Source organism: Mesorhizobium sp. WSM4828, from assembly GCF_055811175.1.
Map to the genome: position 1 here is coordinate 55,256 of NZ_JBVVQK010000017.1, position 57,671 is coordinate 112,926.

Annotated in this window: 47 protein-coding genes and 1 pseudogene (2 of these 48 running past the window's edge); 24 read left to right on the top strand and 24 right to left on the bottom strand. The window is 63.4% G+C overall.

Annotated elements, in window-relative coordinates:
* Nucleotides 1-389: the start of a trimethylamine methyltransferase family protein gene (locus tag AC0L2X_RS19660; RefSeq protein WP_473559812.1), read on the bottom strand. The gene continues 1,150 nt to the left of window position 1, outside the view; the window shows 389 of its 1,539 coding nt (coding positions 1-389); it begins with the start codon at nt 387-389; its stop codon lies off the left edge, out of view.
* 217 nt (nt 390-606) lie between these two features.
* On the opposite strand from AC0L2X_RS19660, the gene AC0L2X_RS19665 reads away from it, so the two are divergent.
* Nucleotides 607-1,197 (top strand): transglycosylase SLT domain-containing protein, encoded by a 591-nt coding sequence (locus AC0L2X_RS19665; RefSeq protein ID WP_473559814.1) that lies wholly within the window; start codon nt 607-609, stop codon nt 1,195-1,197.
* A gap of 19 nt (nt 1,198-1,216) precedes the next feature.
* Here the strand turns inward: AC0L2X_RS19665 and AC0L2X_RS19670 are convergent, their stop codons facing one another.
* The 6 genes from AC0L2X_RS19670 to AC0L2X_RS19695 form a co-directional block, all read right to left on the bottom strand.
* A complete protein-coding gene (locus AC0L2X_RS19670; RefSeq protein WP_473559815.1) occupies nt 1,217-3,640 on the bottom strand; it encodes a dipeptide ABC transporter ATP-binding protein in 2,424 nt (807 codons plus the stop codon).
* A 65-nt stretch (nt 3,641-3,705) separates the two neighbouring features.
* Entirely contained in the window at nt 3,706-4,863 is a 1,158-nt protein-coding gene (locus tag AC0L2X_RS19675) for an ABC transporter permease (protein ID WP_473559816.1), read from the bottom strand.
* Nucleotides 4,864-4,874: 11 nt separating this feature from the next.
* Nucleotides 4,875-5,909: an ABC transporter permease gene (locus AC0L2X_RS19680; RefSeq protein ID WP_473559818.1), complete on the bottom strand. Its 1,035-nt coding sequence runs from the start codon at nt 5,907-5,909 to the stop codon at nt 4,875-4,877.
* Nucleotides 5,910-6,128: 219 nt separating this feature from the next.
* Entirely contained in the window at nt 6,129-7,781 is a 1,653-nt protein-coding gene (locus AC0L2X_RS19685; protein ID WP_473559819.1) for an ABC transporter substrate-binding protein, read from the bottom strand.
* Between the two features lie 260 nt (nt 7,782-8,041).
* Nucleotides 8,042-14,092: a translocation/assembly module TamB domain-containing protein gene (locus AC0L2X_RS19690; RefSeq protein WP_473600267.1), complete on the bottom strand. Its 6,051-nt coding sequence runs from the start codon at nt 14,090-14,092 to the stop codon at nt 8,042-8,044.
* Nucleotides 14,092-16,017 (bottom strand): autotransporter assembly complex protein TamA, encoded by a 1,926-nt coding sequence (locus AC0L2X_RS19695; protein WP_473559822.1) that lies wholly within the window; start codon nt 16,015-16,017, stop codon nt 14,092-14,094. Before AC0L2X_RS19695 ends, AC0L2X_RS19690 begins: the two co-directional genes overlap by 1 nt.
* 273 nt (nt 16,018-16,290) lie before the next feature.
* On the opposite strand from AC0L2X_RS19695, the gene AC0L2X_RS19700 reads away from it, so the two are divergent.
* The 7 genes from AC0L2X_RS19700 (at nt 16,291) to AC0L2X_RS19730 (ending at nt 28,889) form a co-directional block, all read left to right on the top strand.
* Complete coding sequence (locus AC0L2X_RS19700; protein ID WP_473600268.1) at nt 16,291-21,771, top strand: alpha-2-macroglobulin family protein; 5,481 nt, start codon at nt 16,291-16,293, stop codon at nt 21,769-21,771.
* 178 nt (nt 21,772-21,949) lie between these two features.
* Nucleotides 21,950-24,040: a penicillin-binding protein 1C gene (gene pbpC / locus AC0L2X_RS19705; RefSeq protein WP_473559825.1), complete on the top strand. Its 2,091-nt coding sequence runs from the start codon at nt 21,950-21,952 to the stop codon at nt 24,038-24,040.
* 9 nt (nt 24,041-24,049) lie between these two features.
* On the top strand, nt 24,050-24,781 hold the full coding sequence (locus AC0L2X_RS19710; RefSeq protein ID WP_473600269.1) for a M15 family metallopeptidase: 732 nt from the start codon (nt 24,050-24,052) through the stop codon (nt 24,779-24,781).
* Nucleotides 24,782-25,000: 219 nt separating this feature from the next.
* Nucleotides 25,001-26,029: a sulfate ABC transporter substrate-binding protein gene (locus tag AC0L2X_RS19715; RefSeq protein WP_352491075.1), complete on the top strand. Its 1,029-nt coding sequence runs from the start codon at nt 25,001-25,003 to the stop codon at nt 26,027-26,029.
* An 18-nt stretch (nt 26,030-26,047) separates the two neighbouring features.
* Complete coding sequence (cysT, locus tag AC0L2X_RS19720; RefSeq protein ID WP_352465239.1) at nt 26,048-26,899, top strand: sulfate ABC transporter permease subunit CysT; 852 nt, start codon at nt 26,048-26,050, stop codon at nt 26,897-26,899.
* The gene (cysW, locus tag AC0L2X_RS19725; RefSeq protein WP_292658912.1) at nt 26,892-27,776 is read left to right on the top strand and encodes a sulfate ABC transporter permease subunit CysW; all 885 of its coding nucleotides are present in this window, start codon (nt 26,892-26,894) and stop codon (nt 27,774-27,776) included. The genes cysT and cysW overlap by 8 nt, the downstream gene beginning before the upstream one ends.
* Nucleotides 27,777-27,848: 72 nt before the next feature.
* Nucleotides 27,849-28,889 (top strand): sulfate/molybdate ABC transporter ATP-binding protein, encoded by a 1,041-nt coding sequence (locus tag AC0L2X_RS19730; RefSeq protein ID WP_473559829.1) that lies wholly within the window; start codon nt 27,849-27,851, stop codon nt 28,887-28,889.
* 15 nt (nt 28,890-28,904) lie between these two features.
* On the opposite strand, the gene AC0L2X_RS19735 is transcribed toward AC0L2X_RS19730, so the two are convergent.
* Nucleotides 28,905-29,303, bottom strand: a complete 399-nt coding sequence (locus AC0L2X_RS19735; protein ID WP_352771334.1) for a type II toxin-antitoxin system VapC family toxin — start codon at nt 29,301-29,303, stop codon at nt 28,905-28,907.
* On the bottom strand, nt 29,303-29,575 hold the full coding sequence (locus tag AC0L2X_RS19740; protein ID WP_473559831.1) for an antitoxin: 273 nt from the start codon (nt 29,573-29,575) through the stop codon (nt 29,303-29,305). Before AC0L2X_RS19740 ends, AC0L2X_RS19735 begins: the two co-directional genes overlap by 1 nt.
* Before the next feature lie 283 nt (nt 29,576-29,858).
* Between AC0L2X_RS19740 and AC0L2X_RS19745 the strand changes: the two genes are divergently transcribed.
* On the top strand, nt 29,859-30,845 hold the full coding sequence (locus AC0L2X_RS19745; RefSeq protein WP_352709803.1) for a sulfate ABC transporter substrate-binding protein: 987 nt from the start codon (nt 29,859-29,861) through the stop codon (nt 30,843-30,845).
* Between the two features lie 255 nt (nt 30,846-31,100).
* Entirely contained in the window at nt 31,101-31,550 is a 450-nt protein-coding gene (locus AC0L2X_RS19750; RefSeq protein WP_006202816.1) for an RrF2 family transcriptional regulator, read from the top strand.
* Between the two features lie 122 nt (nt 31,551-31,672).
* Here the strand turns inward: AC0L2X_RS19750 and AC0L2X_RS19755 are convergent, their stop codons facing one another.
* From AC0L2X_RS19755 to AC0L2X_RS19785, 7 genes are all read right to left on the bottom strand, one after another.
* Entirely contained in the window at nt 31,673-32,218 is a 546-nt protein-coding gene (locus AC0L2X_RS19755; protein ID WP_473559833.1) for a gluconokinase, read from the bottom strand.
* A 5-nt stretch (nt 32,219-32,223) separates the two neighbouring features.
* Nucleotides 32,224-33,210: an ABC transporter permease gene (locus tag AC0L2X_RS19760; protein WP_473559835.1), complete on the bottom strand. Its 987-nt coding sequence runs from the start codon at nt 33,208-33,210 to the stop codon at nt 32,224-32,226.
* Nucleotides 33,207-34,187 carry an ABC transporter permease gene (locus AC0L2X_RS19765; protein ID WP_352564358.1) on the bottom strand — a complete coding sequence of 327 codons (981 nt, stop codon included), beginning with the start codon at nt 34,185-34,187 and terminating at the stop codon, nt 33,207-33,209. The genes AC0L2X_RS19760 and AC0L2X_RS19765 overlap by 4 nt, the downstream gene beginning before the upstream one ends.
* The gene (locus AC0L2X_RS19770; protein WP_473559838.1) at nt 34,184-35,725 is read right to left on the bottom strand and encodes a sugar ABC transporter ATP-binding protein; all 1,542 of its coding nucleotides are present in this window, start codon (nt 35,723-35,725) and stop codon (nt 34,184-34,186) included. Before AC0L2X_RS19770 ends, AC0L2X_RS19765 begins: the two co-directional genes overlap by 4 nt.
* Nucleotides 35,726-35,805: 80 nt before the next feature.
* Nucleotides 35,806-36,930, bottom strand: coding sequence for a sugar ABC transporter substrate-binding protein (locus AC0L2X_RS19775; protein WP_352709807.1), 1,125 nt, complete (start codon nt 36,928-36,930; stop codon nt 35,806-35,808).
* A gap of 295 nt (nt 36,931-37,225) precedes the next feature.
* On the bottom strand, nt 37,226-38,254 hold the full coding sequence (gene gntR, locus AC0L2X_RS19780; RefSeq protein ID WP_473559839.1) for an HTH-type transcriptional regulator GntR: 1,029 nt from the start codon (nt 38,252-38,254) through the stop codon (nt 37,226-37,228).
* Nucleotides 38,255-38,422: 168 nt separating this feature from the next.
* A complete protein-coding gene (locus AC0L2X_RS19785) occupies nt 38,423-39,655 on the bottom strand; it encodes an MFS transporter (protein ID WP_473559841.1) in 1,233 nt (410 codons plus the stop codon).
* 174 nt (nt 39,656-39,829) lie between these two features.
* Here AC0L2X_RS19785 and AC0L2X_RS19790 point away from each other — a divergent pair, with 174 nt between their 5' ends.
* From AC0L2X_RS19790 to AC0L2X_RS19810, 5 genes are all read left to right on the top strand, one after another.
* On the top strand, nt 39,830-40,117 hold the full coding sequence (locus tag AC0L2X_RS19790; protein WP_023675825.1) for a DUF3175 domain-containing protein: 288 nt from the start codon (nt 39,830-39,832) through the stop codon (nt 40,115-40,117).
* A 111-nt stretch (nt 40,118-40,228) separates the two neighbouring features.
* The gene (gene iolE / locus AC0L2X_RS19795; RefSeq protein WP_473559843.1) at nt 40,229-41,140 is read left to right on the top strand and encodes a myo-inosose-2 dehydratase; all 912 of its coding nucleotides are present in this window, start codon (nt 40,229-40,231) and stop codon (nt 41,138-41,140) included.
* A 200-nt stretch (nt 41,141-41,340) separates the two neighbouring features.
* On the top strand, nt 41,341-41,547 hold the full coding sequence (locus AC0L2X_RS19800; RefSeq protein ID WP_352453276.1) for a LacI family DNA-binding transcriptional regulator: 207 nt from the start codon (nt 41,341-41,343) through the stop codon (nt 41,545-41,547).
* 4 nt (nt 41,548-41,551) lie between these two features.
* Nucleotides 41,552-43,018, top strand: a complete 1,467-nt coding sequence (mocR, locus tag AC0L2X_RS19805) for a rhizopine catabolism transcriptional regulator MocR (protein WP_473559845.1) — start codon at nt 41,552-41,554, stop codon at nt 43,016-43,018.
* A 188-nt stretch (nt 43,019-43,206) separates the two neighbouring features.
* The gene (locus tag AC0L2X_RS19810; RefSeq protein ID WP_473559847.1) at nt 43,207-43,572 is read left to right on the top strand and encodes a GFA family protein; all 366 of its coding nucleotides are present in this window, start codon (nt 43,207-43,209) and stop codon (nt 43,570-43,572) included.
* A gap of 29 nt (nt 43,573-43,601) precedes the next feature.
* On the opposite strand, the gene AC0L2X_RS19815 is transcribed toward AC0L2X_RS19810, so the two are convergent.
* Together AC0L2X_RS19815 and AC0L2X_RS19820 are read right to left on the bottom strand one after the other, a co-directional pair.
* Nucleotides 43,602-44,045 (bottom strand): SRPBCC family protein, encoded by a 444-nt coding sequence (locus AC0L2X_RS19815; protein WP_473559849.1) that lies wholly within the window; start codon nt 44,043-44,045, stop codon nt 43,602-43,604.
* A 168-nt stretch (nt 44,046-44,213) separates the two neighbouring features.
* Nucleotides 44,214-45,458: a DegT/DnrJ/EryC1/StrS family aminotransferase gene (locus AC0L2X_RS19820; protein ID WP_473559850.1), complete on the bottom strand. Its 1,245-nt coding sequence runs from the start codon at nt 45,456-45,458 to the stop codon at nt 44,214-44,216.
* 363 nt (nt 45,459-45,821) lie between these two features.
* Here AC0L2X_RS19820 and AC0L2X_RS19825 point away from each other — a divergent pair, with 363 nt between their 5' ends.
* From AC0L2X_RS19825 to AC0L2X_RS19845, 5 genes are all read left to right on the top strand, one after another.
* Entirely contained in the window at nt 45,822-46,796 is a 975-nt protein-coding gene (locus tag AC0L2X_RS19825) for a polysaccharide deacetylase family protein (protein ID WP_473559851.1), read from the top strand.
* Between the two features lie 79 nt (nt 46,797-46,875).
* Entirely contained in the window at nt 46,876-47,844 is a 969-nt protein-coding gene (locus AC0L2X_RS19830; protein WP_352709816.1) for a rhizopine catabolism ABC transporter substrate-binding protein, read from the top strand.
* Nucleotides 47,845-47,992: 148 nt separating this feature from the next.
* Nucleotides 47,993-49,108 (top strand): ABC transporter permease, encoded by a 1,116-nt coding sequence (locus tag AC0L2X_RS19835; protein WP_352491125.1) that lies wholly within the window; start codon nt 47,993-47,995, stop codon nt 49,106-49,108.
* A 14-nt stretch (nt 49,109-49,122) separates the two neighbouring features.
* Nucleotides 49,123-49,953 (top strand): ATP-binding cassette domain-containing protein, encoded by an 831-nt coding sequence (locus AC0L2X_RS19840; protein WP_352491124.1) that lies wholly within the window; start codon nt 49,123-49,125, stop codon nt 49,951-49,953.
* A gap of 32 nt (nt 49,954-49,985) precedes the next feature.
* On the top strand, nt 49,986-51,092 hold the full coding sequence (locus AC0L2X_RS19845; protein ID WP_473559853.1) for a Gfo/Idh/MocA family protein: 1,107 nt from the start codon (nt 49,986-49,988) through the stop codon (nt 51,090-51,092).
* A 21-nt stretch (nt 51,093-51,113) separates the two neighbouring features.
* On the opposite strand, the gene AC0L2X_RS19850 is transcribed toward AC0L2X_RS19845, so the two are convergent.
* Both AC0L2X_RS19850 and AC0L2X_RS19855 read right to left on the bottom strand, forming a co-directional pair.
* Nucleotides 51,114-51,887: a FadR/GntR family transcriptional regulator gene (locus AC0L2X_RS19850; protein WP_473559855.1), complete on the bottom strand. Its 774-nt coding sequence runs from the start codon at nt 51,885-51,887 to the stop codon at nt 51,114-51,116.
* 112 nt (nt 51,888-51,999) lie between these two features.
* Nucleotides 52,000-52,932, bottom strand: a complete 933-nt coding sequence (locus AC0L2X_RS19855) for a LysR family transcriptional regulator (RefSeq protein WP_473559857.1) — start codon at nt 52,930-52,932, stop codon at nt 52,000-52,002.
* Between the two features lie 110 nt (nt 52,933-53,042).
* Here AC0L2X_RS19855 and AC0L2X_RS19860 point away from each other — a divergent pair, with 110 nt between their 5' ends.
* Both AC0L2X_RS19860 and AC0L2X_RS19865 read left to right on the top strand, forming a co-directional pair.
* On the top strand, nt 53,043-53,657 hold the full coding sequence (locus AC0L2X_RS19860) for a nitroreductase family protein (protein WP_473559859.1): 615 nt from the start codon (nt 53,043-53,045) through the stop codon (nt 53,655-53,657).
* Nucleotides 53,654-54,511, top strand: a complete 858-nt coding sequence (locus AC0L2X_RS19865; protein WP_473559861.1) for an EamA family transporter — start codon at nt 53,654-53,656, stop codon at nt 54,509-54,511. The genes AC0L2X_RS19860 and AC0L2X_RS19865 overlap by 4 nt, the downstream gene beginning before the upstream one ends.
* A gap of 17 nt (nt 54,512-54,528) precedes the next feature.
* On the opposite strand, the gene AC0L2X_RS19870 is transcribed toward AC0L2X_RS19865, so the two are convergent.
* Together AC0L2X_RS19870 and AC0L2X_RS19875 are read right to left on the bottom strand one after the other, a co-directional pair.
* Nucleotides 54,529-54,825 carry a hypothetical protein gene (locus AC0L2X_RS19870; protein WP_473559862.1) on the bottom strand — a complete coding sequence of 99 codons (297 nt, stop codon included), beginning with the start codon at nt 54,823-54,825 and terminating at the stop codon, nt 54,529-54,531.
* A gap of 26 nt (nt 54,826-54,851) precedes the next feature.
* A pseudogene (locus AC0L2X_RS19875) lies at nt 54,852-54,986 on the bottom strand (IS1 family transposase); the annotation flags it as partial.
* Between the two features lie 237 nt (nt 54,987-55,223).
* Between AC0L2X_RS19875 and AC0L2X_RS19880 the strand changes: the two are divergent.
* Nucleotides 55,224-55,712 (top strand): nucleoside deaminase, encoded by a 489-nt coding sequence (locus AC0L2X_RS19880; protein ID WP_473559863.1) that lies wholly within the window; start codon nt 55,224-55,226, stop codon nt 55,710-55,712.
* A 161-nt stretch (nt 55,713-55,873) separates the two neighbouring features.
* Here the strand turns inward: AC0L2X_RS19880 and AC0L2X_RS19885 are convergent, their stop codons facing one another.
* Complete coding sequence (locus tag AC0L2X_RS19885) at nt 55,874-56,356, bottom strand: MarR family winged helix-turn-helix transcriptional regulator (RefSeq protein ID WP_473559865.1); 483 nt, start codon at nt 56,354-56,356, stop codon at nt 55,874-55,876.
* 108 nt (nt 56,357-56,464) lie between these two features.
* Between AC0L2X_RS19885 and AC0L2X_RS19890 the strand changes: the two genes are divergently transcribed.
* Nucleotides 56,465-56,869: a VOC family protein gene (locus AC0L2X_RS19890; protein ID WP_352815684.1), complete on the top strand. Its 405-nt coding sequence runs from the start codon at nt 56,465-56,467 to the stop codon at nt 56,867-56,869.
* 101 nt (nt 56,870-56,970) lie between these two features.
* Here the strand turns inward: AC0L2X_RS19890 and AC0L2X_RS19895 are convergent, their stop codons facing one another.
* Nucleotides 56,971-57,671, bottom strand: partial view of an NAD-dependent epimerase/dehydratase family protein gene (locus AC0L2X_RS19895; RefSeq protein WP_473559866.1) — the 3' portion only. It continues 196 nt past the right edge of the window; 701 of the gene's 897 nt are visible here — the last part of the coding sequence; its start codon lies beyond the right edge, outside the window — the gene reads right to left on this strand; the stop codon is at nt 56,971-56,973.

The following is a 57,671-nucleotide window of genomic DNA, read 5'->3' on the forward strand; positions in this document are numbered from 1 at the left end:
GGCGGCCCGGCGACGAGCGTGAAGTTGATGGTATTGCCGCCGAGGTGGACGGCATGGGCGGGATTGCGCGGCGTCAGCGTATAGCTGGACTGCGTCGTCTTCAGCGCTTCCTCGATCATGCCGCGATCGATGCGGACGTTCATCGAGGCATGATCGACCTTGGCCCCGGCCTTCTCGAACAGCGACAGCGCACGCGGGCTCATCACCTCGATGCCGAAATTCTCCAAGATATGCATCGACGCCTGGTGGATCGCCTCGATCTGGTCGGCCGAGAGCATCGCCATCGGTGGATACGGATTTGTCACCCGCCTGAGCAGCAGTTGCGGGATGGCGGTCGGTCCCCTGTTGCTGGTTCGCTCGGCGCCGCGCTTGCGTCTTGGTTCGCTCATGCGGCGCATCAAAGCGCCGGCACGAGGATCGAGCTGTCAAGAATCCGCCACCTGCGGGCGTGATTTTAGCCAAGGCGCCATTGCGGGAATTGCACATCGGTAAAAGCGACAACAAGCGTCGGAATGTTTATACTTGCTCAGTGCCACCCAAAGCGGTCGATGAGCCGTTAAGGAACGCAGCAAGATTCCTTTTATGTTTTCGGCCTAATGCTCTTCCATGCGTAGGTCGAGTTTTAGTAAAATTGTAGCGATCGCCGGGCCGCTGGCGCTTTCGGCCTGCGCGACGCCGCCGAACCACATCAACGATGTCTGCGCCGTGTTCGACCAGAATGACGGCTGGTTCGACAACTGGCAGGCGGCGGCACAACGCACCGAGCAGAAATACGGTGTGCCGGTCCCCGTGCTGATGGCGACGGTGCGCAAGGAATCCGGCTTCAAGAGCAATGCCAGGCCGCCGCGCACCAAGCTGCTGGGCTTCATTCCCTGGAAACATATCTCCAGTGCCACCGGCTTCTCGCAGGCGCTCGACGGCACCTGGGAGCAATACCAGAACGAGACCGGCAGCTGGGCGGCGCGGCGCACCAGGTTTGCCGATGCGGTCGATTTCGTCGGCTGGTATCATTCGAAAACCGCCGACACCCTCGGCGTCGCCCGCAACGACACATACAATCTGTATCTCGCCTACTATCTCGGCTGGAACGCCTACAAGCGCGGCAATCGCGGCGACGCCGATGTGCAGCGCTATGCGCATGCCACCGAGCAGATGGCGCAGGACTACGCCGCTCAGCTACGCCAGTGCCCGCCGTAGTCTAGCATATTAACGGCTCTCAGCCGCCCTTGGGTTTGCGCGGCTTGCGCGTGGCGTCCTCGGCCTGGCGACCGTCGCCGACTGTCGGCGGCGTGATTGGTGCCACCGCGCTATCGGCAGAGCTTGAGGTGCCGCCGGTCTCTGAAACCTCGTCGCGAACCTCGTGACGGCGGGCCTTGGCGACCGCTTCGTCATTCTCCGCTGCCTGGCCCTCGGCATCGGCTTCAACGCTGCCGGTCTTGCCATGCGGGCGCTTGGGCGGATCACCGGCAAAGCCCGGGCCAACACCGTGGTTTGCATCCTCGGGCACACCCTCGTTCGCGGCGTGCTCCTTGTCGAATTTGATCACCGGCTCCATTTTGGCCAGCACGTCGTCGGACAGCCAGCACAGGCTCATATGGCCGTCGCCGAGATTTTTGACTGGCGGCACCTTGGTTTCGCAAAGATTGTCCGGCACCAGTTTCTTGTAGCCGCAGCGCGTCTGGAACGGACAGCCGGGCGGCGGGTTCATCGCCGAAGGGATGTCGCCCTCCAGCACGATGTGCTTCTTGACCACGCTGGTGTCGGCGATCGGGATCGCTGACAGCAATGCCTCGGTATAGGGGTGATAGGGCGGCGCGAATATCTGGTCGGTCGTGCCTTGCTCGACGATATAGCCGAGATACATCACGACGACGCGGTCGGCGATGTAGCGCACCACCGACAAATCGTGGCTGATGAACAGCATCGTCGTCTTGTTCTTGCGCTGGATGTCCATCAACAGCTCGGTCACCGCGGCCTGGACCGACACATCCAGCGCCGAGACCGGCTCGTCCGCCACCACCACCTTGGCGTCGCCGGCAAAGGCACGCGCAACGCCGATGCGCTGTTTCTGGCCGCCTGAAAGCTGGCGCGGCTTCCGCGTCTCGAACGCCCTTGGCAGCTTCACCAGATCGAGCAGTTCCAGCATCCGCTTGCGTCGGTCGGCCACCGTGTCGCCGACATTGAATTTTTCCAGCGTCCGGATGATCTGCGAACCGACCGAATGGCTGGGATTGAGCGTGTCGAACGGATTTTGGAACACCATCTGGATCGACGACACCGTGTCGACGCTGCGCTTCTCGATCCCGGTCGACTGGATCTCCTTGTTGCCGAGCTTGACGCGGCCGGAGCTTGCCGTTTCGAGGCCGAGCAGCACCTTGGCCAGGGTCGATTTTCCGCAGCCGGATTCGCCGACGATGGCGACGGTCTCGGATTCGCGCGCCATGAACGAGATCGTCTCATTGGCCTTGACGACGCGGCCCTCGCTCGAGCCGAACACTTCGCTGCCGCCGACCTTGTAGTACTTCCGCAGGTCTTCGATCTGGAGCACCGGCGCACCGGGCACCACCCGCTCGTTGACCTTCTTGGCGCCGGGCGGCAGCGCCTCCCAGTCGATCTCGTTGAAGCGCACGCAGCGCGAGAAATGCCCGTCATGGCCTTCGACCGCGATCATCGGAATTTCGGCGGCGTTGCAGACGCCCTCGACGAAATGGTGGCAGCGCGGGCCAAAATTGCAGCCCTTCGGCCGCTCGTGCGGCAGCGGCAATTGCCCCGGGATGGATATCAGCGGCCGCGAATTCTTGTCGGCGCCCGGCAGCGGGATCGAACGGAACAGGCCTTGCGTGTAGGGATGGCGCATCCGGTCGAAGACGTCCTTGATCTTGCCCGTCTCCACCGCTTCGCCCGAATACATCACAGTGATGCGGTCGCAGGTCTCCAGGATCAGGCCGAGATTGTGCGACACGAAGATCATCGAGGTGCCGAACTTCTCGCCCAGCCCCTTGACCAGGTCGACGATGCCGGCCTCAACCGTCACGTCGAGCGCCGTCGTCGGCTCGTCGAGCAGAAGCAGCGCCGGCTTCGACAGCAGCGCCATGGCAATGACGATGCGCTGCTGCTGGCCGCCGGAAAGCTGGTGCGGGTAGGAACGCATGATGCGCTCGGGATCCGGCAGCTTCACCGCGCGCACCATTTCCAAAGCGCGTTTATAAGCTTCGTCCTTCGACACCTTGTCGTGGATCAGCGGCACTTCCATTAGCTGCTGGCCGACCTTCATCGCCGGGTTCAGACTGGCCATTGGCTCCTGGTAGATCATGGCGATCTTGTTGCCGCGGATAGCGCGCAGCTCCTCGTCGGACAGTTCTCCCATGTCCTTGCCCTGGAACTTGATCTTTCCGCCGACGATCTTTCCGATGTTGGAGAGGTCACGCATGATGCCGAGCGACACGGTCGACTTGCCGCAGCCGGATTCGCCAACGATGCCCATCGCCTCGCCGGGCATGACCGTGCAGGAAAAATCCATGACGGCCGGGATCTCGCCCTTGCGGGTGAAGAAGGAGATCGACAGGTTCTCGATCTCGATGATCGGCCGATTGGTCGGCCCATTGGTCGGCTTGGCGGGATTTCGAACTGCCTCATTCATGGGTCGCTCCAATCCTTGTTCTTCAACCATGTCGGGCCGAACCCGGCATCGATCTTTCCCCGGAATCAATCTTTCATAGACTGTTCGCGCAACGAATCCGCCAGGAGGTTGAGGCCGAGCACGAACGACATCAATGCGATCGTCGGCGGCAGCGCCGGGTGGATGAAGGAGCGCAGCAGCCGGCTGGCATCCTTGATCGCCGTGCCCCAGTCCGGGCTTTCCGGCGCCAGGCCCAGCCCGAAATAGCCGAGCGTGCCGAGCAGGATCGTGGTGTACCCGATGCGCAGGCAGGCGTCGACGATCAGCGGCCCGCGCGCATTGGGCAATATCTCCCACAGCATGATGTACCAGGGCGACTCACCGCGCGTCTGCGCCGCCGCAACATAGTCGCGCGTTTTGATATCCATTACCAGGCCGCGCACGATGCGGAACACGCCCGGGCTGGAGGCGAACACCACCGCCACGAAGATATTGAGCTGGTTGGGATCGATGTGGATGATCTTGAACGGATCGGCATCGAAGACAAGGCCGGCATAGATCCAGCCGCCAACCACCAACGTCAGGCCAAGCAGGATATAGAGGCGGTCGGGCCGGTTCTTGTAGCGCGTCCAGAACAGCACGCTGAAGAAGATGATCGGAAACAGGAAGAACAGCCCGGCCATCGCGTAGGGGATCGGCGTGTCCATGATGCCCGGCGTCACCAGCAGGTAGAACAGCAGGATCACCGGGAAGGCCAGCACAAGGTTGGCGAGGAAGGACAGCACCGTATCGATCTTGCCGCCATAATAGCCGGCCGGCAGGCCGAGCGTGATGCCGACCATCAGCGCAAAACCGGTGGCCGCCGGCGCGATGATCAGCACGATCTGGCTGCCGTAGACCATGCGGGAGAACACGTCACGGGCGAGCTTGTCGCCGCCGAAGAGATAGGCGAGCCCCGATTGCGGATCGATTGCGCCAGGCAGCGCGTCCTTCATGATCGGCACCTGGGCGAGCGGATCGAAGGGCGCGACCGTCGACGCGAAGATCGCTGTAAACAGCCAGAACAGGCAGATGCCGACGCCGACGATGCCGACGCCGCTGTCGAAAAGCTGGCCGTAAAGACCTAGCTTCTTTTTGTAGCCGAAGGTCGTCCCCATCACCAGGGCGAGAGCGATCCAGACCGGCCAGAAGCGGGTAAGCACGCCGAGTACGACGTTGAAGGCGCTGAGATATTCGACCTGCATCCGCCGGTCTCCTATTGAACTCTGATGCGCGGATTGAGGAACGCGTAGCCGACATCGGAGATGAGCTGTGTGATCAGGACGATAAACACCGAGACCAGCGAGCAGCCGAGCAGAAGATCGATGTCGTTGTTGCCGGCGGCCTCGACCAGCGTGTAGCCGAACCCCTGGTAGCGGAACATCACCTCGACGATGACGACGCCGGTGAGCAGCCAGGGAAACTGCAGCATGATTACCGTGAAGGGTGCGATCAGCGCGTTGCGCAGAGCGTGCTTTATCACCACGCTGCCGAAGGAGAGGCCCTTCAGCCGGGCGGTGCGGATATACTGCTGCGTCATCACCTCCACCATCGAGGCGCGGGTCATGCGGGCGATGTAGCCGATGCCGTAGATCGCCAGCGTCATCACCGGCAAGGTGAAATTGTAGAAGGTGATGCCCTGGCTGGCCGAGGCCGCCGAACCATTCAGCACGCCGAGCCAGGAGGCGAAGATGACGGTAAAGATGACGCCCGAAACATATTCGGGCGTCGCCGTCGAGGCGATCGAAGCCACCGACAATGTACGGTCGGTGCGTGAGCCCTCGCGCATGCCGGCGAGAATACCGATCAAAAGCGAGATCGGCACCATCACGGCCAGCACGCAGAGCATCAGGATGCCGGTGGCGCTGAGCGCCGGAAAGAGTTTCGAAGCGACCGTCGTCTTGAACTTGGTCGAGCAACCGAAATCGCCTTGCAGGATGCCGGAGAATGTCGGCACGGCCGGATCGTTGCAGAAGGAGAAACGCTGTGCGGGCTTGCCGGTCGCCGGGTCGGTCACCGGCTGCTTGGGCATGATGCCCAGCCATTGGCCGTAGCGGACAAAGAAATTCTGCCGATAGCCATGGTTGACCAGCCAAGCCTCAAGCTGCTCGGCGGATGTGTGCATTTCGGTCTGGCTGATCGCGAGCTTCTTCAGGTTGGGCCCGAGATTGACCAGGAAGAAGACGATCATCGTCAGGCACAGCATCGTCAATGCCATGGTGCCGAGACGCCTGATAACGAAAGAAAGCATGGCGGTCCCCTGCCGGTCGGGTTGGGGGTGGAACCGGTTTGCAAGCCGTGCCCTGCCGCAGCGGCAGAACAAGCCTTCAGACCAGTCCCAGATGCAATACCCTTTTTATTGCAGACCCCGGCCGAAGAGTCCGCAACTTTTTGCTGCGCCGACCTCCGGTCCAAGGACCATGCAAAGAGCGAGGGAAAGGGGCGAGACGCCCCTTTCCGGATCGTCCGGTTAGGCCTGTTCGAGCCAGACCTTGCCGTAGTCGCGCTCGAAGGTCGGGTGCATCTTGTAGTTCTGCACCGCCTTGACCGAATGGCTGTAGAGCTTGCGCCAATAAGGCTGGATGATAATGCCGGAATCCTGCAGGATCTGCTCGATATCCTTCATCATTTCCTTGCGCTTGGCTGCGTCGGCAACTGCCAGCGCAGCGTTGAGCTTGGCATCCCACTCCGGATTCGACCAGGCCGTCTCGTTCCAGGCTTCACCTGTACGATAGCCGATCGCCAGAACCTGGACACCGAGCGGCCGCATGTTCCAGTTGGTCATCGACAGCGGATACTTCGTCCAGTCGTTCCAGAACGTCGAACCCGGCAGCACCGTACGCTTCACCTTGATGCCGGCGTCGCGCATCTGCGCGGCGATCGCATCGCCTGTGTTCTTGTGCCAGTCCTCGTCGACCGTGATCAGTTCGTGCTCGAAATCGGCCTGGCCGGCTTCCGCCATCAGCGCCTTCGCCTTGGCCGGGTCGCGAGCAATCTTCGGCAATTCGTAGTATTCCGGATGGATCGGGGCGACATGGTGGTTTTCGGCAACCGTGCCGGCGTTACCGTAGCCGAGCTGGAGGACGACATTGTTGTCGACCGCGAGCTGCAGCGCATTGCGAACCTTCTGGTCGCCGTAAGGCTTGTTGGTCACATTGGTGCGGCAGACGATCGTCGAGGCGGTGACGATCTCCGACTTCACCAGGTCCATGCCGTCGAGGATCGACACATAGTCGGCCGAGGTCTCGAAGTTGGTGTGCACCTCGCCTGCTTCGAAGGCGCTGACCATGGCCGCCGGATCGGTGCCGTAGTCGATGAACTCGATGCCGTCGAGGAAGACGTCACCATCCCACCATTTATTATCTTCGCGGCGCTTGTAGACCACTTTCTGGCCGACATCGTAGGAGACGAGCTCGAACGGCCCGGTGCCGATCGGGCAGGACTTGAAGTCGCCGCCTTTTTCATCGAACGTCTTGTGGACGATGAGGCCGGGATAGTCGCACACGTTGGGAATGAGGGCGATATCCGGCTTGCTGAGCGTCAGCTTGATCGTGTGGTCATCGACCTTGGTCACCGCGCTCTCATCCAGCTTGTCGTCCTTGACCAGCGAACCGAGGCGACCGGGCATGGAATTGCCTTCGGCCTTCTTGTCGGCCCAACGCTTGAGGTTGAAGATCACATCGTCTGCGGTGAACGGATCGCCATTGTTCCAGGTGACGCCCTTGCGCACATGCAGCGTGTATTCGGTAGCGTCGTCATTCACGTCCCAGCTCTCCAGCAGATAGGGGCGGAACGTGTATTCGGTGGTATATTTGACCAGCGGCTCGAGCGCCTGGCGCTCGGCATTGGCGATTTCCGACCAGTCGGACTTGCGCGGATCCTTCGGATCCTTGATCCATTGCGCGACCTTCAATACGCCGCCTTTCTTGCCCTGGACCTCTTCCGCCCTGGCCGGCGTCGGGTCTGCAAGGCCAAGCATGCCATAGGCCATCGCCGTCGAGGCGCCGAAGACGCTGGCGAGAGCCAGAAATTCGCGACGATCCATCTTGCCTGCCTTGGCGTCTTCGGCCATGGCCAGGATGTGATCGGGAACGCGGTCGCCGTTACTCTTGTAGATCGTCATGACTAACTCCCATTGTTGGCTTTCTGCCTTTTAACATTCCGCATCCGCGCCATGATGTCAAAGACGGCACGGATTGGGAACATGCCAAGGAATGTGCAACTTTGAAAGCAGGGCGGTTCGCGCGATAACGACAGTCTTGACGCAAATTTGCTACTGCGCCAGGGATTTCGTCCGAAATCTCAACGGGCGATTAAACTGGGACATTCGCCGCTGCGCCGCTCGTTCTTCGGAGACCAACTGTCCTGCGCGAACGGCCTGTTTCAATATTCTCGTTCGTAGAAAACACCGCCTTTGGCTTCGCCGGCGTCGGTTGCCTCACCACGCAGCTTGACGCCGCGCCCAACGTCGAGATCGACGGTTGCCTTGCCCGAGCCCGGCCTATCGCCCTTCTGGATCGTCACGTAGGTGCGGTCGTTGAGATACTTGCCCGCCGAGACGGCGGTGCCGCCCTGTTCGTCGGTGATTACGTCGAGATCGTCGACGCCGATCGCGCTGCGCAGGTTCTGCAGCAGGGAGGTCGAGCCGCCGACGCCGGCCAGTTGTCCGGCAGCCTCGGCAAGCTGCGCGATCTGCAGCGGCGACAGGTTCGACATCGAACGGCCGAAGATCAGCTGCGCCAGCACCTCGTCCTCCGGCAGCGCCGGTACCGAGGAGAAGGTGAATTTCGGGTTGGTCGCCTCGCCTGACACCACGATGGTCACGGTGGCGCTGGTCGTCTTCGATTGCGCCGTGAGGTTGAGGTAGGGCACCAGAGAGCCGGAAAAGCCGACCGTGCCTTCCGTGAAGGTAAGCCGCTTGGCAAGGATCGTCAGCCGCCCGCGCCTCAAGGTGAAGGTGCCGACCGCCTGGGGTGACGATGCCGGGCCGGTCAGCCGCAACGAGCCGCCGAGCTCGGCATCGACACCCCTGCCCTGGATGAAGATCTGGCTCGGCGCATTGACCGTGACGTCGAGGTTGAGGCCGCTGCCGCCGCCACCGCTGCTTGCCGTGGCCGGGCGCAATGCCTTGTCCTGCGCACGCACGGCGGCGGGCGCATCCTTGTGCTTGACGTTGAGCTCAGCCAGCGAACCGGGCAGCTTTTCGGGTACGGTGATGACGGTCTTGGCCAGGTTGACGGTACCGGAAATCACCGGCGCGGAGGTGAGCGGTCCCTTGACGGTCAGGTCGCCGCCAAGATTGGCGGTGACCACCTTGCCGTCGGTATAGCGGCCGTCGACGAGCTTGATCGACAGATCGGCCGGAAAGCCCTTAGCCGGATCGATGCCGACGGTGCCACTGGCCGAAAGGCTGCCGCGCGTCGATAGCGTGCCGATCAGGCGATTGATCCTTGCTACGCCGCCACCGATGGCGACATCGGCGGTGATGTCGTTGATCGCAAGCCCCGAGCGCGCGTCGAGCAGGCGGGCGCCTGACGTGCGGACAGTGCCTGAGATCACCGGCGACGTCGCCGGGCCGCGCACCTGCACATCGACGTCGGCCGTGCCGCTCAGGGACAGGCCTTGCGCGGCAAGTGTCCTGGTGAGGAAGGCGAACGGCACCTTGCCGGAAAAGTTGAGATCAAGGGTGGGCGCGCCTGATGTCGTCATCGTGCCGCCGCCCTTGAGGCCGAGGCCGGCGGCATCGCTCATGTTGGCGTCGAACGTCAGTCTGTTGCCCGAATACGTACCTGAGGATGAAACGCCCATGCCGCCGAAACCTGCACCACGGGTCTGCGACGTCTGAACGCCTGCGGCGTCGATCTTGAAGGCAACGGCCGGATTGGCCGGCGCACCCGTCACCTTCACCGTGCCCGAGATGGAACCGGCGGCATCGAGGCCCGGCGAAAAACTGTTGGCTATCGAGATCGGTACGCGCGCCAGCGTCGCGTTGAGGTCAAGCGCCTGCCCAGCCTTGCCCGTGACCGTCGCCGTGCCGCCGCCGAGGTTGAGCACCAGCCTGTCGAGGCTGGTCACTCCATTGGTGATGTTGATGGTCGAGGCTTGGGCGATGGCCGCCTTGATGCCGCGGATGGTCGCCTCGCCGGAGGCCAGTTCGACCGTCGTCGTGCCCTTGATCGCCTTGACCCGGCCGGCGGCCTTCAGCGGAATATCCTTGACGGAGGCGCCACCCGAAAAGCCGGTCCATTCGCCGTCGCGCTTGAGATCGACGTTGACGCCCCGAATAGCCGTGCCGCCGGAAGTTACGCTATCGGCACGGATTTTGCCCGAGATCACCGGTGCCGCCAGATAGTTGGCGATCAGCGCATCGATGCTCACCGCCCTGGCCGAGACATCGCCGCGCGAGATCGAGGCCGTCGTCGCCTTGACGGCGACCTGCGGCACGATGCCCGCCTTGGAGAAGGCGATCGTGCCGCGCACATCGCCATCGGCCTTTTCCAGTGCCAGGGCCGCAAGCGGACCGATATCGGGCAGGTCGAGCGCCACGGTGCCACCCGGCACGAAGGCATCGTCGAGCGCCAGGTCGCCGGAGATACGGTTCTTGCCGAGCGACAGCAAAAGTCCGTTGATGGCGCGTTTGCCGTCCGATGTCGCCAGCACGGCGCTGCCCTGCAGCGGTTGGCCGCCGACATTTCCGGTGAGTTGCACATTCGCAGCCGGGTTGACGGCATCAGCCTTGCCGGTGGCCGTGAGCTTCAGGCCAGTGATCTCGCGCGCGGCCACCGAAAGCCTGTCGCTGTTGACAGTCAGCGACAGATCCGGCGCGGCAGTGGGGCCTTGCGCGTTCAGCGCGAAAGAAATGGCGCCTTGAGCGTCCTTGGATAGCAGCGAGACGTCGCCCAGCGCGCCTTTGACGTCGGCGCTAAGCTTGTTGCCGGCAAGGCTGGCCCGCCCGTCTGCCGTCAGCGAACCGGACGACAGCCTGACGGTGTTGGCGGTGACATTGCCGTTGGCGTCCCGCTTCAGCGCGGCACTGAATTGCGTCCGCTCGGCGAGCACGCCACGTACCGCCCCCGGCAGTGCCGCCGAGGCGGCGTCCGCCTTGACATTGAGGTCGATGGCGCCGTCGGCCAGCGAGACCCGCCCGTTGAAGCCGCTGTTCAACGCGTCGCTGGTCACCGTGCCGCTATCGATGACGATGGCATCGGCCGCAAAGCTGCCGGCGAGTTTGGCGATGACCTTGCCGGCGATCAGCGGCGCGATGGTCGGATTGTCGATGCCGATTTTTTCGGCAGTCACGGTGCCGGAGATCGGCCCGCTCCGGGCTTTCACGTCAAAGCGATCGGAGTGCAGCGCAAGCGTGATGCCCTCGATCTTAGCTAGATTGGTGGCGGCCGATGGCAGCGTCGCGGAGATGTCGAGCTTCGGCTGGGTGCCCTGCCCGGCCGCCGTTAGCGATATCGCCAGTAGCTCGAGCTTGATCGGGCTCTCCTTGCTGCCAAGTGATAACGGCAGGCTCGGACCGGTCGAGGCCAGGTCGAGCGAAAAATCGCTGGCGCCATTCGGATTGATGGTGCCGGCTGCCTTGCCGGAGATTTTCTCGCCGGCAAGCGTCGCCTGCTCGATGGCCAGGCCGCTGGCCGACGAGAAATGGCCTGCCGCATCGAGATCCAGCGGCCCGAGCCCAGCCTGCCGGGTCTGGCTGGTTTCGGCGCCGCTGAGCCGGGCGTTGAAGCGAATATCTGGGGCAGCCGACGATCCCGTGACCTGCGCGGTGCCGCTGAGCGCGCCCACGGCATCGAGGCCTGGTGAAAAATCATTGGCAAGTGCTGCCGGCACCGCCGACAAGGTGGCAGCGAGATCGAGCGTCTGGCCAGCCGTACCCCACACGGCAACCGAACCGCCGCCGACACCGAGCGCCAGTTTCTCTATGCTCACCATGCCATTGGCGATTGTCAGCGCCGATGGCTGCGCGATAGCTGTCTTGATGCCGCGGATGGTCGCCTCGCCCGAGGCAAGCTCGATACTGGTGGTGCCGTTCGCCACCCTGACCCGCCCGGACGCGCTGGCCGGAATGCCGGCGACCGTGGCGCCGCCGCTAAAGCCGGTCCAGTCGCCATTGCGCTTCAGGTCGACATCGATGCCGCTGATCACCGTGGTTCCGGAGGTGATCGTGTCGGCCTTGATCTTGCCGGAGATTGCCGGTGCTCTGAGATAATTGGCGACCAGCGCGTTGACGGCGATCGTCTTCGCCGCCAGTTCGCCGCGCGAGATCGCGGTGCTCGTCGCATCGATCGCGACCGTCGGCGCTCCGTCGTCGTTCGCAAAGTGGATGGTGCCGCGCACGTCGCCGGCTGCCGTCTGGCCGGCAAGTCTGGCCAGCGGAGCAATATCGGCGGCATCGAGGGTCAACGTGCCGAGCGGCAGCAGGTTGTCGTCGAGCCCGAGGTCGCCGGAGACCCTGTTGTCGGCTAACGAGACGGCAAGTCCATTGATGGAGCGCTTGCCGTCGGTTGTGACCAGCGATGCCTTGAGGTCGAGCGGCTGGTCGTCGACCGAGCCGGTCAGCGAGACATCGGCGGCGGGACTGGCGATATCGGCCTTGCCGCTCGCGCTCAGCTTGATCTGCTTCACAGCATGACCGGACGCCGTCAGGCTGTCGCTGTTGGCCGAAACCGAGAAATCCGGAGCGCTGCGCGCGCCGCTTGCGGTCAGCGCGAAACCGACCGTGCCGCCGACCTTGGCGCCGACCAGCGGCGAGAGCACCGACACGTCGCCCAGCGTGCCCTTGATATCGGCCCGGATGTCGGTGCCCTGCGCACTGGCGGTGCCGCTGGCGCTAAGCGTGCCTGAGGTGAGTTGCAATGCGTTGGCGGCGAACGCCCCGTCCGGGTCGCGGGTCGCGGTTGCGGAAAACTGCACGCGCTGGCCGAGAACCGAGCTGATCTGGGGCGGCAGCGCCGTCGAAGCCGCATCGGCATTCATCTTGAGCGTCATCGACAGATCGGCAAGCGCCACTGTGGCCGTTACGGACGCATTGAGCGCGTCGCTGCGCAGCGTGCCTTCGTCGACGACGACTTGATCCTTGCTGACCGAGCCGGCAAGACCGGCGCTGACCCTGCCCGTTATCAACGGCGCCAAAGTCGCAACGTCGGTGTTCAGGCCGGCCGCCGTCAGCTTGATGGTGACAGGCCCGCTACGGTTCTGGATATCGAAGCCATCGGAATGGACTTGCCCGATCAGGTCGTCGACCCGCGTGCCGCCCGCCACCACCGAGACCAGCGACGCGCCGATATCCACCATCGGCGTCTTGCCATCGCCGAAGGCGCGGGCCGTGGCATCCTTGATCGCCACGGTTATCGGCTGTGCCTCGCTGCCGAGGCTAAGCACGATCGGCGGCCCCTTTGCGGCGAGCTTCACGGAAAGGTCGCTGGCGCCGTTCGGATCGACAATGCCGGCGGCGGTCGCGTGCAAGGCGCCGCTGTCGATATTGGCGCGCTCGACATCGACACCGCCGGCCGCGGTCGCTGTGCCGGCGAGGTCGAAACTGATCTTGCCGGCAAACAGCGGTTTCAGGGTTTCGGGCAGGAAGCGCTCGAATTCGCCATCGCCATTGGCCTCGACATAATGACCCTTGTCGGTAAGCTGATGGCGACCGGTAAGCTGGGTGACGATCCGGCCGTCGACAACGAAGGTCCCGATGCCATTCCAGTTGGCGAGCGGTCCGGTGCCGGAAACGACAATGTTGACCGGCGGCGCGCCCGGCAGGTTGAGCAGGTTGGCGATGATGCCGCCGGCCGGCTCGGATGCCTTAAGGTCGAGGTCGAGCTTGTTGTCAGCCGGCGCGAAAAGGGCTTTGGCGTCGACCATGCCTTGCTTGCCGTCATGGCGAACGATGTTGAGGTTGGTCTCGATCGCCAACGGTGAGGCGTCCGCCTTGAGCGCCCCTTTGGCTGAAAGTTCGGCGACACCGCTGCCGGCCAGAGCCTGCCCGAGCGCGATTTCGGGAAGGTCGAGTTGCCTGACGTCGATGGAAACCGGCAGCGTCGTCGCTCCGCCTTGGCTCGGCTGTGTACTGGCCACCGGCAGCCTTGCCAACTCGATACGCTCGGCCCCGATGCGATCGGCGCTGAAGCTCTTCGACAGGAGTGCCAGCGGCGACCAGTCGACGGCCACGTTGCGCGCTACCATCCAGGCGCCTTCGCGATCCTCCAGAACGACATGATCAACCCTCAGCGCGCCCGACCAGATACCGTCGATGCCGACGACAGTGACCTTGCGATCACCGGTCGAGGCCATGGTCGAGATGATGCCGGCAAGGTTTTCGCGGCCGCCCTCGGTTTTGGTCAACACGACGAGCGCCCCCACCGCCGCTGCCGCGACGATGAGCAGCGTGTAGAAAAGGATACGGAGGATGCGCCTGAATATTGCCATCAGAATGCCTGGCCGATGCCGGCATAAATGCCGAAATGAGGATCGTCGGGGCCGCGGTTGAGCGGCACCGCCGCGTCGACGCGCAGCGGCCCGAACGCCGTCAGATAGCGCAAGCCTACACCCGCGCCGACCTTCATGTCCGAAAAATCGGGGACCTGCCTGGTCGACACCGTGCCGGCATCGACGAACGGCACGACGCCGATCTTGTCGGTGACGGCGATGCGCATCTCGACCGAGGTCTCGAAGAAGGAAAGCCCGCCGATCGGCTCTCCGTTGCTGTCCTTCGGGCCGATGCCTTGATAGGCATAGCCGCGCACCGAGCCGCCGCCGCCTGAGTAGAAGCGGCGGTCGGCCGGAACATCTTGAAGACCGGCGCCGATGATCGAGCCGATGGCGACACGTTCGGCGAAAACGAATTTCGAGGCCGAATCGAGCGACTGGTAGGCCGACCCCTCGCCCTTCAGCTTGACGAAGGCAGCCCCGCTCAAAATGTCGTAGCTCGGCTCGGCAAAGGCCAGCGCCCTGAAGCCCCGGGTCGGATTGAGCTTGCTATCGCGATTGTCGTAGACATATTGCAGTGGAATGCTGGCGATCAGATAGGTGTGCTTGCCGAAAGCGTCGTGGATCCTCGAATAATCCAGCGCGACTTGCGCGGAAACCGTCTGCTTCTTGTCGAGTTCGTAGGATAGGCCGGTGCTGCCCTTGACCGAGAAATGGTCGTAGGCGTCGGGGTGCTCCAGCACGGTATTGACGCTGGCAATGAATTTCGACGCCGGCCCGACCACGCCCGGCTTTTCGAACATGACGCCGGCATTGTAATTGAGCTGGGTCAAGTCGTTGCTACCGATGCCGCTGATCTTGCCGTCGATGCGCAGCTTTTCGGCGCGGCCAAACAGATTGCGGTGCCCCCAATAGCCTTCGAGGCCCAGCCCCTCGGTGTTCGAGAAGCTGCCGCCAATGCCGAAATAGCGTGGCTTGCGTTCGCTGACCTCGACACCAATCGGGATATTGCCCTCGGCGTCGAGCGCGTCGGCTTCCTTCACCGTCACGCTGTTGAAGACCTCGAGCCCGAGCAGCCGGTCGCGCGCATCATCGATCTCATCGGGCGAATATTGGCGGCCGCGCTTCAGGCCGGTCATATATTCAGTGAAGTCGCGGTCGACCTTTTCGGTGCCCTCGACAGTGGTGTCGCCATAGCCGGCGACCGGCCCGGCCGCGACGGTGAGCGTCACGTCGAGTGTCGAACCGGCGTGCTCGGCGACGATCTCGCGGCCCGTAACCTTGGCCAGCGGTCTGCCTTCTTGCTTGAGTGCCCGCACGATCGCCGCCTCGGCCTTGAGTACGGCGCCCGAACTGGCGTCACCGCCGGCGATCAGGCCGAAATCGGCACTTGCCAGCCCCGCGGCATCGCCTTTCAGCCTGATGTTGCCAAGCGTGAATTTCGGCCCGGCTGCTATGCTTATCACCACCGGAATCGGCTGCGGGCCGGAAAACTCGGCATCGGGCGGCAGATCGTCGAGCGGCTTGCCCTGAATAGTGATGGTGACGACACCCTCGTAGCGCGCGTCAGCGTAGAGTGCGGCAACAAGTTGCTCACGGTCACTGCGCGCCTTGGCCAGCAGGCCGAGAGAACCGGATACCGGATGTTCCTCGTCGGCCTTCAGCGCCGAGGCGTTTTCGAGCTTCTCGGCCAGATCCTTGTCGGCGTCCGGCGCCTCGATCGTCACCGCATAGCGCAGCGGATCGACGATATCGGCATCTTCGTCTTTGGATCCCCACAGCTTGATGCCGAAAATCTCGAAGGCTGCCGCACTTCCGGTTTCGGCAACAAGTGCCGTCGAGCACAACAATGCGAAAAGCAGGGCGCGCGAAAGCGCGCGCCGTGGCGCGGTTCCTCCCGACATCTGCCTTTCATACGCCGGCATTACGCTCCTAGCCTAACCCGCAAACCTAAAATTGGAATGAAGTTCTGAAGCACTCGTAAAGGGGCCACAATCCAATTGCTGAAATAGACAGGGCTTGGAACTCACACCTTCTGCGTCGCCGCAAGAAAGCGTGATCCCCTGTCCTATGGAGCTACTACCGGTCATCGGCCGGAAAGCAAACCGTTGGCAGGCGGATCCTGCCGCGTCCTGATGTTGACAAGCGCGACTGAAGCTTGAAGATTTCTGGACGTAAGCACTTGTCTGGAGGGGTTTATGGCAATGCGCGCGGCTCGTGGTCTATCGATTCTTTTCCTTCTGTTTTTTGCCTGGAGCGGTGTCGCGCAAGCGGCCGAAGCCCGGCGGGTGGTGACATCGGACAATTCCGACTATTTCGGTTTCGATCTCAGATCCGACCAGAATGTCAGCCTCGACCAGTGCAAGACCACGTGCCTCGGCGACCCGGCCTGCCGCGCCTTCACCTACAACCTCAAGGCCAAATGGTGCTTCCTTAAATCCGATTACAATTCGTTGAAACCCTTCGGCGGCGCCGTCGCCGGCAAGGTCGTCAACATCGATGGCGATCCCGACATCGGCGCGCCACCCGAACTCGCCTTCTTCCCCAACTGGATGGCCGACCAGGCCCAGCAATACCGCAACAAGCTCACCGGCCCGACCTACACCAAGCCGACCGAGGGGCTGACGGCGCTGAGGGCCGCCGCCGAACAGTCGGCGCTGACGGGCGATCATCGCTCGGCCATGCACAAATACGAGGCGGCGGTTTCGGTGTTGCCGGATGATGGCCAGCTCTGGCTCGAGCTGGCGCGCGAAACGCTTGCCGTCCATCCGACCGCCAACAGTTCGGAGCCGTCGACCCTGCCGGCGAACGCCACTTCCGCCGCCTTCAACGCCTACAAATTGCTGCGTACCACCAAGACGCGCGCCGACGTGCTGGCGCTGCTCGGGGACGGCCTTGATCGCCGCGACCTCTACAGGCCGGCCCTGCAGGCCTACGAGGCGAGCCTCGCTCTCATCAATTCGCCGGCAGTCAGAGCGGCCTATCAGGATCTCAAGGCGCGCAAGGGCTTCCGCGTCATCGATCATACCGTCGACGCCGACACCAGTGCGCCACGCATCTGCGCGCAGTTCTCCGAGGAGCTGGTCAAGACCGGCGTCGATTATTCCCAGTTCGTCACCGTCGACAACGCCGCTCCCAAGGGCGTCGAAGCCAAGGACAAGCAGATCTGTGTCGAAGGGCTCGAGCACGGCCAACATTATGACGTGACCTTCCGCGCCGGTCTGCCGGCCGCCATTGGCGAGGTCACCGCGGCACCGGTGGTTCTGTCGATCTACGTGCAGGACCGCGCGCCTTCGGCCCGCTTCACCGGCGACAGCTTCGTGCTGCCCGCCGGCGCACGCCGCGGCATACCGGTCGTCACCGTCAACATGAATGCCGCCGAAATGAAGCTCTTCCGCATCGGCGACCGCTCGCTGGCCCAGCTTCTGTCGGGATATCAGTTCCTGCGCCAGCTTGACGGCTACGACATTTCGAACATCTCAGAACAGATGGGCGAGCCGGTCTGGCAAGGCCAGCTCGACATCGCCAACGACCTCAACAAGGAAGTCACCACCTCCTTTCCAATCGACGAGGCGTTGCCGAAGCGCAAGCCTGGCGTCTATGTGCTGACCGCGCAAGCCGTCGACGATCACAGCGACGACTATGATTCGCACGCCACGCAATGGTTCGTCGTCTCCGATATCGGCCTGTCGACCTATACCGGACAGGATGGGCTGAACGTCTTTGCCCGTTCGCTCGCAACTGCCAAGCCGATCGCCGGCGCCGAACTGGCGCTGCTGGCCAGGAACAATGAAATCCTCGGCACCGCAACCACCGACGCGGAAGGGCGGGCGGTGTTCAATCCCGGCCTGACGCGCGGCGACAGCGGCATGGCGCCGGCCGTGCTGATGGCCAAACAGGGCGACGACGATTTCGTCTTCCTCGATATGGGCCGCGCCGGCTTCGACCTGTCCGACCGTGGTGTCGCCGGACGGCCGGCGCCTGGCGCGCTCGACGTCTATGCCTGGACCGAACGCGGCATCTACCGCGCCGGCGAAGATGTCCATGTCGCGGCTCTTGCCCGCGACAGTGCCGCCAAGGCGGTCGAGAACCTGCCGCTGACCTTCATCTTCTCGCGGCCCGACGGCGTCGAGGATCGCCGCATCGTCAGCGACGGCGCATCGGCCGGTGGTCACGCGGTCGACCTGCCGCTGGAACCCAACGCCATGCGAGGCACCTGGACGGTGGCGATCCATACCGATCCCAAGCAGGCGGCAGTCGCCAGCCAGATGTTCCTGGTCGAGGACTTCGTACCGGATCGCATCGAGTTCGACCTGTCCTCCGACAAGCAGGAGATCGCCCAGGGCGAGAGCGCCAACATCACCGTCGACGGCCGCTTTCTCTATGGCGCGCCGGCCGCGGGCCTGGCGCTCGAAGGCGAATTGACGCTGTCGACCGGCCGGGACTGGGACCGCTTCAAAGGCTATTCCTTCGGTCTGGCCGACGAACAGTCGGCAGAACCGACGGTGACGCCCTTCACCGGCCTGCCGGTGGTCGGCGACGACGGCAAGGCGACCTTCCCGGTTTCCGTCGATCAATTGCCATCCACCACCAAACTGGTCGATGCAAAGGTCACGGTCAGGATGCGTGAAACCGGTGGCCGTGCGATCGAGCGCTCGCTGAACATCGGCATACGCCCGCAGGGCCACATGATCGGCATCCGCCCGGATTTCGACGACGACGAGGTGCCGCAAGGCGGCACGGCCAAGTTCAGCCTGATCGCTGTCGACCCAGACGGCAAGCGTGAGGCGCTGAAGGGCGCGCAGTGGTCGCTGGTCAAGGTGGAGCGTAGCTACCAGTGGTACCGCTCGAGCAACTCCTGGAACTATGAGCCGGTCACCTTCACCAAGGCGGTGGCCAACGGCCAGGTCGACCTGAGCACCGATGGCGAGGCGACGGTGTCGCTGCCGGTCGACTGGGGCCGCTACCGGCTCGAGATCGAGACAGCGGATCCGGAAGGCCCGGCCACCAGTTACGAGTTCGACGCCGGCTGGTATGTCAGTTCCACCACCACCGAAACGCCCGACGGCCTCGAGATCGCCCTCGACAAGGATACCTATGCGGCGGGTGAAGTGGCCAAGCTCAAAGTGTCGCCGCACTTTGCCGGCGAGCTGCTCGTCACCATCGGCGCCGACAAGCTCCTGAAGACCGTCAGCGCCAGCGTGCCGGCCGGCGGCAGCACCGTCGACATCCCGGTCGGCGACGACTGGGGTGCCGGCGCCTACGTCACGGCAACGCTGTTCAGGCCGGGCGATGCGCAAGAGACGCGCATGCCGGCGCGCGCCATCGGCGTCAAATGGCTGAAGCTCGATCCCGGCTCGCGCAAGCTTGCCGTCAGCCTGGCGCCGCCGGACAAGACCATGCCGCGCCAGCAGCTGTCTATCCCGGTCGCCGTAGCCGGCGTTCAGCCCGGCACCAACGCCTATGTGATGGTCGCGGCCGTCGACGTCGGCATCCTCAACCTGACCAACTACAAGGTGCCGGATCCGGAGAGCTGGTTCTTCGGGCAGCGCATGCTCGGTCTCGAGGTTCGCGACATCTATGGCCGGCTGATCGACGGCTCGCTGGGCACGACCGGCAAGCTGCGCACCGGCGGCGACGGAGCCAACATGCAGTCCCAAGGCAGCCCGCCGACCGAAAAGCTGGTCGCCTTCTTCTCCGGCCCGGTCCAGCTCGACGCCGACGGCAAGGCGCGGATCGACTTCGACATTCCGCAGTTCAACGGCACCGTGCGCGTCATGGCCGTCGCCTGGACCAAGGAGGCGGTCGGCCATGCCCAGTCCGACGTCATCGTGCGCGATCCGGTGGTGATCACCGCCGGCCTGCCGCGCTTCCTGGCGCCCGGCGATTCCGCCGTCATGCGGCTCGACGTCGCCGACACCGACGGCCCTGCTGGCGACTACAAGCTGACCATCGACACGACGGGCGACATGTCTACCGGCAGTGCCGCCTTGCCTGAAAAGCTGATGCTAGCCAAAGGCAAGCGGCAGACACTGACCGTGCCGTTGATTGCTCAGACCGCGGGCAACGCCTCGATCACCATCAAGCTTGCGCATGCCGACGGCACCGCCGTCGAGCAGACGCTCTATGTGCCGGTGCGCCCGGCGCAACTGCCGGTGACCACCCGCATGGTCGTCGACCTCAAGGGCAATGGCGGCGCGCTGCGCGTCGACAAGGAACTGCTGGCGGCAAGCCTGCTCGATGGCGCTTCGGTCAGCGTCGGCGTTTCGCAGGCAGCTGCCTTCGACGTGCCGTCGCTGCTGATGACGCTCGACCGCTATCCCTATGGTTGTGCCGAGCAGACCACCAGCCGCGCCATGCCGCTTCTCTACGTCAACGAGATGGCTTCCGGCATCGGCATGGCCAGCGACCCCGATCTGCATGGCCGCGTCCAGGATGCCATCTACAAGGTGCTGAGCTACCAGGCCTCGGCCGGCAGCTTCGGCCTGTGGGGTCCGGGTTCCGGCGATCTGTGGCTCGACGCCTATGTCACCGATTTCCTGACCCGGGCGCGCGAGCAGAAATACGACGTGCCGGCCCTGGCGATGAACCAGGCGCTGAGCAATCTGCAGAACGCGATCGGCTACGATCAGGACGTCCAGGATCGCGGCAGCGAGATCGCCTATGCGCTTTATGTGCTTGCCCGCAACAAGAAGGCCTCGGTCGGCGATCTGCGTTACTATGCCGACACCCAGCTCGAAGCCTTTACCAGCCCGATGGCCGTCGCCCAATTGGCGGCGTCTCTCGCGCTCTACGGTGACACGCAGCGCTCGGAGGCAACCTTCCAGGCCGCGCTGCAACTGGCCAAGTCGACCCCCGAATATGACTATTACCGGTCCGACTACGGCTCGCCGCTGCGTGACGGCGCGGCGATCCTGGCGCTTGCCGCGGAAAGCAAGCCGGTGCCGACCATCGTGCCGGCGCTGATCCAGCTGGTGACCCGGGAACGCGCCGACGCCAGGTGGACCAGCACACAGGACGAATCCTGGATGCTGCTGGCGGCCCGGGCGCTGAAGGCCGGCAATGATTCGATCGCGCTGACCGTCAACGGCGCACCGCATGCCGGCGGCTATTCGGACCAGATCGCCGGTGGCGACCTGGCCGACAGTCCGCTGACCATCGTCAATACCGGCAGAAATCCGCTGCAGGCGGTCGTCACCACCGTGGCCTCGCCGATCCAGCCTCTGCAGGCTGGCGGCAACGGCTTTACCATCAGCCGTACCTACTATAGGCTCGACGGCACAGAGGCCAACGTGACGGAGGTCAAGCAGAACGAACGCTATGTCGTCGTGCTCAAGGTTTACGAGCAGAACAGCTGGCCTTCGCGGCTGCTGATCACCGACCTGTTGCCGGCCGGCTTCGAGATCGACAATCCGGGCCTGGTCTCTAGCGCCCAATTGACGAACTTCTCCTGGCTGGCCCAGACCGATGCCGCCCATCTCGAATTCCGCGACGACCGTTTCGTCGCGGCGTTCAATCCGAACGACGGCGACGGAGACCGCAATATCACGCTCGCCTACGTCGTGCGCGCAGTGACGCCGGGCACCTACGCCCACCCGGCAGCAACGATCGAAGACATGTACCGGCCGCAATATTCGGCCCGCACCGCCACCGGCATGATGGAGGTCAAGGCGCCGTAACGATGGAGAGGGACGCAAACTGGTTGGTTGTAGCTAACGACGTGATGCAGCGCCGCCCCTCACCCTTACCCTCTCCCCGTGAAGGACGGGGAGAGGGGGTCGCCAGCGTTGCGGACAAGCCCCTTCTCCTCGTCCTTCACGGGGAGAAGGTGCCGGCAGGCGGATGAGGGGCGGCGCCATGCTCTCCAAACTATTCCTGCGCCGAGCGGCCATCACGGGCGTTTCCTTCGCCGGTCTCGCCGCAATCGCCGCCGCCGTCCTCTGGCAGCTCGACCGCGCTTTTCCGCCGCCGCTGCCGGCTGCTTTGACGGTCTCGACCGAGGTGCAGGACCGTGACGGCCAGCTGCTGCGCGCCTTCGCTACGCCGGACGGCTATTGGCGGCTCACTACCAGCCTGGACCAGGTCGACAAGCAGTTCGTCGACATGCTGGTCACCTATGAGGACAAGCGCTTCTGGGATCATCAAGGCGTCGACGTGCTGGCACTGGCGCGTGCCGCCGGCCAGTTCGCGACCAGCGGCCATATCGTCTCCGGTGGTTCGACGCTGTCGATGCAGCTCGCCCGGCTGATCGAACCGCGCGACAGCCGCAGCCTCGGCTCGAAGATCAAGCAGATGCTGCGCGCCGTCCAGATCGAACGGCGGCTTTCCAAGCGCGAGATCCTGGAACGCTATCTGACGCTGGCGCCCTATGGCGGCAATCTCGAAGGTGTGCGCGCCGCTTCGCTCGCCTATTTCGGCAAGGAGCCGAAACGGCTGACGGTCTCGGAGGCGGCCCTGCTCGTCGCGTTGCCGCAATTGCCGGAAAAGCGGCGCCCCGACCGCAACCTCGACGTCGCCCATGCGGCCCGCGACCGCGTGCTGACCCGCATGGTCTCGGCGGGCCTGCTCGGCGAACGCGAGGCCGCGCGTGCCGCGCTCGACGATGTGTCGGGGTTGCGGCGCACCTTGCCGGCACTCGCTGCCCATGCGGCCTATGCGATGCTGCCCAAGGCCATCCCCGGCCAGAAACTGCAACTGACGATCCGCAAGAGTGTCCAGGAAGGGCTGGAGCAAGTGGCCAAGGATGCCGCCGCCAGGCTCGGCCCTCGCCTCTCGGTGGCCATGGTGCTGGCCGATTCCCGCACCGGTGATATCCTTGGCGAGGTCGGCTCCGCCGATTTCTTCGATGCCAGCCGTTCGGGCTGGATCGACATGACCAAGGTCGTTCGCTCGCCAGGCTCGACGCTGAAGCCGTTCATCTACGGCCTCGCCTTCGAACAAGGCCTGGTGGCGCAGGAGACGCTGATCGAGGACAGCCCAGCCGATTTCTCCGGTTACCGGCCGAAGAACTTCGACATGGGCTATCAGGGCGATGTTAGCATCAGGCAGGCGCTGCAATTGTCGCTCAACGTGCCAGCGATCCGCGTGCTCGATGCGGTCGGCCCAGCCCGGCTGATGGCGCGCTTTCGCCAGGCCGATGTGAGCCCTATCCTGCCCGTCAACGAGGCGCCCGGCCTGGCAATCGGCCTCGGTGGCGTCGGGGTGACGCTGCGCGACCTGGTTCAGCTCTATACCGGGCTTGCCAATGGCGGCAAGGCACACACGCTGCATGACGGTACCGAGCCGGCGAATGCCGAACGCTCGACCACCACCATCCTCGATGGGCAGGCGACCTGGCAGATCACCGACATCCTGTCAGGCGTCAAGCCGCCCCAGGGTGCCGCCCAACGCGGCATCGCCTACAAGACCGGCACCTCCTACGGCTATCGCGACGCCTGGTCGGTCGGCTTTGACGGCCGCTATGTGCTCGGCGTATGGGTCGGCCGCCCCGACGCCGGCGCGGTGCCCGGCCTGTCCGGCTACATCTCGGCGGCGCCCATCTTGTTCGAAGGCTTTGTCCGGTCCGGCCTGGCCGCCGTGCCGCTGCCAAGCCAGCCGTCCGGCGTCCGGCGTCCGAAGCGCGAGGAGCTGCCGGTGACGCTGACGCGCTTCGGCGCCGGCACCGATGGGCTGGTGCAGGCGACGCCGACCGAACCTGCGCCAACCATCATCTTTCCGCCCGACGGTGCCCGCGTCGATCTCGACACTTCCTCGGCCGACGCCTCGCCGCTGGTTCTCAAGCTGCAGGGCGGCCGCGCACCATTCCGCTGGCTGGCCAATGGCAAGCCGCTGGTCGGCATCGACCGGCGGCGCACCGCAACCTGGCAGCCGGACGGCGCCGGCTATTCGACCCTGACCGTGATCGACGCGGCGGGACGCGCGGCCAGCGTGAAGGTTTTTGTCGAGTGAAAATTTCCCTTGAATAGATTCCGGCAGGTGATTCAGGGGATTGGGTTTTACGCCTTGCTTTCGGCCGCCGGTATTTCCTCGGCCTCTGCTGACACCCTCCCCGCCGGCTTTGTTCGGCTGGCCGACATCGATCCCAGTATCCGGCAGGATATCCGCTATGCCGGCCTCGAAAATTTCCTGCATCGCAAGGTAAGCGGCTACGATGCGCCGGTATGCGTCCTCACCAGGCAAGCGGCGCAAGCGCTTTCGGGAGTGCAGAAAGCGATTGCTGCCGAAAGGCTGACGCTGGTCGTGTTCGACTGCTACCGCCCTGCGCGGGCTGTCTCCGACATGGGTGAATGGACCAGAACGGGCGGCCCGCCGGACCCGCAATGGTACCCGAAGGTCAAGCGCAAGGATCTCATCGCCAAGGGCTATATCGGCGAACTGTCCACCCATTCGCGCGGATCGACGGTCGATGCCGCCATCACGCGGGCCGACCGCAACAGCGCTCCGAAACCGGTCTGCGGCGCGACGGATGCCGACACGCTCGATTTCGGCACCGGTTTCGACTGTTTCGATCCGGCAAGCGAAACGGCTCACCGACCGATAGCCAGTGAAGCGGCCGCTAACCGCAAAAAACTTGTCGAGGCGATGCGTGCCGGCGGCTTCAAGAATTACGCACGCGAATGGTGGCACTTCACGCTGGAGAACGAGCCGTTTCCAAAAGAGCGCTTCAACTTTCCCGTTACCGCCGAATAGCCGGCCGAAACCTTCGGACGCGACGCAGCCATTGCCGAAGAGCTGGCCATCTCTAGTTAATCGCGTCGGGAGCGCGATCATGGTCCATGCGGGGAAAATAGTTCCTCGCATCGCCGAAAGCAGGCGAAAAATTGCTTCAATGAGCCAAAAAAGGCAACATTGATTGCATCTAAATTCTATCAATTCGGTAGATTTGGCGCGAGTTCAACGGAGGCGGAAATGACCAAACCTCATTTCAGGAAACTGCTCGGCGCACTGGTCGCCACATCTGTCCAGTTCGGCACGCTCGGTTTCGCGTTTGCCGACACCACCATTCTCAACGTGTCCTATGATCCGACGCGTGAGCTCTACAAGCAGTTCGACGAGGCCTTCATTGCCCACTGGAAGGCCGAGACAGGCGAGACGGTCACCGTCCAGCAGTCGCATGGCGGGTCGGGCGCGCAGGCCCGCGCCGTGATCGACGGCCTCGACGCCGACGTGGTGACGCTGGCGCTCGAAGGCGATATCAACGCGATTGTCTCGAAATCGAAGAGGATCAATCCCGACTGGCGGACGAAATTCGAAAACAATTCCGCGCCCTACACCTCGACCATCATCTTTCTGGTCCGCAAGGGAAACCCCAAAGGCATCCATGACTGGAGCGATCTGGTCAAGGACGATGTCCAGGTGATCACACCCAATCCGAAGACCTCCGGTGGCGCGCGCTGGAACTATCTCGCCGCCTGGGCCTACGCCAGCGCCAAGGATGGCGGCGACGAGGCCAAGACCAAGGAATTCGTCGGCAATCTCTATGCGCATGTCCCGGTTCTCGACACCGGTGCGCGCGGCGCAACCGTGACCTTCGCGCAAAAAGGGCTGGGCGACGTGCTGCTCGCCTGGGAAAACGAGGCCTATCTGGCGCTCGACGAGTTCGGCGCCGACAATTTCGATATCGTCTACCCGCCGACCTCGATCCTGGCCGAGCCGCCGGTCGCCGTGGTCGACGCCAATGTCGACGCCAAAGGCACGCGCAAAGTTGCCGAAGCCTATCTGAGCTATCTCTATTCCAAGGAAGGCCAGACGATCATCGCCAAGAACCATTATCGCCCGTCGAAGCCCGACCTGGTGCCGGCGGAGGACCTGGCCAAGCTGCCTGAGATCAAGCTGATCACCATCGACGACCCGCTTTTTGGCGGCTGGAAGAAGGCACAGCCTTATCATTTCGGCGATGGTGGTATATTCGACCAGATCTATAAGCCGGCCCAGTAGCATTTAGATCAGGACGACATGACCACAGCACCCGCCAAGGCGGGGTGGCGGTTCAGACAGCCGAGCGTCATTCCGGGTTTCGGATTGACGCTCGGCTTCTCGCTTGCCTACCTCACCATCATCATCCTCATTCCCCTGTCCGGGCTGATCTGGCGCTCGGCGGCGCTCGGCTGGACCGACTTCTGGGCGATCGTCACCGATCGCCGTACCATCAACGCGCTTGAAATCAGCTTCGGCACCGCCTTCATTGCCGCCGCCGTCAACGTCGTTTTCGGCACGATCGTCGCCTGGGTGCTGGTGCGCTACAGCTTTCCGGGCCGCCGCATCGTCGATGCCATGGTCGACCTGCCCTTCGCGCTGCCGACGGCGGTTGCCGGCATCGCGCTGACCACGCTTTACGCACCGAACGGCTGGATCGGAAGCCTGCTGACGCCGCTCGGCATCAAGGTCGCGTATACGCCGCTCGGCATCGTCATCGCGCTGGTCTTCATCGGCCTGCCCTTCGTCGTGCGCACCGTGCAGCCGATCATGGAGGAGATCGACAAGGAGGTAGAGGAAGTGGCCGCCACGCTCGGCGCCAATCGCTTCCAGATCATCAGCCGCGTTCTGCTACCCGGACTGGCGCCTGCTATCGTCACCGGTTTCGCGCTGGCCTTCGCACGCGGTGTCGGCGAGTACGGTTCCGTCATCTTCATCGCCGGCAACCTGCCCTTCAAATCCGAGATCGCGCCGCTTCTGATCGTCATCCGGCTGGAGGAATATAACTACGCCGCGGCGACCGCGATCGCGGCGATCATGCTGGCGCTGTCCTTCGTGATGCTGCTGGTCATCAACCTGGTGCAGACCTGGAGCCGCAAGCGCTATGGCTGACCCGGAGATCAAATCCTACGCGCCGCACCACGAGAGCCAGTCGCCGGCAGTGACCGAAAGCCGCACGGCGAGAACCGTGCTGATGATCGTGACCTTTGCCTTCCTCGGCATTTTCCTGCTCCTGCCGCTGATCATCGTCTTCAAGGAAGCTTTCGCCAAAGGCATCGAGGCCTACACACAGGCGCTGGGCGAACCGGACACGCGCTCGGCGATTCGCCTGACGCTTCTGGTCGCGGCGATCTCGGTGCCGCTCAACGTCGTCTTCGGTATTTCCGCCGCCTGGGCGATCGCCAAGTTCGAGTTCAAGGGCAAGGCGTTCCTGACCACGCTGATCGACCTACCGTTTTCGGTCTCCCCGGTCATTTCCGGCCTGGTCTATGTACTTCTGTTCGGGGCGCAAGGCCTGCTCGGCGCCTGGCTCAAGGCGCATGGCATCGTCATCCTGTTTGCCGTGCCGGGCATCGTGCTTGCCACGATCTTCGTCACCTTCCCCTTCGTCGCCCGCGAATTGATCCCGCTGATGCAGGAACAAGGCAACGGCGACGAGGAGGCAGCCCTGTCGCTCGGGGCCAATGGCTGGCAGGCGTTCTGGTATGTGACGTTGCCCAACGTCAAATGGGGATTGCTCTACGGCGTGCTGCTGTGCAATGCCCGCGCGATGGGCGAGTTCGGCGCGGTCTCGGTTGTGTCGGGCCACATACGCGGGCTGACCAACACCATGCCGCTGCATGTCGAAATCCTTTATAACGAGTACAATGCCGCCGCCGCCTTTGCCGTCGCTTCGCTGCTTGCCGGCCTGGCGCTCGTCACGCTGGTCTTGAAAACACTTCTCGAGATGCGCTACGGCGCCGAGATCGCCGCGACGCGCGGACACTGACAAAATGCATGTCGCCCAAAACTGGGAACCGGCTTTGGGATAACGACATGCATCAACTACAAAGGGATTTGCATGGAAGTTCGCGTTGCCAACGTGCGCAAGGAGTTTGAGCGGTTTCCGGCCCTCCACGACGTTTCGCTCGACATCAAGTCGGGAGAACTGATCGCTCTGCTGGGACCTTCCGGTTCCGGCAAGACGACGCTGCTCAGGCTGATTGCCGGGTTGGAGCGGCCGACCCGCGGAAAGATCTTCTTCGGCGAAGAGGATGCCTCGCAAAAGTCGATCCAGGAGCGCAATGTCGGCTTCGTTTTCCAGCACTACGCGCTGTTTCGCCATATGACGGTCGCCGACAATATCGGCTTCGGACTCAAGGTCCGGCACGGACCGTCCCGCCCGTCGGCGAAGGAAATCCGCCGCCGCGCCTCGGAACTCCTCAACCTCGTTCAGCTTTCCGGTCTGGAAAAACGCTATCCGGCGCAACTTTCGGGCGGCCAGCGCCAGCGGGTGGCGCTGGCCCGCGCCATGGCGATCGAACCAGCCGTGCTTTTGCTCGACGAGCCGTTCGGCGCGCTCGACGCGCAGGTGCGCCGCGAGTTGCGCCGCTGGCTGCGCGACATCCACGACACCACGGGTCATACCACCGTCTTCGTCACCCATGACCAGGAAGAGGCGCTGGAGCTTGCCGACCGCGTCGTGGTGATGAGCCAGGGCCGCATCGAGCAGGTCGGCACCGCCGACGAGATCTACGACACGCCGAACTCGCCCTTCGTCTACGGCTTCATCGGCGAATCGAGCTCGCTTCCCGTCAAGGTCGAGGACGGCCAGGTCTGGATCGCCGACCGGCCGATCGGGCTTTCCGCGCCGCGCGCACCGCAAGGCGAAGCGACGCTGTTCTTCCGCCCGCACGACGTCGATCTGGTGGAAGAATGCAACGGCTGCATCGCCGGCACGGTCGCCGCCAGCCGCCGCGTCGCCGGCACCAGGCGGGTCGAGCTCGAAATCGGCGGCGAACGCCAGCGGGTCGAGATCGAATTGCCCGTCGATCATCCGGCGGCGCAGAAAAGTCGAGTGGCTTTTAGGCCGCGGCGCTGGAAGCTTTTTCCGGCTGCTTGATCCTCTATCCAGGCGCTACACCAGCCAGTTCTCGACCTTCAGGCCTTTGATCCGGTTGAACTCCCCGGTGTTGGCGGTCACCAGGGTAGTTCCCAGTGCACGGGCGTGGGCAGCAATAAAAAGGTCGTTTTGGCCGATGGTCTGGCCCCTGCCTTCCAGTTCTGCGCGAATCGCGCCGTACTCGGCATCCACCGGCACATCGAGCGGCAAGACGGGAATCTCAGCCAGCAATTCCTCAACCTTCTTGTGCAACTTGGCTGATCTTTTCTTGACACAGCCATATCGCAGTTCCGACGCGACCACGATGCTGGTACACACGGCGGCGTCTCCCACGCGCAGGACAGCGCTTGCGGCTTTCCCGGCCGGATTTCGGATCATGTCGCTGACAATGTTCGTGTCCAGCATGAACCTCATCAAAAAAATTCCTCGGATTTGACAGGCATATCCTCGACTTCGGGAAAGTCTTCCTCGGCACCCGGCGGCGGCTCTTTCGCCCATTGCGCGAGCAGTGCGGTGAGGCCAGGTTTGCGGACCGGCTCGATGATGAGGCGGTCGCCTTCACGGCTGATCAAGACCTTTTCGCCGGGAAGTTCGAACTCGACAGGAATGCGCACCGCCTGGCTGCGATTGTTGCGAAACAACTTCGCCTCTTTCGGCGGGGTTGCTGAATGGCGGCGTTGAGGCATGATGACAGCTCCTTGTATATACCATTTGTATATGCCAAACAGCGCGGCGACGCAATCGCCTTGCACCGCGTTGGCCCGCCGGGAACCATCGTGCACGCCGATGGCATAGGCTCCGCTGCCAAGCTGTCCTGAGACTCTGCTTGAAAGAAAAAACTAGAAATCGCCCACAGCGGGAATATTTCTTCTATCGACAACGTGGAGGGGCCGCTCCGCGTCCCTCGTCGCGCACAATGTCTTGCCGCTATGGTCCGGCATTAAGCGCACGGCATTGGAGCCCTGTTTTATGAAGCGATTTTTGCTTGGCGTCGCCACGTTGGCCGGCCTGTTCCTCGCATCCTCCCAAGCCTGGTCGGCCGACAAATTGCTGAACGCCTCTTACGATGTCGGCCGCGAACTGTTTGCGCAGGTCAACAAGGCCTTCGTCGCCGGCCACCCTGGCGTCACCATCGATCAGTCGCATGCCGGGACGTCTGCGCAGGCACGCGCCATTGCCGAAGGCCTCGGCGCCGACGTGGTCACCTTCAACCAGGTCATCGACATCGACTTCCTGGTCAAGAAAGGCCTTATCTCCGCCGACTGGCAGAAGGACTTTCCGGACAACGCCTCGCCTTTCTATTCGCTGCCCTCCTTCCTGGTGCGCGCCGGTAATCCGAAGCACATCAAGGATTGGAACGATCTCGTGCGCGACGACGTCCAGGTGATCTTCCCCAATCCGAAAACCTCCGGCAATGCGCGCTACACCTATCTCGCAGCCACCGCCTACGCCAAGGAAGCCTTCAAAGGTGACGATGCCAAGGTGAAGGAGTTTGTGACAAAGCTGTTCAACAACGTGCCGGTGTTCGACAGCGGCGGGCGCGCCGCGACCACCACTTTCGTGCAGCGCGAGATCGGCGACGTGCTCATCACCTTCGAGTCGGAAACGCGCGGCGTCCGCAAGGAGTATGGCGAGGACAAATTCGAGCAGGTGACGCCCTCGGTCAGCCTGTTGGCGGAATTTCCGGTGGCGATCGTCGACACGGTCGCCGACGAGCACGGCACACGCGACCTCGCCAAGACCTATCTCGACTTCCTCTATACGCCGGAGGGCCAGGACATCGCCGCCCGCAACGGCCTGCGGGCCCGCGACCCGGCGGTCGCCGCCAAATACAAGGCTGAGTTTCCCGATGTCCGCCTGCTGACGGTGGAGGACGTCTTCGGCGGCTGGGCCAAGGTCCAGGCCGAGCATTTTGCAGCGGGCGGCCTGCTCGACCAGACTTACGGCAGCCGCTGACGTCGCCAACCTCGCGAACTGATGGAAAGCCGGCGCTTGCCAGCTTTCCTTCCATTTTGCCCCGCCGAAATTGCAGCTTCCGCACATTCCGGACCGCCCGCCCGCCAAAACGTTACGAAGAATCAACGCGTTTGCGCGCAATATGTCGTCGGACGGCCTGTCTGCGCGAACGGCATCGCACGGCCAAACCGTCATTATTTGCACACAAACAGCCGCCAAATGCGGGTGGTTGGGGCTTTATGGGTTGGTTCGGGCATGCTTACCAAAAAAGGCAAATACGGCCTCAAGGCCCTCGTGCATCTGTCGGGCCTGCCGGTCGGCCAGCTTGCATTCGTCAACGACATTGCGGTCGCCAACAACATCCCCAAGAAATTTCTGGATGCCATCCTGGGCGAGTTGCGCAACGCCGGATTCGTCCAGAGCCGCAAGGGCAAGGAAGGCGGCTATCGTCTCGCCCGGCCGGCTTCCGAGATCAAGATCGGCCATGTCGTGCGCGTTCTCGACGGGCCGCTGGCGCCGATCCCCTGCGCCAGCCGCACGCAATACCAGCGCTGCGAGGATTGCGATGAGGCGACCTGCCAGGTCCGGCACATGATGCTGGAGGTCCGTCAGGCAATCGCCGAGGTGCTCGATAACCGCAGCCTCGCGGCCATGCGCGACGCCGACAATGACGATTTCCCGGTCGAACTGACGTCGCAGATCTAGAGCAATTCCAGGAAAAGTGTGAAACGGTTTTCCCGGGAAAAGCGCGTAGCGCTTTCCCTAGGGAATTGCGCAAAAACAAAGAGATAGAGCGGTTCGGCGTTTCCGTGAAACGATGAACCACGCTAGCGCGCGAGCAGGCTCAAGGCGGTTGCGACGGTGTCGGCGACCGGACGCGTGCCATCCAAGGTTATCGCCGCCTCGTCCGCCGCTGGCGCCTCGAGCGTGGCGAACTGGCTGTCGACCAGGCTTGCCGGCATGAAATGACCCTTGCGATTGCCGACGCGCTGTTTTGCCGTTGCCGGGTCGATCTCCAAATAGACGAAAATGATATCCGGGCAAAAGCCGCGCAGGCGATCGCGATAGCTGCGCTTCAACGCCGAGCAGGCGGCGACCACACCTTGCCCGCTTGCGACCGATGCTGCCATGCGCTGGCCGATCGCGTCGAGCCAGCCCTCGCGCAGCGCGTCGGTGAGCGGCTGCCCGCTCGCCATGCGCGCGACGTTTTCGGGCGGATGCAGCCTGTCGCCTTCGATAAAGACGGCGCCCGATGCCGCTGCAAGCGCTTCGCCGACGACCGACTTGCCGCAGCCGGCGACGCCCATCACCACGATGGCGGATGTCGCTCGTCCAGTGCTCGCCGGCTTATATGCCACGTCTTTCCCGGTCATGCAGGTCAGCGGCTTGCCGGCGCGCGGCCATAGAGCAGCAGCATGGCGACGATGACGACGCCGTAGATGATCTGCCGTCCCGCCTCCGGCATCTGCATGACAGAGAGAATGGATTGCAAAAGCGTGATCAGGATCACGCCGGCGACGGTGCCGAGATAGGAGCCGCGCCCGCCGAGGATCGAGGTGCCGCCAAGCACCACGGCGGCGATCGACGGCAGCAGATAGGCATCGCCCATCGATTGTGCCGCCTTGGAGGCATAGCCGGCCAACAGCACGCCGCCGAAGGCGGAGAGCCCGCCCGAAACTGCAAAGGCGACCATCACCACGCGCCTTGTATCGATGCCGGAAAGATAGGCGGCACGCTCGCGGTTGCCGATGCCGTAGACGGTGCGGCCGAAGCCGGTGCGGGTCAGCACGAACACCATTGCGGCGCCGATCAGCGCCCAGATGAGAACTGCGTTCGGCACGCCAGGAACAGCAAAGCCGGTCGCCAGATAGCGCATCGCACCGGTCGCCGAATCCTGCGGCGAGAAACCGCCGGTGTAGACCACCATCAGCCCCTGCGCGACGGCGTTGGTGGCAAGCGTGATGATCATCGAGGGGATGCGCAGATAGGCTACGCCGATGCCGTTGACGATGCCGATCAGAACACCGCAGAAGATGCCGAACGGAATGGCAAGCGCCACGCCGACGGGACCGTATGCGGCCGCGGCGCAGGCCATCATGGCGCCGGCCGCCACCGACCAGGGCACTGACAGGTCGATCTGGCCGAGCAGGATGACCAGCATCATGCCGGTGGCGATGACGCCCAGAAACGACGCCACCTTGAGCTGCTGCAAAAGGTATTCAGGCGACAGGAAGCTGCGCGAATAGAGGCTGCCGAGGAACAGCAGCAGCACGATACAGGCGAACGCCGTGAGCACCGCCGGATCGGCGCGGCGGAGGAATTTCGGCATGCGGCCGGCGAGACCGCTCACAGTCGTTTCGCTCACAGGAACCACTCCAGCCGGTTGCGGACCCGAAACAGGGCGAAGGCGCCGAGGCTGACCGCGATCAGCAGGATGACGCCCTGGAACAGGGGCTGCCAGAGCGGATCGAAATCGAAGACGAACAGCAGGTCGCCGATGGTGCGGAAGGCAAGCGCGCCGAAGATCGCGCCGATGGCGCTGCCCTTGCCGCCGAACAGCGACACGCCGCCAAGCACGACCGCGGCAATCGAAAACAGCGTATAGGCGTTGCCGCTGGCATAGGCCGCATCGCCGGTATAGGTGAAAAACGTCAGGAACAGCCCGCCGATCGCGGCAAGCAGCCCGGCAAGCGCATAGGCGGCGAACTTTCCACGCCGGATCGGCACGCCGGACATGTAGGCCGCCATCTCCGAGGAGCCGGCTGCATAGGCGGCCCGGCCGAGCACCGACCGGCTGAACGGCACCCAGACAACGAGCACGACCGCCAGCAGCGTCACCAGGCTCGCCGGCACAAAACCAAACAGGCGCCCTGTCAGCGCATCGGCGAGCCCTTCATTGACCGAGCCGCCCGGAAACGGCCGAAGCAGCAGCGCGATGCCGAAATAGACCGCGCCGGTGGCGATGGTGGCTACGATCGGCTGCAGGCGTCCATAGATGACGATGGCGCCGTTGATTGCCCCGCACAGCAGCCCGGTGCCGAGCACGGCGATGACGCCGAAGGCGGTCTCGATGCCGGTGCCGACGACCAGCCACGACGCCAGGCAGTTGGTCAGCGTGAAGATCATGCCGACCGAAAGATCAATGCCGGCGGTGATGACCACCAGCGTCTGCGCCATCGCGACGAAGGCGAGCAGCACGCCCTTGTTCGAGGCGGTCTGCACGACATTGGCGGTGAAACCCGCTGGGTGGTTCGAGGTGTAGATGACGAACATGACGACGAAGATGCCGAACGCCAGCAGCGTTCCGCGCTGTTCGGCAAGCCAGTAGCGCCAATCCTTCACGCGTCCGCTCCTTGCCTTGGCATCTCTTCGTGAATGTTGAGCGCGCTGGCGATCAGCGCCCGTTCGGTGATTTCGGCGCCGACCAGTTCGCGCTTGACCGCCCCGTCATAGAGCACCAGCACTCGGTCGCAACAGCCGATCAGCTCGTCATAGTCGGTCGAATAGAAGAGGATCGCCGCACCCTGGTCGGCAAGCTTGCGCATCAACTGGTAAAGCTCCTGCTTGGTGCCGACATCGATGCCGCGCGTCGGATCGTTAAGCAGGATGATGCGCGGCTGCCGCATCAGCCATTTGGCGATAACGACCTTCTGCTGGTTGCCGCCGGACAGCGCGCCGACCGGAATGTCGAGCCCGGCCGTCTTGATCGCCAGAAGACCGACCATGTCGTCGATCAGCCGCTGCTCAGCGGCGCGATCGATGATGCCGGCCCTGGACAGCCGGTCGAGGGCGGCGAAGGAGAGGTTTTCGCGCACCGTCATCGGCAGCATCAGCCCCTCGGTCTTGCGGTCCTCCGGGATCAGCGCCATGCCGATCCGGTCATCGCGTGCGGCGGCCGGGCTGGCAATCGCCACCGGTCTGCCGTCGATCAGGATCTGGCCCGACAGGCCGCGCAGCACACCGAAGAAGGCGAGCAGCAATTCGCGCTGGCCCTGGCCATCGAGGCCGCCGAGGCCGACCACCTCGCCCGCCCCGACCGACAGCGAGACATCGTGCAGCCGATCCGTCCAGGACAGGCTGCGCGCCTCCAGAACCGGCGTGGCTGCAGCACCCGCCCGCGCGGGCTTGGGCGGAAAGATGTGGCTGTATTCGCGCCCGATCATCAGTTCGACGACCTCGTTGTCGCTCTTGGTGCCGGCCGCATAGCTGGCGACATTGCGGCCATTGCGGAATACCGTGCACTGGTCGGCCAGTTCGGCGATCTCGTTCATGCGGTGCGAAATATAGAGCAGCGCCAGCCCTTCGGAACGCAGCCGCTTCAACACGGCGAAAACCCTGGCGACGTCAGCCGCGGTCAGCGCCGAGGTCGCCTCGTCGAGGATCAGGATGCGTGGCTTGCGCGCCAGTGCTTTGGCGATCTCGACCATCTGCCTTCTTGAAAGAGGAAGATCCTTGACCAGCGCCAGCGGATGGATATCGGAGGCGCCGGCGCGAGCAAGGGCTTCTTCGGCGATGCGGCGCTGCGCCTTGCGGTCGATCATGCCGAAACGCTTCGGCGGATCGGAAATGACGATGTTGTCGGCAACGCTGAGTTCGGGGACGAGCGACAGTTCCTGGAAGATGCAGACGATGCCGGCCTGGTTGGCAGCGGCCGGCGAAGCGAAGCTCACTTCGTTTCCGTCCAGCATCATGCGGCCCTCGTCGGGCGCGACGACCCCCGCCATGACCTTGATCAGCGTCGATTTGCCGGCGCCGTTCTCGCCGAGAATGGCGTGGATGCTGCCTGGAGTGACCGACAGCTCAGCCTTCTCCAGCGCCCGCACGCCGCCATAGCGCTTGGATATGCCTTCCATGCGGAAGAGCGGAACCGCACCGTCCATCGGCCCTCCCCAGGCGCTTGGCAATCAGGATGTCGAGCGCCGACGCCGCGGAATTTCCCGCGGCGTCGGGCTGTCGGAGTTTACTGGTTTTCCTTGCTCTGGCCCATGATTTCCTGCGCCGTGAAGTTGATGCCGCAGGTCGGGAAGGAATTGCCGACGAAGAAATTGTCGGATTGGTCGGGGAAGAAATCCTGGCCTGCCTTGAAGTTCGGATCTTCGACGATCGCCAGCGGCAGCTTGACCGCTTGCGGCACGACCTGGCCTTCAAGTGCTGCAATCGCCGTCTTGATGGCAACCGCGACCTGAGCCGGGCCGGTTCCGGCCGACGAGCATTTCAGGCCGTCAGCGGCGAACTTGGCACAGAATTTGCGGAAGCCATTCTCCGTCTCGCCGCCGAACGGCACGAACGGATGCTTGGCATCGATCATCGCCTGCACGATGCCGGTATCGCCGCCCTGTCCGGTAATGCCGTCGAAGGGGCCGTTGGTGGCAATGGCATCGGCCGTAGCCTTTTGCGCAACGCCGTCATCCCACTTGCCGACGACCTCGGTGACATCCCATTTCTTGCCGGAAGCGTCGAGAACCTCGTGGATGCCGTTATGGCGGTCGGTGTCGACGGACGTGCCTGCAACGCCGCGCACCTCCAGCACCTTGCCGCCATTCGGCACGTGCTTGACCAGCCAGTTGCCCCACAATTCGCCAAGGCCTTTCTGGTCGACATTGACGTTGATGGCATCCTTGGTGTCGAGGATGTTGTCGAAGGCGACCAGCACCACGCCGGCTTCCTTGGCCCGCTTGATGACAGGGCCGAATGCGGTCGGGTTCTGGGCGTTGACGACGATCGCGTCATAGCCGGAATCGATGAAATTGTTGATTGCCGAAATCTGGGCCGGCACGTCTTCGCCGGTCGAGACCACCTTGAATTCCTTGAGCTTGGCCGCGACCTCCGGCTGCGCTGCATAGGCTTTTGCCGTCTGCACCATCTGGATGCGCCAAGTGTTGGCGATGTAGCCGTTGGCCAGAGCGATGCGGTACGGGCCGTCTTTCTTGGGAAACTTGAAGAACTGCGTATCGGCCGACCACGGCGCGAAGCAGTCAGGCTCGGCCGATGGCCCCTTGACGATTTCAGGTTCGGCGATCGCCGACGAGCTCAGCATGACGAAAGCAGTGGCGGCAACGATACCGCCAACGAGTGACTTGATCATCGATATTCCTCCCAGTTGCAGTTTTGTTTGTTCTTACGCCGATGAATTTGCGCGTTTCCGGCCCGGCACCTCCCGCCGTACCCGTTGCGCGTTCAGGTGGCCGAATGCCGACCCGATCCCCTCCTTTGTTGCCCGGCTAGTCTCGCAAAAACTATCATATTATACATAATAAACAAGCATGAGCTGTCGCTTATGTATAATAAACAGCCTGCCATCTTCGGGGCGAAGTACCGCCCGGCGATAACTGGTAGCGCTACCATGACGCTGTGTAAAGGCCATTGCGTTGAAGCTCGCTTCAGCGCGCCGTGCTCTCACGTTGCTTGAGCTCGAAGCCGAGGTCGACGACCCGCTGTTCCGGCCTGTTGCCTTCGATCGCCGCAAGCGCCATGGCGACAGCCCGTCGGCCGATCTCGTAACGGTAGGTCCGAACGCTGGTGACCGACGGAAACGCCACTTCCATCATGTCGAGATCGTTGAAGCCGACGATTCCGATCGTCTTCGGCACGGCGATCGAAGCGCGATGGCATTCGAACAGCACGCCAAGGGCGATATCGTCATTGTTGCAGAACACGCCGTCGAGGCTCGGCACCTTGGCCAGCGCGTCGCGGAACAATTCGCGGCCGAGGGTGACGCTGGAGGGCACCGGCGTCGTGGTGGTGAGCCGCGCATCGAACAGGCCGGCCGCCTCCATCGCCGCGCGATAGCCGGCAAGCCGCCGCTGCGAACGCGGATCCATGCGCGCGCCGATAAAGCCGATCCGGCGATAGCCTGCCTCGATCAGATGTTCCGCAGCCGCCTTGCCGCCCTGGAAATGTGAGAAACCGACCATCATGTCGACCGGATCGGGCCCGGTCTCCATCACCTGCACCACCGGACAGCCTGCCGTTTCCAGCAGCTTTCGCGACGCCGGCGTCTGGTCGATGCCGGCCACGATCAGCGCCGCCGGGCGTTGCGGGCCGAACACCTGCAGCAGCCGCTCTTCCTCAAGGCCGGAATAGTGGGTGTTGCCGAGCTGGATGCGGAAAGGGCCGTCCGACAGGCTGTCGTAGATGCCGCGCACCACTTCGGCAAAGACGTTGTTGGTAAGCGACGGCACCAGGACGCCAAACACCTCGGCGCGCGCCGAAGCCAGCGCCCGCGCATTCGGGTCGGGCACATAGCCGAGCTCATTCACGGCGGACTCGATCTGGCGGCGCAGGTCTTCCGAGACACGCCCCGGCTCACGCAAGGCGCGCGACACGGTGATGGCGCCGACGCCGGCCTTGCGGGCGACATCGGCGATGGTCGGGCGGCCGCCGCCACGGCGTGAGCGCGGCTTGATCACCGTACTCGTCCCGACGCCGGGCAACCGCCCAGACGCGATCGTGAGACGATGTTCAGGGTCTTTGCCACTGCCGCCATGCCAACCTGGCCCATTGCACCTTGTCTGGCGTCGCGCAGCCTTCGGCTATTGTCAAGCGATGCCGGAAAGACTGATCCGTATCGCCGTGCTTCAGGCCGTCACGGCAGCGCTGCGCCGGGCCTTCCACAGCAGCAGCACCATGGCCGAAATGTTCAGCAGGTTCCAGCCGATGCCGTTGAGGAACGCGGCGGCATAGGAACCGGTCAAATCGTAGATCCAGCCCGACATCCAGCCGCCGATAGCCATGCCGAAGATGGTCGCCATCATGACGATGCCGACGCGCTGGCCAGCCTCCTTGGCTGGCATATATTCGCGCACGATGATCGCATAACAGGGCACGATGCCGCCCTGCGACAGACCGAAGACCAGCGAGACGACATAGAGCGAGGCAAGCCCGTCGAACGGGATATAGAACAACAGCGAAAGGCATTGCAGCACAGAGCCGATCAGCAGGGTTTTCACGCCGCCGATGCGATCGGCAAGGAAGCCCGAGCCAAGCCGGCTGACGACGCCCGCCGCCAGCATGATCGACAGCATATCGGCGCCATGCGCGACGCCGTAGCCGAGATCCATGCAGTAAGCGACGATATGGACTTGCGGCATCGACATCGCAACGCAGCAGCCGAGCCCGGCGACGATGAGCAGCGCCTGCAAGGCCGCCGGCGACAGCGAGATCGGCTGGACCACGCGGCTGCCTAGCGACCCGGGAGCCGCCTGAGGTGGTGCGCCGCGCCGGAGCAGCAGGACCAGCGGCACCATGGTGACCAGGCAGACGACGCCGATCGCGGCATAGGTGAAGCGCCAGCCTTGCGCCTGCATGACATAGGGCATCGCCGTCGGCCAGATCGCTCCGGCGAGATAGTTGCCGGACGCGGCAGCCGTCACCGCGACGCCGCGGCGCCGATTGAACCAGTGCGAGATGTCTGCGATCAAAGGGCCGAAGATCGCCGACGAGCCGACGCCGATCAACAGGCCCTGGACCAGGGTGAACTGCAGGATCGAACTGGTCAGCGACGCCAGCAGGAAGCCGGCGCCAAGTGTAATCGCGGCAATCAGCGCCGGGATCCAATACCCCATGCGGTCGATGGCGCGGCCGAACAGCACATTGCCGGCGGCAAAGCCGACCATGGTCGCGGTGTAGGGCATCGAGGCAGCGGCGCGATCGACGCCGAATTCTGCCTGCACGGCGGGCAGCACCACGACCACCGCCCACATGCCGACCCCGCCGATCGTTGCCAGCAGCATCGAGATGCCGAGTCGTATCCATGCGTAGGTGCTGTCGATGCCGGAACTTCCTGCCTGGCTTGAGACGATTGGGGTCAAGGCGTTTCCTGTCCGCAGTTCTTGAATCGGCGGTTCTGACCACTATCGGCGCATTCGCATCGCCGAGCAGCGCCACGACAGGCAAATCCGTGGCTCCAGGGATTCGGGCCGAGGTGGAACAGGGGTGCGCCATAAGGCGTTTTCCCGGCAACGACCTAGTGGAAGGAGTTTGCCATGACCGCGCAACGGAAATGGTCCGCCGACGTCACCGAGCACAGCGACGCGCTGGACCTAGAGGAACACATCTTCGAATCCCACGATCCCAAGAAGATCGCCGCCTCTTTGAAGCGATCGGCCGAGCACAGCGATCGACGCAAGGCAGGGCCGTTTCAATCCGCCATGTCGATGCTGAATTTCTACATCAACCGCGCCGGCAAGAACCTGCCGGCGGCGCAGAAGAAAGTGCTGGAGGACGCAAAGGACGAGCTGCGTGCCCTCTTCGGGCGCCCCAAAGAGGACTAGGGTTAACATTGGTTCTGCCAAATTCGGCTGAACTGGACCTAGTGACAGGGCCTCTTTGTCGCCAGTTTGCAGGCTCGGCTTGTATTCCCAAGCCTGCAAAAGCCTGGCGTCATGACGGTCAAGATCGGCATCAATCCCATCACCTGGAGCAATGACGACGTTCCGGCGCTTGGCGGCGATACGCCCTTGGAGACCTGCCTGTCGGAAACCGCGCAGGCCGGCTACCGCGGCACCGAGCTCGGCGGCAAATTTCCGCGCCAGGCTGAAGTGCTTGGGCCGCTCCTGTCCTCCTATGGCCTGGAACTCGTCTCCGGCTGGTATGATGGCCGCATTCTCGACCGCACGGTCGACGAGGAATTCGCGGCGATTACCCCACATCTGCAGCTGTTGCGCGACCTTGGCGCCAGGATCGTCGTCTACGCCGACACCTCGCGCGGTCGCCATGACGGCATTTTCGCGCCGATCTCCGAGCGTCCGCGGCTCGCCGACCGGGACTGGCCGTCCTATGGCGAGAAACTGACCGCCCTCGCCGACCGCATGGCCGCATTCGGGGTCGGCATGGCCTTCCACCACCACATGGGCACCATTGTCGAGACGGACGATGAAGTCGACAGGCTGATGACGGCGACGGGCCGAAGCGTCGGCCTGTTGTTCGATACCGGCCACTGCCTGTTTTCGGGCGGCGACCCGCAATCGCTGCTGCAACGGCATCTCGACCGCATCGTGCATTTCCACTGCAAGGACGTTCGCAGGGCGGTGCTGGAACGGGCACGCCGCGAGGACATGAGCTTCATGGCGGCGGTAATGGACGGCATTTTTACCGTGCCCGGCGACGGCTCGGTCGATTTCCTGTCATTGCTGAAACCCCTCGCCGCGCGCGGCTATGAAGGTTGGATCGTTGTCGAAGCTGAGCAGGATCCGGCCAAGGCACATCCGCTGACCTATGCCAGCAAAGGCTATTTCTCGTTGCTCGCCACCGCCCGCGAAGCCGGTTTCGAAGTGGCGACGCGACAGGCAGACTGACCGGACCGTATTGCGAGCCGGAGGAACATGATGGGCGCGCGCCTCGATGGGGTTAGCGACGCGAAAGCGCCCGGCGATCCGCGCCGTCTTGCTCCCTGTGCGGCGCGGATCGCAGAATCCCGGCTCCGGATTTCAAACCCCGACTTTCAAGCTTGAGGCCGGCCGGAAGCCGTGCCTTGATGCAACCGAGGAGGAGCGACATGGCTTTCGAAGCTGCGCTTGGCATGGAACGGCTTTGCACCATCCGGGAGATCGCCGAGAAGGCGGAACTTGGCGCCGCCACCGTGCATCGCGCGCTGAAGAACAGCCGCGAGATCCGCCCCGAAACCAGGCGACTGGTGCTCGATACCGTCTGCCGGCTCAACGAGGAAAAGATCGCCCGCGCCGCCCGGTTCGTCGGGGGATAGTGCCGTGGCCGACCACATGCGCCTTTCCCTCGACATCATGTCGGTCGACCGCGCTTCGGAAGAACCGATGCATCGTCAGATCTACGGCGCGTTGCGACGCTTCATCCTTGACGGCCAGATCCCGCAGAACACGCTGCTGCCGTCGACGCGCTCGCTGGCCGAAGATCTGAAGGTCGGGCGCAACACGGTCATCGCCGCCTATGACCAGCTCCTCGCCGAAGGTTTCATCGAGGCGCGTGCCGGATCGGGTACCTGGGTGGCGCCGATCCAGCAGAACCGTCCCTTGGCGTCGCTGCGCGCCGGTCTGGCAGCGCCGCAAAAGCTGTCGCGGCGTGGCCAGACCATCGTCAACGGCCCGCAACCGCCGCGCAATGCCGGCGTCATCAATTTCCATCCGGGCGTGCCTGAAACGGCATCGTTTCCGTTCACCATCTGGTCAAGCCTTCTGGTGCGCAATGCACGCAGCCGCGACGAGAGCCTGCTTGGTTATCTCTCCTTTGCCGGCCACCCCGGCCTGCGTCAGGCTATTGCCTCGACCATCGGCCTGTCGCGCGGCATCAGCTGCACCGCCGACCAGGTGATCATCGTCACCGGCGCGCAGGCAGCGCTCGATCTCGTCTCGCGCGTGCTGATGGACGAAGGCGACCATGTCTGGATGGAGGAGCCCGGCTATCTCGGCGCCAAGAGCGCCTTTCTCGCCAGCGGCGCCAGATTAGCACCGTTGAAGGTCGACCGGCGCGGCTGGCATCTTGCCGATCCGGAGCTGCCGCCGCCGCGGCTGATCTATGTGACGCCATCCTGCCAATGGCCGTTCGGCACCATCATGCGCATCGAGGAGCGGTTGCAGCTGCTCGACATCGCCGAACGCAACGGCGCCTGGATCGTCGAGGACGACTATGACGGCGAATACCGGTTCCGCGGCCGGCCGGTGCCGGCGCTGCGCGGGCTCGATCATGCCGACCGCGTTGTCTATATCGGCAGCTTCGGCAAGACGCTGATCCCGGCGCTGCGCATCGGTTATCTGATCGTGCCGCGCGAATTGTCGGTGCCGTTCGACCGGGCGGTGAGCATCACCGGCCAGTTCGCGCCGCTGATCCTGCAGGCAACGGTCAACGACTTCATCACGCAGGGCTATTTCGCCACACACCTCAAGCGCACGCGCCGGCTCTATGCGCGCCGGCAGGCGAACTTCGTCAAGCTGTGCCAGGAGCATCTGGCCGAATGGCTGACCGTCACGGAAAACGATTCCGGCATGCAGCTGCTGGCGAGCTTCGTCAGGCCCTACAACGACAGTGACGTGGTCGCTGCCGCCCTCAAGGAGGGGCTCGACGTCCAGGGCATCTCCATCAACTACCACTCTACTGAACCCGAGCACGGCCTGCTGCTCGGCTATGCGGCGATGGACGAACGCCAGATCCTGCGTGCCGTGCTGGCGCTGCGCGCCGCGTTTCTGAGGTTGGACAGAAGCTAGGGCAAGCGCGTCATCTCGTTCACCGCGGTTGCAACAATCGCCCGAGGCGATTAGAAATACGCCATCGGTCTTGGTCCTTCGCCGCGTTCGCGCAAGGAGCCACTCACAAGGCCGAACCTCCCCGAAAACCAGAAGCATGCCGCCGCCGTATGAGCCGGCGACGCATTCATCTGAATCATGAGGATTCCATGAGAATCGCATCCTGTGCCTGCGGGCAACTGAGGATCTCCTGTGAGGGAGACCCGCGACTGGTCGCGCAATGTCACTGCCTCGACTGCCAGAAACGGACCGGCAGCACATACGGCGTCGCCGCCTTCTTCGCGCGCGACAAGGTTGAAGCCCACGGCGACGCCAGTACCTACAGGCGGTCGGCTCGGAGCGGCCATCACGTCACTTTCCATTTCTGCCCGGGCTGCGGCTCGAGCGTTTTCTGGGAGCCCGAGCGAAAGCCAGAATGGATCGCCGTCGCGGTCGGCTGCTTCGCCGATCCCGCCTTTCCGGTCCCGGCGCACGTTGGGTGGGAAGAACGGCGTCATTCCTGGGTTTCCGGTTAGCGACGCCAACCAGCCGGGGCAGCTTTATCTTACTGGTTGATCTCGGGTTCAACGAGCTTCGCCAGATTTCGCAGCGACTCCTGCCAGCCGAGATAGCAGGCCTCAACCGGGATGGCGTCTGGAATACCGGCCTGCGTGATATTCACTTCGGTACCGACCGACACTTTCTTCAATGTCACGGTCACCTCGATCTCGCCGGCCAGGTGGGGGTCGTCGAACCGGTCGGTGTAGCGCAGTTGCTCATTGGGCACGAGCTCGACATATTCGCCGCCGAACGAGTGGCTGTCGCCGGTGGTGAAGTTGCGGAAGGACATTTTGAACGTACCGCCGACTTTCGCCTCGAAGTGATGAACCGTGCAGGTGAAGCCGTTCGGCGGAAGCCATTTCGCAAGTGCATCCGCTTCGAGGAACGCGCGGTAGACTTTCTCCGGACTGGTTGTCAGAACGCGGTGCAGACGTACGGTGCCGGGCATATCGCTAATCCTCCATGTTGGTGATCGATGCCCCCTAGGACGAGCGGAGCCCGGCCTATCCGACACGGGCCTGCGTATTTTTTGACGACCGGTTATGCCGCCGGAATCTTCGCCCGGCCGCCGGACATGGAACTCGGCCGCAGCGTAGCAAATCGCGCCGGATCTGGTCTAGTTCACACTGTCGAACTTCTGCAGATCAACCGGTGCCGCCTTGCGCAATTCGACATCATCGAGCGAAGCATTCTCCAGCGCCACCCGCGCCGCCGCGTCGATGTTGTGGATCATGTCCTGAATGTCGGTATCGCTGTGCACTGGGTTCATGGCGACCATCACGGTGCGGTTGAGGATGTCGAGCGAGCGCTTGCCGAGGTCGTCGGAATAATCCAGCCGCAGGCCCTGGTTCTCGGGCAGTGCGTAAGGGTTGAGCGCCGGATGATGCGCGCCTTCATGCATCAGCACCTGGTCCCACTGGGTGAAATTGTGACGGCCGGTCTTGCCGGCGACGACGCTGGGAATGGTCTTCGAAAAAGTCTGCGCCGCCTGCTCGCTCGGCAGCAGGTACATCACCTGTGCGGCACAATCGTCGTCCGCGCTGTTCATCGGCGACGGCGTCAGCCCGAGATTGCTAAGGTGGCGGGTACCGGCCAGCACCGTCTTCTTCTCGGCGCGCATCGCCTCGATGATGCCGTCCAGCCGGTCGAGCTGGACGTTGAGCATCGCCCCCATCAGCTCCGAGGCTCGGGCGCCGATGCCGGCGAAGGGTTTGATGCTGTCGCTCCTGCCCTGCCAGTAGAAATGGCAAGGGTCGATGGCGCAGCGCGCCCGCTCCGCCACTTTCGGATCGCTGGTGGCGATGCCGCCGCCCTCGCCCGAGGTTATATTCTTGAAGTAGTTGAAGGAATAGGCACCGGCATGGCCGATCGAGCCGAGCTTACGGCCCTCATAGCCGCCGCCGATGCCCTGGCAGACATCCTCCAGCACCAGCAAGCCGCGCTTGGCAGCGATGTCCATGATCGCATTCATGTTGCAGGCCGCGCCCCACATATGCACCGGGATCACCGCCCTGGTGCGCGGCCCGATGGCTTCGCGCAAGGCGATGGGATCGATGGTCAGGCTCTCGTCGATGTCGACGATGACGGGAATGGCCCCGACCGAGAGCACCGCGGTCGCGGTCGCCATATAGGTGTGCGCAGGCACCAGCACTTCGTCCCCCGGGCCGATGCCGAGGCCGATCAGGCCGGCCGCGAGCCCATAGGTGCCGCTGGCGGCCAGCGCGAAATGCTCGACGCCAAGATGCTGCGCATAGCGGGCCTCGAAGCGGTCGCATTCGCTGTCCTTGCCGTAACGAAACAACGCGCCCGAGCGGATCACCCTGGCAATGGCTTCGATTTCCTCTTCGCCGGCGGTGTACATGACAGGCCTCCAAGTTACTTGGTAGTTTGGGTCACTTGATAATGTGGTCGCTTGATGGTGTGGACAGCTGTAGGCTTGTCGGCACAGTTTGAAAGAACCACTCCGCCGCTATTCGACCAAGCCATCTGCGCCCGGAAGACGGTTCCTATGATTGGTTTTGAACCCTGATTGGGGAAATCGGCAGCTAAGTGTCTCAGCCGGCAGGCAAATTGTACCCATCCGAATTCGCCAAAGTGGCCCTGTCGGAAAGGCAGGTTTCGGCGTTCCATTCCGGCCAGTTGGGCAAACGGTTGGTTCCATGAAATACGGGACACACTTTGGAAGACCCCCGAAGCCGGTATGCCGGCGGGAAGGCGGCCATTCGTGAACGCCGCCGGCTCCAGCAAACGGATCGTGCTCCACGAGGACGATGTCGGCATGTGCCACGGCGCCAACAGCGCCTTCCTCGAATTGAGCGGACTGGGTGTCTGCAGTTCCGGCGCGGTGATGGTGCCGTGCCCGTGGTTCCTCGAAATGGCCGAAAGCGCCGTCGCCAACCCTGGCCTCGATCTCGGCGTCCACCTGACGCTGAACAGCGAGAAGCAGCATTACAAATGGCGGCCGTTGACCGCGCCGTCGCGGGCGGCGGGCCTGACCGACGAGTTCGGCTTCTTGTGGCCCGACGTGGCGACCACGCGCCGCAAGGCGGTGCCGCAGGCGGTCGAGGCCGAGCTTCGCGCCCAGATCGACACCGCCTATCGCGCCGGCATCGACGTCACCCATCTCGACGCGCATATGGGCGCGGCATTGTCGCCGGAATTCTGCGACATCTACATCAAGCTCGGGCTCGAATATCAGCTGCCCGTGCTGCTGACCAAGACCCTGTCCGCCTATTCCCCCAACGACAATCTGGTCGGCGTCACCGAGGAGGCGTTCCAGCGCGGCGTGGCGCTGGCCCGCGCCGGCGGCTTTGCCATTTTCGACGCCGCGATCCAGACGACCTGGGGCCGGCCACGTTCCAGGCCGATCGAGCCGGCTTACAAAGCGCTCATCGAGGGTGTGCGCGAGGGCCTGACCTTCTTTTGCCTGCATTGCAACGCGCCCGGTGAACTCGAGCTGATCGAGCCGCGCTCCGCCTATATCCGCACCGAAGAGTACGAGCTGTTCCGCGACCAGGGCTTTCGTGACTGGCTCGCCGCGCAGCCGCTCGAAGTCATCGGCATGAAGCCGTTGCGCGAGGAGCTTCGCGCAACGCTCTCGGCCGGGCGATCATCAACAACGGCCCGCGGCAGCAACGCGGGCGAACAGCGACTTGCGTCGGCAAAGGCCCGCAAAGCGGCCACCCGATCCACGACGTGAGCCGATCGTCGCGGCCGGAAAACGGCGCCAGAGGGATTGGACAAGGGATTGGAACTGCAACGACAAATGGGAGAATAAGATGAAAACTCTTCTGAAAGTGGCATTGGGCGCCTTCGTTTCGGCGGGCCTGATGACAGGTATCGCGCATGCCGCGGGCCTCAAGGATCCGAAGGACGTCCGCATCACCTTCGTGGTGCATGGGTCGGCGTCCGATCCCTATTGGTCGGTGGTCAAGCGCGGCGTCGATGACGCGGCCGCCCTCACAGGCGCCAAGGTCGAATATTACGCGCCGCAGGTCTTCGACGTGGTCGAGCAGGCCCGGCTTCTGGACGCCGCCATCGCCACCAAGCCGGACGGCATCGCCGTCTCCATCGCCGACGCCAATGCGCTCGGCAAATCGGTCAAATCCGGGCTTGCCGCCAACATTCCCATGGTGGTTCTGGATTCCGGCGAAAAGGAAGGCGCCGAGCTCGGCACGACGCTCTATGTCGGCACCGTGTCCGAATATGATTCCGGCAAGAAGGCCGGCGAGCGGCTGGCCAAGGAAGGCACGCTCAAGGTCGTCTGCATCAACCACGAGGTCGGCAATGTCAGCCTCGACCAGCGCTGCCAAGGCCTCAATGACGGGCTGAAGCCCTCCGGCGGCGGCACCGAGGTTCTGGCCGTGGCGCCGGATCCGGCCGACATCCAGCGCCGCACCGAAGCCTATCTGTCGGCGCATCCCGACACGCAGGCGGTCTTTGCGCTCGGCGCCACCGCCGCCAACCCACTGATCCCGATGTTCCGCGACAAGGAACTGTTCGGCAAGCTCAAGCTCTACACTTTCGACATCAGCCCGGAGGTTCTCGACTCGGTCGTGGCCGGCGAAATTGGCTTCGGCATGGACGCCCAGCAATATCTGATGGGCTATCTGCCGGTGATCTATCTGGTCGAGCAGGCGACGCACGGCTTCTGGCCGCAGAACAACGCCTATACCGGACCGCTGTTCATAGACTCGCCGGAAAAAGCGAAGGCGATCCTGGCCCTCGCCAAAGAGGGCATCCGCTAGGCAAGCGCTCCGATGGAACGGGAGAACGCGCCAAGCGCTCTCCCGATCCGTTCGAAGATTGCGAATTGAGCGATTGGAGAGCCTAATGGCGGTCGTGGAAGACAAGGCGATACCTCCAGCTGAGCTGAAGGCGACCGACCGCTTCGGCATGACGTCGAAGCGGGCCGCCGGCGCCGACGAGCGGCTGGCCAGCACCGGCAAGCTGACCCAGTGGCTGCGCCGCCCGGAAGCCGGTGCTGCCGGCGGATTGCTTGCGACGATCATCATCTTTGCGCTGCTGCCGGGCGCGGCAAACCTCTATTCGCTGCAGGGATCGATGACCTTCCTGACGCTGTCGGCGGAGCTCGGCATCGTCGCCACCGCGGCAGCACTTCTCATCATCGCCGGCGAGTTCGATCTTTCGGTCGGCTCCATGGTCGGCTTCGCCGGCGTCGTCATCGGGCTGACGGTAAAGTACTGGGGCCTGCCGCTATGGGGCGGCATCGCCTGCGCCTTCGCCGTCGCCATCCTCACCGGCTATCTCAACGGCCTGATCGTGGTGAAGACGCGCCTGCCCTCCTTCATCGTCACGCTCGCCACGCTCTATATCCTGCGCGGACTGTCGATCGGCATCACCCGCGCCGTCACCGGCCGCACCCAGATCCCCTACATCCTCGAAGGCGCACCGGACCCGGCAACGGCCGGCATTTTCAACGGTCATCTGCTCACTGGCCTGTTCCACTGGATGGGCGCGCAAGGCTGGATCGCCACCCGCAGCGACGGCATCCCCTTCGTCGCCGGCATTCCGATGTCGATCGTCTGGTGGCTCGGCCTGACGGCGCTGGCCGGCTATGTGCTCACCCAGACGAAATACGGCAACTGGATCTTCGCTACCGGCGGCGACCTGATCGCAGCCCGCAACGTCGGCGTGCCGGTCGATCGCGTCAAGATCAGCCTGTTCATCTACACTGCCTGCGCGGCGACGCTGCTTGCCACCATCCAGGTGATGGAGGCGGGCTCCGCCGACACCACGCGCGGCCTGCTCAAGGAATTCGAGGCGATCATCGCCGCCGTCATCGGCGGTGTGCTGCTCACCGGCGGCTACGGCACCGTCTATGGCGTGCTGTTCGGCGCGCTGATCTTCGGGCTGGTGCAGATGGGCATCTTCTACACCGGCATCGACACCGACTGGTTCAAGGTCTTCCTCGGCATCGTCATCCTGATGGCCGTGCTGGTCAACAACTACATCAGGCTGAAGGCGCTGGGACGCGGAGGTGGCAAATGACTGCGCCAGCCCAAATGAGCGAACCGGCCCGAACGACCGAACCGGCAATGGAACTGCGCGGCGTCAGCGTCAATTTCGGCTCGGTGCGCGCGCTCCAGGACATCGACATCAAGGTCTATCCGGGCGAGGTCCACTGCCTGCTCGGCGACAACGGCGCCGGCAAGTCGACGCTGATCAAGGTTCTGTCGGGCGTCTACCGGCCGAGCAAGGGCGAAATCCTGGTCGACGGCAAGCCGGTCACCTTCCGCAGCCCGCGCGACGCGCAGGAGCTCGGCGTGGCAACCGTGTTCCAGGATCTCGGCATGATCTCGCTGATGTCGATTACCCGCAACTTCTTCCTCGGCCGCGAGCCGACCAAAAGCAGCCTTCCCTTCTCGCGCATCGACAAGGAGCGCGCCAACACCATCGCCAGGCAGGCGATGGCCGATATCGGCATCGACGTACGCGATCCGACGCAGGCCGTCGGCACGCTGTCGGGCGGCGAGCGCCAGTCGGTGGCAATCGCCCGCGCCGTGCATTTTGGCGCGCGCGTGCTGATCCTCGACGAGCCGACCTCCGCACTCGGCGTCCACCAGGCGGCGATGGTGCTGAAGTTCATCATCGAAGCACGCATGCGGGGTCTGGCCGTGATCTTCATCAGCCACAACATCCACCATGCCTATCCGGTCGGCGACACCTTCACACTGCTCAACCGCGGCCGCAATCGCGGCACCTACGCCAAGTCGGAGATTTCGCGCGACGAGGTCATCTCGATCATGTCGGGCGGTGAGGATCTGAAGGCGGTCGAGGCCGAGATTGCCGGCCTGCTCGCCCAGATCGGCAACCGGCCGCCTGCGGCGCCTTGAGCCGACAATCGGACATTGCGGGGAATGATGGCATGAGCAGGTTACGCGTCGGGGTCGTCGGCGCCGGCATGATCTCGCAGGTCGAGCATATCCCCAATCTGCTGCGCCTCGGCGAATTGTTCGAGCTGGTCGGCGTCGCCGATCCCTCGAGGATTTCGCGGCAGTTCGTCACCGACACCCATGGCATTGCCAATTTCGAAACGATCGACCAGCTCTTCGACCAGCGCCTCGACGCGGTGGTGATCGGCTCGCCGGACCCGCTGCACCACGAACAGGTGCTGACGGCGCTGGCGCTTGGCCTGCATGTCTTTTGCGAGAAGCCGCTCTGCTATTCGCTGGCGGAAATCGCCGAGATCATCGCCGCGCGCGACGCCGCCAGGAAAATCGTGCAGGTCGGCTACATGAAGCGCTTCGACCCTAGCTACCGGCTGGCGCTCGCTTCGCTGCCAGGGACATCAGGCACGCTGCGCTCGGTCTCGGTGGAAGTGAACGATCCCGACGCCTGGCCGTTCATTGCCCATCAGCCCTACAGGCGCGGTACCGATATCCCCAACGACTTGATCGCCGCCGTCGCCGCCAAGCAGAAGCGCCAGGTCGAAGAGGCCGTCGGCGTGCATCTGACCGACCTCGCTTTCCGTGGATTTACCGGCGCTTACAGCTCGGCCTTGATTCACGACGTCAATGCCGTCCATGGCCTGCTCGACGCGCTCGGCGTGCCGGACGGCGAAGTCGTCGGCGCGCAGATCTTCGCCGGTGGCGACGGCGGCCAGGGCGCCGTCAGGCTGCTTGACGGGCAGGCACTGTGGACCATGACCCACCTCACCGTGCCGAAGCTCGCCGACTACAAGGAGCGGATCACGCTGTTCTTCGACGATGCCAGCCTCGAGCTCGAATTCCCCTCGCCCTGGCTCAACCATCATCCGACGCGGCTGACGGTGACGACGTCGGACGGTCACACGCTGTCGACGAAAGATTTGCGTGCCGGCTATGCCGAAGCCTTCGTCGAGGAGATGCGCGGCTTCTGGGGAGCGATCGTCAATGGCGATGCCGTGGTCAACCCACCCGAACACGCCGCCCGCGACCAGGCGCTGCTCCTCGGCCTGACCCGGCAGCATCTCGCGACCGCACCTTTCGACTGAGTGCCTGTGGCCGAACGGCAGCTACCTGGACTTGATCACGCTGTCGGTATTGGCCAGCAGCTTGCGCACCGCATTGCGTGCCGCGTCCGGCCGCTGCAGGCGGATGCTCTTCTCGATTGCCTCATGCAGCCTCTGCGCATGCTGCAAATCGTCGAGCTCCCGCGTGGTATAAGCAAATAGATGATCGAATGCCGATTCGATCAGCACGCCGAGCGGCACCAGCAGATCGTTGCCGGAAGCGCGCAGGATGGCGAGGTGAAACCGCGTGTCGGCGCGGGTGCGCTCCTGCAGGTTGGTCGCCTCGCCCATCTCGCGGCAGGCCTGGCTGATCTCGGCCATCTGCTCGTCGGTGCGCCGCATGGCGGCAAAGGCGCTGGCCTCCGGCTCGATGATATGGCGGAATTCCTGCACGGTCCTGAGGAACACCTCGCGGTCCGGCGAGGTCGCGTACCAGGCCAGCACGTCGCGATCGAGCAGGTTCCAGCGCTCCTTAGGCTCGACCCAGCTGCCGATTTTGGGACGTGACGACAGCAAACTCTTCGCCATCAGCATTTTGATGGCTTCGCGCACCGCCGAGCGGCTGACGTCGAAGGTCTCGGACCATTTGGCTTCGTTGGGCAGGATGGTTCCCGGCGGATAATCGCCGCGCACGATCCTCAGCCCGATCTCGTTGGCCAGCGAGGCATGCACGCTCGACCCCGGCATGCGTGCCGCATCAGCCCGGCGAACACCGCTGGTGCGTTCGGCGAACGCCTCGGCCGCTGTCTTTCCCTTATCCGGCTTCGCGTCCCGCATGGCTCCACAAAGTCCGGATTTGGAGACGTGTCAAGGAGATGAAATCGACGGCAGTGTCTCCGTTTGATTTTCCGCCTCCGTCGCCTCGCCGACACTGCGCTTTGCCGAGCGCTCACGCCGGAGAGGCACGAACGGCTTTTCTTTGTCCCGGCTGATTGTCCCGGCTGAATTCCTCGATCAGGAAATCAAGGAAGACGCGGATTTTCGGGGCGAGATGCTGCCGCGCCGGATAGACCGCGTAGAGCGTGGTTTCGACCTTGTCCCAGTCATCCAGGGCCGATTGCAGCCGGCCTGCTTTCAGGTCGCTCTCGACATAGGGATAGGGGATCAGGCTGACGCCGAAGCCGGCGCGCAACGCATCGCGCACGGCAAGGCTCGAGGAGACCGAATATCGTCCGTCGATGGCGATCCGCTCGCTGCCGCCGTCCTTGCGGAACTCCCATATGTCCGCATGTCCCGAGAGGCTGAACCGGATGCAATTGGCCGCCTTCAAATCGGCAGGCGTTTTGGGCCGGCCATGCTTCTCGAAATAGGACGGAGCTGCGCAAAGCACGTGCGGCATGACCGCAAGCTTTCTCGCTACCAGGCTGGAATCCTCGAGATTGTCGCTGCCGCGAATGGCAAGGTCAAATCCCTCCCGCACGATATCGACGCGCCTGTCGTCAAGATGCAGGTCGAGTTTCAAATCGGGATAGCGCGATAGGAACGCGGGGATGGCAGCCGAAAGCCGCGTCAGCGTGACGGTCATCGGTGCGCTGACCCGCAACGTGCCGCTCGGCGCCGTCTTGATCGGGCCGAGGACCTGGTCGGCCCTGGCCAGCGCATCGAGCCCCTGCGTGACATGCTCCAGATAGATCCTGCCTTCTTCGGTCAAGGCCATGCGCCGCGTCGTCCGGTTGATGAGCCGCACCCCCAGATGCGCCTCCAGCTCGGCGATGTTCTTGCTGATCGCAGGAGGAGAAAGACCGAGCCGCCGCCCGGCTTCGGCAAAGCTGTTCAGTTCAGCCACGTGGCGGAAAACCTGCAACGCCGTCAGGCGATCCATCGCACCATTCTCTTTCAGTAAACAATGTCTTTCAATTGTCGCATATTATCGCTCGTTGGTAAATTCTCTATCTGCTTCCCGAATGGCTTACTCAATTTCGGAATGACATGATGACCAACCCCACGATCTCCCTTATCGAGCGACGCATGTCGGCCAATCGGTTCGATGCCTCGCATGCATTGACGGATGCCGAGGTCGAGGAACTGGCACGCCTCGCAACGCGCGCGCCAACCGCCTACAACCTTCAGAATTGGCGGTTCATCGCGGTGCGGACGCCGGAAGCAAAGGCGCGGTTGCGTAGCGCGGCCCATGGCCAGGCCAAGGTGCAGGAAGCAGCGGTCACCTTCATCGTCTGCGGCGTACTGCCCGACCACGCTGCCCTCAATGCAAGGCTGCTTCCTTTCGTCGAAGCCGGCTTCATGCCGGCGGATATGGCTTCGGGCTGGCAGGAAGGCGCCCGCGCCCAATATGCCGATCCTCGGGCGGCCCGCGACGAAGCCGTGCGCTCGGCGACGCTTGGCGCTGCAACGCTGATTTTCGCAGCCGAAGCGCTGGGGCTCGTCGCTGGTCCGATGGGAGGCTTCGATGCCGAAGGCGTGGCCCGCGAGTTTGGCCTTGGACTGAATGAAGTGCCGGTGATGCTCATCGCGGTCGGCCGCGCCGCGTCCGGAAACTGGCCGCAAAAGCCCCGCCGCCCTCTTGCCGAAGTACTGGAAATCTTATGAAAACGCACCGTTCCGATCTGTTGCTTACAGCCATTGCACCCGCAATATGGGGCAGCACCTATATCGTCACCACGCAGTTCCTGCCGAACTTTTCGCCGATGACGGTTGCGATGCTGCGAGCCCTGCCCGCCGGATTGCTGCTGCTGGCGATCGTTCGGCAACTGCCGACGGGCATCTGGTGGCTGCGCAGTTTCGTCCTCGGAGCCCTCAACATCTCGATCTTCCTGAGCCTGTTGTTTGTCGCCGCCTACCGGCTTCCGGGCGGGGTCGCCGCCACGGTGCTGTCGGTCCAGCCGTTGATGGTGATTTTCCTCGCCGCTGTCCTGCTTGGCAGCCCTGTCCGTCGGTTGGCGATTGTCGCCGCCCTTGTCGGGATCGCAGGTGTTGCGTTGCTGGTGCTGACCCCGAACGCGACGCTCGATTTAATCGGCGTTGCCGCCGGCCTCGCCGGGGCGGCCTCAATGGCCTTCGGCAGCGTGTTGGCCCGCAAGTGGCAACCGCCAGCATCGCTGCTGGCCTTTACGGCATGGCAATTGACTGCCGGTGGTCTCCTTCTCGTTCCGGTGGCGCTGCTTTTCGAACCGTCCGTCCCAATCCCGACCGGCGCCAACCTGCTTGGACTGGCGTGGCTCGGGCTGATCGGTGCGGCGCTGACCTATGTCCTCTGGTTCCGGGGCATTGCGCGACTGGAATCCGCAGTGGTGTCGTCGCTGCTTTTCCTCAGCCCGGTGACCGCCGTGCTGCTTGGATGGGTATTCCTGGACCAGACGCTGACCTTGCCTCAAATCGCCGGCGTCGTTTTCGTCATCGGCAGCATCTGGCTGGCTCAACGCCCTAGCCGGAACGAGTCCTGAGCCTGGATGGGAGTGAGTCAGTTGGAAATCAACCGCCAGATCGTCCAATAGTAGACTGCCACATGCGCCGCTTCGAATGCTGCCAGTGTAACTGCAAAGACTCCGACCAAAGCGACGGAAGGATGCCGGTCGAGCCATGACGGTGGCTGGTCGCCATCGCTCTCTTTAAGACCTGCGAAAACCGGTCTCCAGGTAGCGATGGCGCGAAGCCCCGTCCAGACAGCGGCCCAGATCAAAACAAATTCGAGGGGGAAGCCCCGAGCGGCGAAATAAATCGGACCGATCACAGACACCAATGGAACAAGTAGGTTCATTTAGCGGGGGCGCTTCTTGTAACGGTTCATCGGCTTTTCTGCCTCTTGGCTTCGACTAACGCAACGATATCGCAAATCTCCCAGAGCTCGCCGGTTACGCCAGCGGCCATCGCCGGGTTCATGCGAAGCGAAGCATGAATGCGCACAAAATTGTAATACATGAATAAACATGAAGTGGAGAGCAACCGCGTTGGCGTGAGCCTCCCGGGTAATGGTGCGGATAGATTGGCCCTCGACCAGCAGGTGAAGGATTTTGGAACGGTCGCGGTGCGAGGTTGTTCATCCCTTCACTCTGGCAGAGCGGAGCTTTAGTCAAGCGATAGGGTCACTTTCCCTGGCCCGCCAACTTGTATCGGCGGATCGTTCGGCACTATGGTCAACCGGCGGAGGATCTGCCGATGCCACAACGTCCTTATGATGAGCGCCTGCTCCGTCAGGCGTTCGAAGTCGCGCGCAAGGCCCGCGATGCTGGCGAACATCCCTTTGGTTCGCTCCTCGCTGACAAGGACGGCAATGTGTTGCGCGAGCAGCCCAACGCTTACAAGGCCGGCGGGGGCGACCGCACCGCTCATGCCGAAAGGCTGCTGGCCGCGTGGGCGGGAATGAATGTCAGTCTCGAAAAGCTCGCCTCCTGCACCCTCTACACTTCGGCCGAACCTTGCGCGATGTGCTCCGGGACAATCTATTGGGCGGGCATCGGACGGGTCGTCTTTGGCCAGAGCGAACACGACCTCAAGCGGGTGACGGGTGCACATGTCGAGAACCCCACACTCGACCTGCCCTGCAGGATCGTCTTCGAAGCCGGGCAGCGTCCGACTGAAGTCGTCGGCCCGCTGCTTGCCGATGAAGCGGCGCAACTCCAGGCCGAATTCTGGAAAGACAAGTAGGGTCAGGACTCGTTGATTCAGAGGCAGAGGTGACTGCTGACGTGGACCACGACCTCAAGCAATTCCGGCAAAAGTGTGAAACGGTTTTCCGCCCGGAATTGCGTCAAAACAAAAAGATAGATCGGTTCGGCGTTTCCGTGAAACGATGAAACCGTTCCAATTTAAAGGCCTGTCAGCAATTTCTTAAGTAGAGCATTAAACGTTTGCTGCTCCGCCGGCGTCAGCACGGAGATTAATTGTTCTTCCAGCGCCGCCATTGGACCGATCAAATCGTCTATCGCGCGCTTGCCGCCAGTCGTCAGCGCAATTTGCTTGCCGCGCCGGTCGTTGGGATCGGGGCGTCGTTCAACCAGCCCGGCGCGCTCCAGCCGGTCCAGGCGGCTCGTCATGCCGCCCGAGGAGATCATTGCCGATTCGTAGAGCTGAGTAGGTGAGAGCATATAGGGTTCACCGGCGCGCCTGAGCGGCGTGAGCACATCGAACTCACCTACGTTCAGGCCCGCTTCTTTGAGCAACGGGTTCATGTGATCGCGGATAACCCGTGCGGCGGCGTCGAGCAGGCGACCTACCGTTTCAACAGGCAACGACGGAAGATCGGGGCGCTCGCGGGCCCATTGCTTAGCTGCGGCCTCGGCGCGATCCATGGCAAATATTCCCTTGGCAAAAAGTATCTTGCAATCAAGATACATTGCATCTACTAACATTGCAGCAAGACAATAGCGCAGCGCGCATCCCTGGAGAAGGCGAAATCGATGCCCAAAATGATTTTCGTGAACCTGCCTGTCCGTGACCTGTCGGCGTCGACGGCGTTCTACGTGGCGCTAGGCGGCACTGTGAACCCGCAATTTTCGGGCGAAAAATCCACTTCGCTCATGTTTTCGGACACGATCGGGGTGATGCTGCTGACCCATGACCACTACCGCGAATTCACTACACGCCCAATCGGCGACGCACGGCGCGACAGCCAGGCAATGATCGTCCTCACTGTCGATAACCGCGACGCCGTCGATGCAACGCTGACCAGCGCGGTTGCGGCGGGCGGTCGCGCCGATCCCAACCCGGCGCAGGATCTTGGCTTCATGTACAACCGCCACATCGAAGACCCAGACGGCTACGTCTGGGAAATCGTGTGGATGAACCAGACGGCAAACGCCTGAACGCAGGGTGTGGGTGCATCGGTCGTAGCGGTTCCTGAGCCTAGCCTCGTGACGAGCAATTCGGGGCTGGCCCAGCGCCAGCTCCGCGTCAGCTGCCTCCGTCAGCTCGTCTTGACGTATTTCCGCCAGCTGTGTTCCGGCCGGAAGCCGAGCATGTCGCGTGCCTTGCGGTTGGAGAGCAGCGTCTCGTATTCGTCCAGTTCGGCCTTGACCGGCACATTGGGGTAAAACCGCTTCAGCAGTTCGGCTGTCGGCAGGTCGGACGAGGTGTCGTCATTGGCGGCATTGAACACCTGGTAGCCGAGCCCGTCCTTCTCGATGGCGCGCAGCGTGATCTGACCGAGGTCGCGCGCGTCGATATAGCTCCAGGCGATGCGCTTGCGGAAACCCGGATCGGCGAACCATTTCGGAAACAGCGAATATTCATGCGGCTCGATGACGTTGCCGATGCGCAAGGCATAGATGTCGGTGCCATCGCGTTGTGCAAACGCCCGCGCGGTCTTCTCGTTGACGACCTTGGACAGCGCGTAGCTGTCCATCGGATCGACGTCGTACTCCTCGTCGAGCGGGAAATGCGTCGGGTTGCGCGGCTCGTTGGCGAAGACCAGGCCATAGGTCGTCTCGCTGGAGGCGATCACCACCTTGCGGATGCCGAGCTTCACCGCGGCTTCGATGACGTTGTAGGTGCCGAGCGCGTTGATGCGGAACACCTCGTTGTCGGGCGTGATCATGATGCGCGGGATGGCCGCGAAATGCACCACTGCATCGACCGGCTGTGAACGCAGCGACGGGTCGAATTCAT

What these genes read in the sequence shown, in the direction of transcription:
- AC0L2X_RS19665 (WP_473559814.1), top strand. Translation starts at nt 607, where the DNA reads ATGCGTAGGTCGAGTTTTAGTAAAATTGTAGCGATCGCCGGGCCGCTG.
- AC0L2X_RS19670 (WP_473559815.1), bottom strand. Translation starts at nt 3,640, where the DNA reads ATGAATGAGGCAGTTCGAAATCCCGCCAAGCCGACCAATGGGCCGACC.
- AC0L2X_RS19675 (WP_473559816.1), bottom strand. Translation starts at nt 4,863, where the DNA reads ATGCAGGTCGAATATCTCAGCGCCTTCAACGTCGTACTCGGCGTGCTT.
- AC0L2X_RS19680 (WP_473559818.1), bottom strand. Translation starts at nt 5,909, where the DNA reads ATGCTTTCTTTCGTTATCAGGCGTCTCGGCACCATGGCATTGACGATG.
- AC0L2X_RS19685 (WP_473559819.1), bottom strand. Translation starts at nt 7,781, where the DNA reads ATGACGATCTACAAGAGTAACGGCGACCGCGTTCCCGATCACATCCTG.
- AC0L2X_RS19690 (WP_473600267.1), bottom strand. Translation starts at nt 14,092, where the DNA reads ATGGCAATATTCAGGCGCATCCTCCGTATCCTTTTCTACACGCTGCTC.
- AC0L2X_RS19695 (WP_473559822.1), bottom strand. Translation starts at nt 16,017, where the DNA reads ATGCCGGCGTATGAAAGGCAGATGTCGGGAGGAACCGCGCCACGGCGC.
- AC0L2X_RS19700 (WP_473600268.1), top strand. Translation starts at nt 16,291, where the DNA reads ATGGCAATGCGCGCGGCTCGTGGTCTATCGATTCTTTTCCTTCTGTTT.
- pbpC (WP_473559825.1), top strand. Translation starts at nt 21,950, where the DNA reads ATGCTCTCCAAACTATTCCTGCGCCGAGCGGCCATCACGGGCGTTTCC.
- AC0L2X_RS19715 (WP_352491075.1), top strand. Translation starts at nt 25,001, where the DNA reads ATGACCAAACCTCATTTCAGGAAACTGCTCGGCGCACTGGTCGCCACA.
- cysT (WP_352465239.1), top strand. Translation starts at nt 26,048, where the DNA reads ATGACCACAGCACCCGCCAAGGCGGGGTGGCGGTTCAGACAGCCGAGC.
- cysW (WP_292658912.1), top strand. Translation starts at nt 26,892, where the DNA reads ATGGCTGACCCGGAGATCAAATCCTACGCGCCGCACCACGAGAGCCAG.
- AC0L2X_RS19730 (WP_473559829.1), top strand. Translation starts at nt 27,849, where the DNA reads ATGGAAGTTCGCGTTGCCAACGTGCGCAAGGAGTTTGAGCGGTTTCCG.
- AC0L2X_RS19735 (WP_352771334.1), bottom strand. Translation starts at nt 29,303, where the DNA reads ATGAGGTTCATGCTGGACACGAACATTGTCAGCGACATGATCCGAAAT.
- AC0L2X_RS19740 (WP_473559831.1), bottom strand. Translation starts at nt 29,575, where the DNA reads ATGCCTCAACGCCGCCATTCAGCAACCCCGCCGAAAGAGGCGAAGTTG.
- AC0L2X_RS19745 (WP_352709803.1), top strand. Translation starts at nt 29,859, where the DNA reads ATGAAGCGATTTTTGCTTGGCGTCGCCACGTTGGCCGGCCTGTTCCTC.
- AC0L2X_RS19750 (WP_006202816.1), top strand. Translation starts at nt 31,101, where the DNA reads ATGCTTACCAAAAAAGGCAAATACGGCCTCAAGGCCCTCGTGCATCTG.
- AC0L2X_RS19755 (WP_473559833.1), bottom strand. Translation starts at nt 32,218, where the DNA reads ATGACCGGGAAAGACGTGGCATATAAGCCGGCGAGCACTGGACGAGCG.
- AC0L2X_RS19770 (WP_473559838.1), bottom strand. Translation starts at nt 35,725, where the DNA reads ATGGACGGTGCGGTTCCGCTCTTCCGCATGGAAGGCATATCCAAGCGC.
- AC0L2X_RS19775 (WP_352709807.1), bottom strand. Translation starts at nt 36,930, where the DNA reads ATGATCAAGTCACTCGTTGGCGGTATCGTTGCCGCCACTGCTTTCGTC.
- AC0L2X_RS19790 (WP_023675825.1), top strand. Translation starts at nt 39,830, where the DNA reads ATGACCGCGCAACGGAAATGGTCCGCCGACGTCACCGAGCACAGCGAC.
- iolE (WP_473559843.1), top strand. Translation starts at nt 40,229, where the DNA reads ATGACGGTCAAGATCGGCATCAATCCCATCACCTGGAGCAATGACGAC.
- AC0L2X_RS19800 (WP_352453276.1), top strand. Translation starts at nt 41,341, where the DNA reads ATGGCTTTCGAAGCTGCGCTTGGCATGGAACGGCTTTGCACCATCCGG.
- AC0L2X_RS19810 (WP_473559847.1), top strand. Translation starts at nt 43,207, where the DNA reads ATGAGAATCGCATCCTGTGCCTGCGGGCAACTGAGGATCTCCTGTGAG.
- AC0L2X_RS19815 (WP_473559849.1), bottom strand. Translation starts at nt 44,045, where the DNA reads ATGCCCGGCACCGTACGTCTGCACCGCGTTCTGACAACCAGTCCGGAG.
- AC0L2X_RS19820 (WP_473559850.1), bottom strand. Translation starts at nt 45,458, where the DNA reads ATGTACACCGCCGGCGAAGAGGAAATCGAAGCCATTGCCAGGGTGATC.
- AC0L2X_RS19830 (WP_352709816.1), top strand. Translation starts at nt 46,876, where the DNA reads ATGAAAACTCTTCTGAAAGTGGCATTGGGCGCCTTCGTTTCGGCGGGC.
- AC0L2X_RS19835 (WP_352491125.1), top strand. Translation starts at nt 47,993, where the DNA reads ATGACGTCGAAGCGGGCCGCCGGCGCCGACGAGCGGCTGGCCAGCACC.
- AC0L2X_RS19840 (WP_352491124.1), top strand. Translation starts at nt 49,123, where the DNA reads ATGAGCGAACCGGCCCGAACGACCGAACCGGCAATGGAACTGCGCGGC.
- AC0L2X_RS19845 (WP_473559853.1), top strand. Translation starts at nt 49,986, where the DNA reads ATGAGCAGGTTACGCGTCGGGGTCGTCGGCGCCGGCATGATCTCGCAG.
- AC0L2X_RS19850 (WP_473559855.1), bottom strand. Translation starts at nt 51,887, where the DNA reads ATGCGGGACGCGAAGCCGGATAAGGGAAAGACAGCGGCCGAGGCGTTC.
- AC0L2X_RS19855 (WP_473559857.1), bottom strand. Translation starts at nt 52,932, where the DNA reads ATGGATCGCCTGACGGCGTTGCAGGTTTTCCGCCACGTGGCTGAACTG.
- AC0L2X_RS19860 (WP_473559859.1), top strand. Translation starts at nt 53,043, where the DNA reads ATGACCAACCCCACGATCTCCCTTATCGAGCGACGCATGTCGGCCAAT.
- AC0L2X_RS19865 (WP_473559861.1), top strand. Translation starts at nt 53,654, where the DNA reads ATGAAAACGCACCGTTCCGATCTGTTGCTTACAGCCATTGCACCCGCA.
- AC0L2X_RS19870 (WP_473559862.1), bottom strand. Translation starts at nt 54,825, where the DNA reads ATGAACCTACTTGTTCCATTGGTGTCTGTGATCGGTCCGATTTATTTC.
- AC0L2X_RS19880 (WP_473559863.1), top strand. Translation starts at nt 55,224, where the DNA reads ATGCCACAACGTCCTTATGATGAGCGCCTGCTCCGTCAGGCGTTCGAA.
- AC0L2X_RS19885 (WP_473559865.1), bottom strand. Translation starts at nt 56,356, where the DNA reads ATGGATCGCGCCGAGGCCGCAGCTAAGCAATGGGCCCGCGAGCGCCCC.
- AC0L2X_RS19890 (WP_352815684.1), top strand. Translation starts at nt 56,465, where the DNA reads ATGCCCAAAATGATTTTCGTGAACCTGCCTGTCCGTGACCTGTCGGCG.